The 56,705-nt window shown below is 64.0% G+C and carries 49 protein-coding genes and 10 pseudogenes (3 of these 59 running past the window's edge); 26 read left to right on the top strand and 33 right to left on the bottom strand.

What is annotated here, in order from left to right; translation table 11 throughout:
- The 3 genes and pseudogenes from ACTGJ9_RS07600 to ACTGJ9_RS07610 all read left to right on the top strand — a co-directional run.
- A pseudogene (locus ACTGJ9_RS07600) lies at positions 1-459 on the top strand (branched-chain amino acid ABC transporter permease) (it extends 644 nt beyond the left edge of the window).
- The gene (locus ACTGJ9_RS07605) at positions 446-1,180 is read left to right on the top strand and encodes an ABC transporter ATP-binding protein (RefSeq protein ID WP_456676563.1); all 735 of its coding nucleotides are present in this window, start codon (positions 446-448) and stop codon (positions 1,178-1,180) included. The pseudogene ACTGJ9_RS07600 and the gene ACTGJ9_RS07605 overlap by 14 nt, the downstream one beginning before the upstream one ends.
- The gene (locus ACTGJ9_RS07610) at positions 1,173-1,868 is read left to right on the top strand and encodes an ABC transporter ATP-binding protein (protein ID WP_456676564.1); all 696 of its coding nucleotides are present in this window, start codon (positions 1,173-1,175) and stop codon (positions 1,866-1,868) included. The genes ACTGJ9_RS07605 and ACTGJ9_RS07610 overlap by 8 nt, the downstream gene beginning before the upstream one ends.
- A gap of 34 nt (positions 1,869-1,902) precedes the next feature.
- Here ACTGJ9_RS07610 and ACTGJ9_RS07615 read toward each other — a convergent pair whose 3' ends face one another.
- From ACTGJ9_RS07615 to ACTGJ9_RS07640, 6 genes and pseudogenes are all read right to left on the bottom strand, one after another.
- The gene (locus ACTGJ9_RS07615; protein WP_456676565.1) at positions 1,903-2,316 is read right to left on the bottom strand and encodes a PIN domain-containing protein; all 414 of its coding nucleotides are present in this window, start codon (positions 2,314-2,316) and stop codon (positions 1,903-1,905) included.
- Positions 2,317-2,461: 145 nt separating this feature from the next.
- A pseudogene (locus tag ACTGJ9_RS07620) lies at positions 2,462-2,542 on the bottom strand (AbrB/MazE/SpoVT family DNA-binding domain-containing protein); the annotation flags it as partial.
- 153 nt (positions 2,543-2,695) lie between these two features.
- A complete protein-coding gene (locus tag ACTGJ9_RS07625) occupies positions 2,696-4,207 on the bottom strand; it encodes a L,D-transpeptidase family protein (protein ID WP_456676566.1) in 1,512 nt (503 codons plus the stop codon).
- A gap of 432 nt (positions 4,208-4,639) precedes the next feature.
- Positions 4,640-5,602: an acetyl-CoA carboxylase carboxyltransferase subunit alpha gene (locus ACTGJ9_RS07630; protein WP_456676567.1), complete on the bottom strand. Its 963-nt coding sequence runs from the start codon at positions 5,600-5,602 to the stop codon at positions 4,640-4,642.
- Between the two features lie 313 nt (positions 5,603-5,915).
- A complete protein-coding gene (gene xerD / locus ACTGJ9_RS07635; RefSeq protein ID WP_456676568.1) occupies positions 5,916-6,896 on the bottom strand; it encodes a site-specific tyrosine recombinase XerD in 981 nt (326 codons plus the stop codon).
- A 17-nt stretch (positions 6,897-6,913) separates the two neighbouring features.
- Complete coding sequence (locus ACTGJ9_RS07640; protein ID WP_319335990.1) at positions 6,914-7,060, bottom strand: histidine kinase; 147 nt, start codon at positions 7,058-7,060, stop codon at positions 6,914-6,916.
- 170 nt (positions 7,061-7,230) lie between these two features.
- Between ACTGJ9_RS07640 and ACTGJ9_RS07645 the strand changes: the two genes are divergently transcribed.
- The 3 genes and pseudogenes from ACTGJ9_RS07645 to ACTGJ9_RS07655 all read left to right on the top strand — a co-directional run bounded on the left by ACTGJ9_RS07645 (position 7,231) and on the right by ACTGJ9_RS07655 (position 10,391).
- Entirely contained in the window at positions 7,231-7,854 is a 624-nt protein-coding gene (locus ACTGJ9_RS07645; protein ID WP_456676569.1) for a shikimate kinase, read from the top strand.
- Positions 7,851-8,992: pseudogene (gene aroB / locus ACTGJ9_RS07650) on the top strand (3-dehydroquinate synthase); the annotation flags it as partial. The gene ACTGJ9_RS07645 and the pseudogene aroB, both read left to right, overlap by 4 nt.
- A gap of 94 nt (positions 8,993-9,086) precedes the next feature.
- Entirely contained in the window at positions 9,087-10,391 is a 1,305-nt protein-coding gene (locus ACTGJ9_RS07655) for an HlyC/CorC family transporter (RefSeq protein WP_456676570.1), read from the top strand.
- Between the two features lie 143 nt (positions 10,392-10,534).
- Here ACTGJ9_RS07655 and ACTGJ9_RS07660 read toward each other — a convergent pair.
- A pseudogene (locus ACTGJ9_RS07660) lies at positions 10,535-10,798 on the bottom strand (BolA family protein); the annotation flags it as partial.
- Between the two features lie 159 nt (positions 10,799-10,957).
- Here ACTGJ9_RS07660 and ACTGJ9_RS07665 point away from each other — a divergent pair.
- On the top strand, positions 10,958-11,596 hold the full coding sequence (locus ACTGJ9_RS07665) for a J domain-containing protein (protein ID WP_456676571.1): 639 nt from the start codon (positions 10,958-10,960) through the stop codon (positions 11,594-11,596).
- Here the strand turns inward: ACTGJ9_RS07665 and ACTGJ9_RS07670 are convergent.
- Positions 11,593-12,636, bottom strand: a complete 1,044-nt coding sequence (locus ACTGJ9_RS07670) for an HWE histidine kinase domain-containing protein (RefSeq protein WP_456676572.1) — start codon at positions 12,634-12,636, stop codon at positions 11,593-11,595. The genes ACTGJ9_RS07665 and ACTGJ9_RS07670 overlap by 4 nt on opposite strands.
- A gap of 152 nt (positions 12,637-12,788) precedes the next feature.
- Positions 12,789-13,892, bottom strand: coding sequence for a citrate synthase/methylcitrate synthase (locus tag ACTGJ9_RS07675; RefSeq protein ID WP_456676573.1), 1,104 nt, complete (start codon positions 13,890-13,892; stop codon positions 12,789-12,791).
- Between the two features lie 80 nt (positions 13,893-13,972).
- Here ACTGJ9_RS07675 and ACTGJ9_RS07680 point away from each other — a divergent pair, with 80 nt between their 5' ends.
- Complete coding sequence (locus tag ACTGJ9_RS07680; RefSeq protein ID WP_456676574.1) at positions 13,973-15,199, top strand: citrate/2-methylcitrate synthase; 1,227 nt, start codon at positions 13,973-13,975, stop codon at positions 15,197-15,199.
- Positions 15,200-15,287: 88 nt separating this feature from the next.
- Positions 15,288-16,682 carry a cytochrome P450 gene (locus ACTGJ9_RS07685; RefSeq protein WP_456676575.1) on the top strand — a complete coding sequence of 465 codons (1,395 nt, stop codon included), beginning with the start codon at positions 15,288-15,290 and terminating at the stop codon, positions 16,680-16,682.
- Between the two features lie 32 nt (positions 16,683-16,714).
- Here ACTGJ9_RS07685 and ACTGJ9_RS07690 read toward each other — a convergent pair whose 3' ends face one another.
- Positions 16,715-17,374 carry a DedA family protein gene (locus tag ACTGJ9_RS07690; RefSeq protein ID WP_456676576.1) on the bottom strand — a complete coding sequence of 220 codons (660 nt, stop codon included), beginning with the start codon at positions 17,372-17,374 and terminating at the stop codon, positions 16,715-16,717.
- A 297-nt stretch (positions 17,375-17,671) separates the two neighbouring features.
- Here ACTGJ9_RS07690 and cobS point away from each other — a divergent pair, with 297 nt between their 5' ends.
- From cobS to ACTGJ9_RS07705, 3 genes and pseudogenes are all read left to right on the top strand, one after another.
- Positions 17,672-18,670: a cobaltochelatase subunit CobS gene (gene cobS, locus ACTGJ9_RS07695; protein ID WP_008144548.1), complete on the top strand. Its 999-nt coding sequence runs from the start codon at positions 17,672-17,674 to the stop codon at positions 18,668-18,670.
- A gap of 162 nt (positions 18,671-18,832) precedes the next feature.
- Positions 18,833-20,733 (top strand): annotated as a pseudogene (gene cobT / locus ACTGJ9_RS07700) (cobaltochelatase subunit CobT).
- On the top strand, positions 20,730-21,800 hold the full coding sequence (locus ACTGJ9_RS07705; RefSeq protein ID WP_456676577.1) for an esterase-like activity of phytase family protein: 1,071 nt from the start codon (positions 20,730-20,732) through the stop codon (positions 21,798-21,800). The pseudogene cobT and the gene ACTGJ9_RS07705 overlap by 4 nt, the downstream one beginning before the upstream one ends.
- Positions 21,801-22,330: 530 nt before the next feature.
- Here the strand turns inward: ACTGJ9_RS07705 and ACTGJ9_RS07710 are convergent.
- Positions 22,331-23,494 carry an IS110 family RNA-guided transposase gene (locus ACTGJ9_RS07710; protein ID WP_456673537.1) on the bottom strand — a complete coding sequence of 388 codons (1,164 nt, stop codon included), beginning with the start codon at positions 23,492-23,494 and terminating at the stop codon, positions 22,331-22,333.
- A 220-nt stretch (positions 23,495-23,714) separates the two neighbouring features.
- On the opposite strand from ACTGJ9_RS07710, the pseudogene ACTGJ9_RS07715 reads away from it, so the two are divergent.
- Both ACTGJ9_RS07715 and ACTGJ9_RS07720 read left to right on the top strand, forming a co-directional pair.
- Positions 23,715-24,825: pseudogene (locus ACTGJ9_RS07715) on the top strand (NADH:flavin oxidoreductase/NADH oxidase).
- 202 nt (positions 24,826-25,027) lie between these two features.
- Positions 25,028-25,435: a hypothetical protein gene (locus ACTGJ9_RS07720; protein WP_456676578.1), complete on the top strand. Its 408-nt coding sequence runs from the start codon at positions 25,028-25,030 to the stop codon at positions 25,433-25,435.
- Between the two features lie 18 nt (positions 25,436-25,453).
- Here ACTGJ9_RS07720 and ACTGJ9_RS07725 read toward each other — a convergent pair whose 3' ends face one another.
- From ACTGJ9_RS07725 to ACTGJ9_RS07735, 3 genes and pseudogenes are all read right to left on the bottom strand, one after another.
- Positions 25,454-25,699, bottom strand: a complete 246-nt coding sequence (locus tag ACTGJ9_RS07725; RefSeq protein WP_164987974.1) for a PilZ domain-containing protein — start codon at positions 25,697-25,699, stop codon at positions 25,454-25,456.
- A 303-nt stretch (positions 25,700-26,002) separates the two neighbouring features.
- Positions 26,003-27,318, bottom strand: a pseudogene (locus ACTGJ9_RS07730) (T6SS phospholipase effector Tle1-like catalytic domain-containing protein).
- A 261-nt stretch (positions 27,319-27,579) separates the two neighbouring features.
- Entirely contained in the window at positions 27,580-27,927 is a 348-nt protein-coding gene (locus ACTGJ9_RS07735; RefSeq protein WP_456676579.1) for a hypothetical protein, read from the bottom strand.
- A gap of 283 nt (positions 27,928-28,210) precedes the next feature.
- Between ACTGJ9_RS07735 and ACTGJ9_RS07740 the strand changes: the two genes are divergently transcribed.
- The 4 genes from ACTGJ9_RS07740 (at position 28,211) to ACTGJ9_RS07755 (ending at position 29,986) form a co-directional block, all read left to right on the top strand.
- On the top strand, positions 28,211-28,486 hold the full coding sequence (locus ACTGJ9_RS07740) for a hypothetical protein (RefSeq protein WP_456676580.1): 276 nt from the start codon (positions 28,211-28,213) through the stop codon (positions 28,484-28,486).
- Positions 28,483-28,776: a hypothetical protein gene (locus tag ACTGJ9_RS07745; RefSeq protein ID WP_456676581.1), complete on the top strand. Its 294-nt coding sequence runs from the start codon at positions 28,483-28,485 to the stop codon at positions 28,774-28,776. Before ACTGJ9_RS07740 ends, ACTGJ9_RS07745 begins: the two co-directional genes overlap by 4 nt.
- Positions 28,777-28,895: 119 nt before the next feature.
- A complete protein-coding gene (locus ACTGJ9_RS07750; protein ID WP_456676582.1) occupies positions 28,896-29,174 on the top strand; it encodes a DUF1488 family protein in 279 nt (92 codons plus the stop codon).
- 254 nt (positions 29,175-29,428) lie between these two features.
- Positions 29,429-29,986 (top strand): hypothetical protein, encoded by a 558-nt coding sequence (locus ACTGJ9_RS07755; RefSeq protein WP_456676583.1) that lies wholly within the window; start codon positions 29,429-29,431, stop codon positions 29,984-29,986.
- Between the two features lie 289 nt (positions 29,987-30,275).
- Here the strand turns inward: ACTGJ9_RS07755 and ftsZ are convergent, their stop codons facing one another.
- The 7 genes from ftsZ to rpmB form a co-directional block, all read right to left on the bottom strand.
- The gene (ftsZ, locus tag ACTGJ9_RS07760; protein WP_456676584.1) at positions 30,276-31,526 is read right to left on the bottom strand and encodes a cell division protein FtsZ; all 1,251 of its coding nucleotides are present in this window, start codon (positions 31,524-31,526) and stop codon (positions 30,276-30,278) included.
- A gap of 59 nt (positions 31,527-31,585) precedes the next feature.
- The gene (locus ACTGJ9_RS07765) at positions 31,586-32,074 is read right to left on the bottom strand and encodes a hypothetical protein (protein WP_456676585.1); all 489 of its coding nucleotides are present in this window, start codon (positions 32,072-32,074) and stop codon (positions 31,586-31,588) included.
- A 650-nt stretch (positions 32,075-32,724) separates the two neighbouring features.
- Positions 32,725-33,510 (bottom strand): S8 family serine peptidase, encoded by a 786-nt coding sequence (locus tag ACTGJ9_RS07770; protein ID WP_456676586.1) that lies wholly within the window; start codon positions 33,508-33,510, stop codon positions 32,725-32,727.
- Positions 33,392-33,937, bottom strand: coding sequence for a S8 family serine peptidase (locus tag ACTGJ9_RS07775; protein WP_456676587.1), 546 nt, complete (start codon positions 33,935-33,937; stop codon positions 33,392-33,394). The genes ACTGJ9_RS07770 and ACTGJ9_RS07775 overlap by 119 nt, the downstream gene beginning before the upstream one ends.
- A 29-nt stretch (positions 33,938-33,966) precedes the next feature.
- Complete coding sequence (locus ACTGJ9_RS07780; protein ID WP_456676588.1) at positions 33,967-34,764, bottom strand: hypothetical protein; 798 nt, start codon at positions 34,762-34,764, stop codon at positions 33,967-33,969.
- Between the two features lie 16 nt (positions 34,765-34,780).
- Complete coding sequence (locus tag ACTGJ9_RS07785; protein ID WP_456676589.1) at positions 34,781-35,743, bottom strand: AAA family ATPase; 963 nt, start codon at positions 35,741-35,743, stop codon at positions 34,781-34,783.
- A 206-nt stretch (positions 35,744-35,949) separates the two neighbouring features.
- Complete coding sequence (gene rpmB / locus ACTGJ9_RS07790) at positions 35,950-36,255, bottom strand: 50S ribosomal protein L28 (protein ID WP_456676590.1); 306 nt, start codon at positions 36,253-36,255, stop codon at positions 35,950-35,952.
- Positions 36,256-36,788: 533 nt separating this feature from the next.
- Between rpmB and ACTGJ9_RS07795 the strand changes: the two genes are divergently transcribed.
- The 5 genes from ACTGJ9_RS07795 (at position 36,789) to ACTGJ9_RS07815 (ending at position 43,541) form a co-directional block, all read left to right on the top strand.
- A complete protein-coding gene (locus ACTGJ9_RS07795) occupies positions 36,789-37,598 on the top strand; it encodes a DUF3108 domain-containing protein (protein WP_456678468.1) in 810 nt (269 codons plus the stop codon).
- A 576-nt stretch (positions 37,599-38,174) separates the two neighbouring features.
- Complete coding sequence (locus ACTGJ9_RS07800; protein WP_456676591.1) at positions 38,175-41,588, top strand: helicase-related protein; 3,414 nt, start codon at positions 38,175-38,177, stop codon at positions 41,586-41,588.
- A 49-nt stretch (positions 41,589-41,637) separates the two neighbouring features.
- The gene (locus ACTGJ9_RS07805; RefSeq protein WP_456676592.1) at positions 41,638-41,865 is read left to right on the top strand and encodes a S4 domain-containing protein; all 228 of its coding nucleotides are present in this window, start codon (positions 41,638-41,640) and stop codon (positions 41,863-41,865) included.
- Positions 41,866-42,001: 136 nt separating this feature from the next.
- A complete protein-coding gene (gene fdxA, locus ACTGJ9_RS07810; RefSeq protein WP_456676593.1) occupies positions 42,002-42,340 on the top strand; it encodes a ferredoxin FdxA in 339 nt (112 codons plus the stop codon).
- 349 nt (positions 42,341-42,689) lie between these two features.
- Complete coding sequence (locus ACTGJ9_RS07815; protein ID WP_456676594.1) at positions 42,690-43,541, top strand: CarD family transcriptional regulator; 852 nt, start codon at positions 42,690-42,692, stop codon at positions 43,539-43,541.
- An 89-nt stretch (positions 43,542-43,630) separates the two neighbouring features.
- Here the strand turns inward: ACTGJ9_RS07815 and ACTGJ9_RS07820 are convergent, their stop codons facing one another.
- The 9 genes and pseudogenes from ACTGJ9_RS07820 to cyoA all read right to left on the bottom strand — a co-directional run bounded on the left by ACTGJ9_RS07820 (position 43,631) and on the right by cyoA (position 52,089).
- Positions 43,631-44,392 carry an adenylate/guanylate cyclase domain-containing protein gene (locus ACTGJ9_RS07820; RefSeq protein WP_456676595.1) on the bottom strand — a complete coding sequence of 254 codons (762 nt, stop codon included), beginning with the start codon at positions 44,390-44,392 and terminating at the stop codon, positions 43,631-43,633.
- Positions 44,334-45,029, bottom strand: a complete 696-nt coding sequence (locus ACTGJ9_RS07825) for a hypothetical protein (protein WP_456676596.1) — start codon at positions 45,027-45,029, stop codon at positions 44,334-44,336. The genes ACTGJ9_RS07820 and ACTGJ9_RS07825 overlap by 59 nt, the downstream gene beginning before the upstream one ends.
- A 131-nt stretch (positions 45,030-45,160) precedes the next feature.
- Positions 45,161-45,694: a response regulator transcription factor gene (locus ACTGJ9_RS07830; RefSeq protein ID WP_456676597.1), complete on the bottom strand. Its 534-nt coding sequence runs from the start codon at positions 45,692-45,694 to the stop codon at positions 45,161-45,163.
- Positions 45,684-47,068 (bottom strand): annotated as a pseudogene (locus ACTGJ9_RS07835) (ATP-binding protein). Before ACTGJ9_RS07835 ends, ACTGJ9_RS07830 begins: the two are co-directional and overlap by 11 nt.
- Positions 47,040-47,888: an SURF1 family protein gene (locus tag ACTGJ9_RS07840; RefSeq protein WP_456676598.1), complete on the bottom strand. Its 849-nt coding sequence runs from the start codon at positions 47,886-47,888 to the stop codon at positions 47,040-47,042. Before ACTGJ9_RS07840 ends, ACTGJ9_RS07835 begins: the two are co-directional and overlap by 29 nt.
- Entirely contained in the window at positions 47,885-48,265 is a 381-nt protein-coding gene (gene cyoD / locus ACTGJ9_RS07845; RefSeq protein WP_456676599.1) for a cytochrome o ubiquinol oxidase subunit IV, read from the bottom strand. The genes ACTGJ9_RS07840 and cyoD overlap by 4 nt, the downstream gene beginning before the upstream one ends.
- A complete protein-coding gene (gene cyoC, locus ACTGJ9_RS07850; RefSeq protein ID WP_456676600.1) occupies positions 48,262-48,891 on the bottom strand; it encodes a cytochrome o ubiquinol oxidase subunit III in 630 nt (209 codons plus the stop codon). The genes cyoD and cyoC overlap by 4 nt, the downstream gene beginning before the upstream one ends.
- Entirely contained in the window at positions 48,892-50,889 is a 1,998-nt protein-coding gene (gene cyoB, locus ACTGJ9_RS07855) for a cytochrome o ubiquinol oxidase subunit I (protein ID WP_456676601.1), read from the bottom strand.
- Between the two features lie 39 nt (positions 50,890-50,928).
- Positions 50,929-52,089 (bottom strand): ubiquinol oxidase subunit II, encoded by a 1,161-nt coding sequence (gene cyoA / locus ACTGJ9_RS07860; RefSeq protein WP_456676602.1) that lies wholly within the window; start codon positions 52,087-52,089, stop codon positions 50,929-50,931.
- 181 nt (positions 52,090-52,270) lie between these two features.
- Here cyoA and ACTGJ9_RS07865 point away from each other — a divergent pair, with 181 nt between their 5' ends.
- Both ACTGJ9_RS07865 and ACTGJ9_RS07870 read left to right on the top strand, forming a co-directional pair.
- A complete protein-coding gene (locus tag ACTGJ9_RS07865; RefSeq protein ID WP_456676603.1) occupies positions 52,271-53,608 on the top strand; it encodes an MFS transporter in 1,338 nt (445 codons plus the stop codon).
- A 55-nt stretch (positions 53,609-53,663) separates the two neighbouring features.
- Positions 53,664-53,867: pseudogene (locus ACTGJ9_RS07870) on the top strand (c-type cytochrome); the annotation flags it as partial.
- Positions 53,868-54,064: 197 nt separating this feature from the next.
- On the opposite strand, the gene ACTGJ9_RS07875 reads toward ACTGJ9_RS07870, so the two are convergent.
- From ACTGJ9_RS07875 to ACTGJ9_RS07885, 3 genes and pseudogenes are all read right to left on the bottom strand, one after another.
- Positions 54,065-55,564 (bottom strand): M48 family metalloprotease, encoded by a 1,500-nt coding sequence (locus tag ACTGJ9_RS07875; protein WP_456676604.1) that lies wholly within the window; start codon positions 55,562-55,564, stop codon positions 54,065-54,067.
- Positions 55,565-55,590: 26 nt separating this feature from the next.
- Positions 55,591-56,440, bottom strand: a pseudogene (locus ACTGJ9_RS07880) (thermonuclease family protein).
- A 94-nt stretch (positions 56,441-56,534) separates the two neighbouring features.
- On the bottom strand, positions 56,535-56,705 hold the 3' portion of the coding sequence (locus tag ACTGJ9_RS07885; RefSeq protein ID WP_456676605.1) for a hypothetical protein. Its footprint extends 15 nt past the window's final position; 171 of the gene's 186 nt are visible here — the last part of the coding sequence; its start codon lies beyond the right edge, outside the window; the stop codon is at positions 56,535-56,537.
- Positions 56,698-56,705, top strand: partial view of an ABC transporter substrate-binding protein gene (locus ACTGJ9_RS07890; protein WP_456676606.1) — the beginning only. 1,198 nt of this gene lie beyond the right edge of the window; 8 of the gene's 1,206 nt are visible here — the first part of the coding sequence; its start codon is at positions 56,698-56,700; its stop codon lies off the right edge, out of view. The two genes, ACTGJ9_RS07885 and ACTGJ9_RS07890, sit on opposite strands and share 23 nt — an antisense overlap.

Below are 56,705 nucleotides of genomic sequence, written 5' to 3' on the forward strand. Positions count from 1 at the left end.
CGCTCGCAGTTCGGTCTCGCGCTCGCCGGCCTGCGCGAGAACGAGCAGCGCATCGCCTTCTTCGGCTACAAGGCGCAGCACCTGAAGGCGATCGTCTTCGCGATCGGCGGCGCCATCGCGGGGCTCGCCGGCAGCCTTTATGCGTTCCACGAGGGTTTTGTCTGGCCCAATATGGTCGGCGTCGTGGTCTCGACCCAGGTGGTGCTCTACGTGCTGTTCGGTGGCTCGGGCACGCTGATCGGCGCTGTCATCGGCACCGTCATTGTCGAGGGCGTCAGCTTCTGGCTGTCGGACAATTATCGTGACATCTGGCCGATCATTCTGGGATTGTTGCTGCTGCTCGTGATCCTGTTCCGGCCGCTCGGCCTGATCAGTTTTGTGCTCGGCGAACGCGAGCGGGTCGGCAGCTTCGGTGCCAAGATCAAGGAAATCAAGGAGAAGCGCAATGCCGCTCCTTGAAGCTGCCGGCATCTCAAAGATATTCGGCAAGCTCACCGCCCTCGACGGTGCCGCGCTGACCGTCGGCGAGAACGAGTTTCACGGCCTGATCGGTCCGAATGGCTCGGGCAAGAGCACGCTGATGAAGTGCATCGCAGGGGCCGAGGTGCCGACGCAAGGCAAGGTGAGCTTCGTCAATACCGACATCACTGCGTTCACGCCGACCGAGCGGGCGCGCGCCGGGATGAGCCTGAAATTCCAGATCACAAGCGTGCTGCCGTCGCTGACGCTCTACGACAACATCCTGCTCGCGCTGCAGGCGCACTCTACGCTGCTCGACCTCCTGTTCTCGCGCACCAGGAATGCGCTGCATGATCAGGTCATGAGCATGCTGACGCAATTCCGTCTCGCCGACCGCGCTTTCGATGCGGCGGCCGCGCTCTCCCACGGCCAGCAGCAATGGCTGGAGATCGCGATGGCGCTCGCCGGCAAGCCGAAGCTTCTGCTGCTGGACGAGCCGACCGGCGGCATGAGCCTGGAGGAGCGTCGCGTCACCGGCGAATTGCTGCAGCCGATCAAGCAGCATTGCTCGCTCGTCATCGTCGAGCACGACCTCGATTTCATCCGCGACATCTGCGATCGGCTCACCGTGCTCGACCAGGGCAAGGTGCTGGCATCGGGCACCGTGTCCGAGATCCAGGCCAACAAATCCGTTCAGGAGATTTATCTGCGCCGTGCCTGAATTTTTGGACATCAAGCATCTCGACGCCGGCTACGGCCGCAGCCAGGTCCTGTTCGACGTCAACCTCGGCATTCCCTGGCGTGGCGGCGTCGCCGTGCTAGGCCGCAATGGCGCGGGCAAGACCACGCTGATGAAGACCATCATCGGCGAATTGCCGGCGTGGAAGGGCGAGGTCGGCTTTGACGGCCGCGACATCAGCCGCCGCCGGCCTGAGGAGCGCGTCCGCGCCGGCATCGGCTACGTGCCGCAGGAGCATTCGGTGTTCGCGCGTCTCTCGGTGCGCGACAATCTCGCCGTCGGCTCGCTCTTCAACAAGGATGCCGTCGCGGTCGACCGCGTGCTGGCCATCTTCCCGAAACTCGGTCAGCGCCTCGACCAGCCCGCCGGCACGCTTTCCGGCGGCGAGCGCAAGATGCTCGCCATCGGCCGCGCCATGCTCGGCGATCCAAAACTGCTGCTGCTGGACGAGCCGACCGAGGGCGTCTGGATCGGCGTGATCGAGGAGATTACCGAGCGCCTGATCGAGCTCGCCAGGAATATCGCCGTCATTATCGTCGAGCAGCACCTCGACCTCGCGCTGCGCGTTGCCGACTACGCCTACGTGCTCGACCGCGGAAGAGTCGCGCTGCAAGGCGCGGCCGGCGAGGTGAGGGGCAATCCGGAGCTGATGCGGTATCTCGCGCCGTAGGAGCCCTTTGAGGGCCGCTGAAGAACCGGCCGCCTCAGGGTAACGGTGAAGTGTCGTCGAGAAACGGATTGACGATGGTGAGCCCGCCGATGCTGTGGCCATGCTGCATGTCTTCGCTATAGAGCGTCTCGCAACCGGTCTCGATTGCCGCCGCGACGATCAGAGCGTCGTAGAAGGCAAGCGCGTGGTCGCGCGCAAGCCCAAGAGCCGTAGCGTGCGTGTCAGCGGTGAGCGGTGCGACATCCGGGAAACGAAACCGGATCGATTGCACCGCAGCCTCGATGACTGGCCAACCCTGCCTTTGCTTCTTGCGCAGAACATTGGTGAACTCGTTCAGCACCTGCGCACTGATGACGCCGCCGCCGGCAATCGTGGTCAGCGCGCGCTCGCGGCGGATATCGGTCGAGAAAGCATAGACGAGGATGTTGCTGTCGAAGAACGCGCTCACCGCTCGTTCGCCTCGTCGCGGTCGAATTTGTAGCCTTCAGGCAGGGAATCCGGAACTGCTCCGCCTGCTTGAGAAATTCCGCCCGCCTGTCGATCTTCTCGACCGAAATCTGGCCTTTCGAGGCCTCCACGACGGTGAGCTCGTCACCGGGTGAGAGATTCAAGGCTTCGACGAGGGTCTTGGGCAGGCGGACCGCGAGGCTGTTACCCCATTTGGAGACCAGCATGACGTGCCCTATGATATACAATCTTGCTGTATATCATAGGATGGATATCGTCCGAATCCAAGCGGTTTCAGACCTTGGAATGCTGTCGATCCTCCGGGGCGGCCGTAAGCTTGGTCAGAATCGGGGCGGGCGAGAGGGGTCGCGAAAACCCGCTTACTTCACCGCGCCAAACCGGCTGTCGAACGAGTTCGACGATACCACCGGCGCTGCGCCGGCCATCTGCGCGCCGCCAACGGCACCATCGTTCATCGACGGTTTCGACGCGGGCCGCGTTGCGGCGACCTTGGTCTCGGCGGGCTTTGCCGGCTCGGCGGGCTTCGCGGCCACGGCTAGCTTGTCCTTCGAGGCATCGCGGTGGACGAAGTGGCTTACTGCAGCCTTCAGCTTGGAGGCGGTGCTCGGCGCTGCGGGCGCGGGGGCCACCGATGCGGTCGCTTGCGGCGCTGAGGCGGTCGCTGTCGTGTCGGCGGTGCCGAGGCCCATCTTGCGGCCGAGATTGGAGAAGAAGCCGCCGGATTTGTCGGCCGAGGCGACGCGGGTGCTGGTCGCGGGTGCGGCGACCGCAACGACCGGCTCTTCCTGCGGCGCGGCCGCGGCCGCGGCCTCGAGATTCGGCTTCGGCGGATTGACGGTGCCGGGAATCGTGCCCGGCGCCTTCGACATCGCCAGCATCTGCAGCGTATTGCCTTCGGCGCCTTCCGACAGGCCGGTCGAGCCTTCCGGAATCTTCGCGGCAAAGATCTTGTTCATGCCGCCATCGATGCCGGTGTTCAAGCGCGCCACCGGAATGCCCTTGGACACGAGTTTGTTGTACTCGGCCTCGTCCTTCGCCTGCTTCTCGCGCACGGCGCTGGCGATGTCCTCGGGGATCACATAGGCCGGGCACTTCGCGGAAGCGTCGAACACGGGATCGCGCTTGGCGTCGGGCGCCTTCGCAGCGTCGAACACGTACTTCTTCTCGCAGAAGTCGACCTTCGGCTCCTGCCGCGTCACCTCGAAATGATCATAGCCTTCCTTGATCATCTTCCAGAAGGCCATGTTCGGATTGTTGCGGTGCTTGGCCATGTTCACCGGCGTCATCCTGAAAGGATAAGCCTGGAACTGGAACGCCTTCTGGCCGCCGAAGAAGGACTCGCGCCCGAGCGAATAGATCTCCGCGATCTGCTCGTCCGTCATCGCGTAGCAGCCGCGCGACGAGCAATCGCCATGCACCATCAGCTGCGAGCCGGTGCGGCCGAGCGCCTTGTCGAACGCGTTGGGGAAGCCAGTGTTGAACGAGAGGTAATAGGCCGACTGCGGATTCATCTGGCTCGGATTGATCGAGTAGAATCCTTCCGGCGCCTGGCGATCGCCTTCGCGCACCTTCGGACCGAGGTCGCCCGACCAGCGGCAGATCGGATAGGTCTTGAGCAGTGCGAACTGGCCGGAGCGGGTCTGCTTCCAGATCTCGAGTTCGGCCTCCTGCTTGAAGAGGCGGATCAGGATCGGCGATTGCAGATCCATGTCCTTCTCGCCCATCGCGGTGACGAGCTTCGGCGAGACCGGCTGGTTGGCCTTGGCGTTGGTCGCGAGCGAGACCTGGTCGGTGTCGCAGCCTGCCAGCGCAATGCTGGCGGCAAGCGCGACCGAAGCCAAAAGCGCACGAGCAAGCGAACGAGAATTCAAGATGGACCCCACAACGTGCCGGGCAAGGAGCGCGAACCCCGATCTTCGAAGCATGGCCTGACCGGATATCCGGACTTGATTCAGACCAAGCTCCAGCGCTGATGCCCTGAAGCCATTGATTAAAATTCTAACCTCCGCGCCGTTGGGTCGCAACCCGACTGGGGATCACGAGCCCGTTGCCCGACAGGCGTGGTCAACAGGGACTTAAACTGGGCCGGAACTGGGACTGAATTAGGCGCTGCTGCCAAACTGTTACTGAGATCGCCGATTTGGGCAAAAAAAGGGTTAATACGGCGTTACCGGGGCCGTCGGAGGGAGGTCCAGTAGGGTAGGCAAAGCGAAGCGTGCGCCCGCCATTCCCTGCCGCCCGACCAGTTCGTGGGCACGGCGCTTTGCGCCTTTGTCCACCCTACAAGGCTGAAATCGGGCGAATCAGCCCAGTTTCCGGCCGATATCGAGGAATTTCTGCCGGCGCTGCTTGCGGATGGCGTCGCCGTCCAGCCCCCGCAGCTCGTCGAAGGCTTTTGCGATGGCATCGCCGGTGGTGGCGATCATGGCGGCCGGGTCGCGGTGGGCGCCGCCGACCGGCTCCTTCAGAATGCTGTCGATCACCCCGAAGCGCAGCATGTCCTGGGCGGTGATCTTCATGTTGTTGGCGGCTTCCTGCGCCTTGCTGCCGTCGCGCCAGAGGATGGAGGAGGCGGCCTCCGGCGAGATCACGCTGTAGATCGCGTGCTCCAGCATCAGCACCCTGTTGGCGGTGGTGATCGCAATTGCGCCGCCCGACATGCCCTCGCCGGTGATGATGGCGACGTTCGGTACGGTCAGCGCCATGCAGGCATCGGTCGACCGCGCGATCGCCTCGGCCTGGCCGCGCTCCTCGGCGCCGATCCCGGGATAGGCGCCGGCGGAATCGGCGAGCGACAGCACGGGCAGGCCGAACCGTTCGGCCATCTCCATCAGCCGCACGCATTTGCGATAGCCTTCGGGCCGGGCCATGCCAAAATTGTGCTTGATGCGGCTCTCGGTGGAATCGCCCTTTTCCTGGCCCATCACACAGATCGCTTCCCCGCGGAAGCGGCCGAAGCCTGCGACCAGCGCCTCGTCCTCGCCGAATTTGCGGTCGCCGGCGAGCGGGGTGAATTCGGTGATCAGGCCCTTGATGAAGTCGTTGAAATGCGGCCGCTGCGGATGCCGCGCGACCAGCGTCTTCTGCCACGGCGTCAGGTTTTGATAGAGGTCGGCCAGCGCCTGCGCCGCCTTGTCCTCGATCCGTCCGATCTCCTCGGCGATGTCGGTGCCGGAGGCAGCGAGCGTCCTGAGCTCGTCGACCTTGGAGTCGAGCTCGGCGACCGGCTTTTCGAAGTCGAGATAGCTGCGCATCTGGTCTGGCATCAACTCAATATAGGAGGACGGGGCGGAGAGGCGAAGCAGGGTTGGCTTCTCGCAAAGAAGTGTAGCTTCTTCAATGGCTTGACCTGTGCACTCCCGGGAGCGCGCCAAATCACGAATGAGGCCACGGCTCTTTCTGCGGAGATGTAGCCGAAGTCAAGGCGGTTTGCGGTTGTCGTCCCGACCGGATCTCGTGTCCCTGACGCGCTGCAGCGCTTCTATAGCGCTGCTGCGCAGAGCCGGGACCCAGCGAGCATGGCCCCGGCTCTGCGTCGCATCGTTTCACGCTGCGCCGCGTCCGGGGCACGAGACCTCCCTACTTCTCCGCCAGCGGATGCAGGTCGCGCACCAGGCTCTTCAGCCGCTCCTCGACCACATGGGTATAGATCTGGGTGGTCGAGATGTCGGTATGGCCGAGCAGGGTCTGCACGATGCGCAGATCCGCGCCGTTGTGCAGGAGGTGGCTGGCAAAGGCGTGGCGCAGCACGTGCGGGGAGACCAGGCGGGCCTGAAGCCCCGAGGCCATCGCGAGCTCCTTGAGGTCGCGGGCAAAATGCTGCCGCGTCAGATGCCCGCTTTCGCCGAACGAGGGAAACAGCCATTTCGTGGTCGCGACACTGCTCTTGTTCTCACCCTTTTTGTTTTCCTTGGCCGCTTCCGTCGCCGCGAGGTAATCCGCCATCGCCTGCCGCGACGCCGCGTTGAGCGGCACCAGGCGTTCCTTGTCGCCCTTGCCGCGCACCACGATCATGCGGGCGTCGCGCTTGGCGGCCGTGCGCGGCAGCGACACCAACTCGGAGACGCGCAGGCCCGTCGCGTAGAGCACCTCGAGCAGGCAGTAGAGCCGCAAAGCGCGCAGTCGCTGTGACGGCGAGGCGTCCGCCGCCTCGCTCATCTCCTTGGCGCGCGTCAGCATGCGATCGACGTCGGTGATCGACAGCACCTTTGGCAGGCCGCGGCCGCGCCTGGGCCCGGACAGGATCGCCGCGGGATCTTCGGCTCTGATGCGTTCATTGAGGAGAAAGCGGAACAGGTGCCGCATCGCCGACAGCCGCCGTGCGACGCTGGAGGATTTGAAGCCGCGCGCATCGAGGTCGCCTAGATAATCGCGCAGCGTTTGGGTCTCGGCGTCCACAAAGCTGTGGCCGGAGCGGCCGAGAAACTCGGAGAAATCGGTGAGGTCGCGGCGATAGGCGTCGAGCGTGTTGGGCCCGGCGCCTTGTTCCGCCGCGAGCATGTCGAGGAACAGGCCGGTGAGCTTGGCGTCGGAGGGCTTGCTGGCAGAGGATTTGCGCATGCCCCGGAGGCTAGCTCCTATTTCTTGAGAAACCTATCCGGCGGGATCGTCACCGTCATTTCCCGCGGCTTCGGATTGACGAAGTTGGCCAGCGCGAACACCACGCCATAGACGATGCCGGCGATCACGGCGACGACCGTCAGGAAGCGGAACAGACTGGGCATCGGGCAAGGTCTCGGCGAGGGTCTCGAACGGGCAAATTAACCAATGAAATCATCCAACATGTTCGCCGTTTCGTGGCAAGAGTCCTCTGGCGAGGGCCCCGAGGGGGTCGTATAGGTGGCCGGGATGCCGCCTTTGGCGGCAAATCGAGCGAGATCCAGAGCAAGATCCAATGTCCGACGCCGCGTTGCCAGCACAAGCGAGCCCCGAGGCCGACATCCTGTCGGCGCTGGGCGCGCGTTCGATCGTGCTGGTCGGCATGATGGGCGTCGGCAAGTCGACCATCGGCCGCCGCATGGCGGCACGGCTCAAGCTGCCCTTCGTCGATGCCGACACCGAGATCGAGGCGGCGGCCGGCATGACCATACCGGAGATTTTCGAGCGCCATGGCGAGCCGCATTTCCGCGACGGCGAGGCGCGGGTGATCGCCCGCCTGCTCGACGGCGGGCCGATCGTGCTGGCGACCGGCGGCGGCGCCTTCATGCGCGAGGAGACGCGGAACCGCATCGCGGCGAAGGCGATCTCGATCTGGCTCAAGGCCGACCACGACGTGATCATGCGACGCGTCCGCCGCCGCGCCGACAGGCCTCTGCTGCAGACTCCCGATCCCGAGGGCACCGTGACGCGCCTGCTCACCGAGCGCGAGCCGGTCTATGGCAAAGCCGATCTCACCATCGCCTCGCGCGACGTGCCGCACGACAGAATCGTCGACGAGACCATCGAGACGCTGCGCGCCCATCTTTGCGGGGAGAGCGCGTCCCATTCCCCAGCCGACGTCGCGAGTGCCGTTCGATGACCGCGCCCCTGAAGCATTCTGATCCCGTCAATGTCGATGTCGCGCTCGGTGATCGCGCCTACGACATCGTCATCGGCCGCGGCGTGCTGTCTTCGCTCGGCGAGCGGATCGCCGCTTTGCGCCCCGGCGTGCGCACGGCTGTTGTCACCGACCGCACCGTTGCAAAATACTGGCTCGAGCCGACCGAGGCCTCGCTCGCCGCCGCCGGCATTCCGACCTCGCGCGTCGTGGTCGAGGAAGGCGAGATCTCGAAAACCTATGCGGGGTTGGAAAAGGTCAGCGAAGCCCTGATCGCCGCGAAAATCGAGCGCAACGATCTCGTCATCGCGCTCGGCGGCGGCGTGGTCGGCGATCTCGCCGGCTTTGCGGCGGCGATCCTGCGCCGTGGCGTCGATTTCGTGCAGGTGCCGACCTCGCTGCTGGCGCAGGTCGATTCCTCCGTCGGCGGCAAGACCGGCATCAACTCGCCGCAGGGCAAGAATTTGCTGGGCGCCTTCCACCAGCCGGTGCTGGTCATCGCCGACACTGCCGTGCTCGACACGCTCTCGCCGCGGCAGTTCCGCGCCGGCTATGCCGAAGTCGCCAAATACGGCGTGCTCGGCGACGAGGCCTTCTTCGCGTGGCTGGAGAAGAACCACGCGGACATCTTCAAGGGGGCTCGGCGCGCGAGCACGCCATCGCGACCTCCTGCCGTGCCAAGGCGGGTGTCGTCTCCCGCGACGAGCGCGAGACCGGCGAGCGCGCGCTGCTCAATCTCGGCCATACTTTTGGCCATGCGCTGGAAGCCGCGACCGGTTTCTCCGATCGCCTGTTTCACGGCGAAGGCGTTGCGATCGGTATGACCCTGGCAGCGCAGTTTTCCGCAAGGCTCGGCATGATCGGCGAGGCCGACGCGGCCCGCGTCGAGCAGCATCTCATCGAGGCCGGTTTGCCGACCCGCCTGCAGGACATCGCGGGCTTCGCGCAGGAAGGCCTCGCCGACGCCGACGCGTTGATGGCGCTGATGGCCCAGGACAAGAAGGTCAAGCGCGGCAAGCTCACCTTCATCCTGCTGGAGGCTGTGGGGCGTGCCGTCATCGCCAAGGATGTCGAGCCGGCGCCGGTGCGCGATTTCCTCAAAGAAAGCTTGCGCAAAAGGCATGACGCGCGGTTGAACGACGCTAAAGCGTTTTCGAGCGAAGTGGGTACCGGTTCGCGTCGAGGAAACGCGACAGACGAAACCAGAGTGTTGCATGGACTGGCTCGGCTTCACCATCGTCATTATCTGCCTGCTCGTCTCGGGCTTCTTCGCGGCGAGCGAGACCGCGCTGACCGGCGCCTCGCGCGCCAGCATGCTGCGGCTCTCCAAGCAGGGTAATCGCGACGCCGACGTGGTCTCGCAACTGCTCGACATGCGCCAGCGCCTGATCGGCGCGCTGCTGCTCGGCAACAACATCGCCAATATCAGCGCTTCGGCACTGGCGACCTCGATCTTCACCGCCTGGTTCGGCGATGTCGGCGTGCTCTATGCCACCGGCGTGATGACGGCGCTGGTCGTGATCTTCGCGGAAGTGCTGCCCAAGACCATCGCCATCAACGCGCCGGACCGGATGGCGCTCGCGGTCGCGCGCCCGATGCGGCTGACCATGTACGTGCTGGGGCCGCTGCTGCGGGTGGTGGAAGTCATCGTGCGCCTGCTGATGCGCCTGTTCGGCCTTGCCGGCGAGCACCAGGCAATTCTGTCGCCGACCGAGCGCCTGCGCGGCGCGGTCGACCTGTTGCACCACGAGGGCAAGGTCGAAAAGCAGGACCGCGACATGCTCGGCGGCCTGCTCGATTTGCGCGAGCTGCAGGTCTCCGACGTCATGATCCATCGCACCGAGATGATGATGATCAACGCCGATCTGCCGGCCGAGGAACTGGTGCGCGAGGTGCTGGCGACCGAATATACCCGTATCCCGCTCTGGCGCGAGAAGCCCGAAAATATCATCGGCGTGCTCCACGCCAAGGATCTCTTGCGCGCGATCCGCGCCTCCGACGGCGACACTTCGCGCATCGATGTCTCCACCATCGCGCTGCCGCCCTGGTTCGTGCCGGAGATGCGCACCGTCTCCGAGCAGCTCAAGGCGTTCCGGCGGCGAAAAACCCATTTCGCGCTCGTCGTCGACGAGTACGGCGAAGTTGAAGGTCTTGTGACGCTGGAAGACATTCTGGAAGAGATCGTCGGCGACATCTCCGACGAGCACGACGTCGTGGTCGCCGGCGTGCGCGCCCAGCCGGACGGTTCCGTGGTGGTGGACGGCTCGGTGCCGATCCGCGACCTCAACCGCGCCATGGACTGGCGCCTGCCCGATCAAGAGGCGACGACGGTTGCGGGCCTCGTCATCCACGAAGCGCAATCGATCCCCGACCGCGGCCAGAGTTTCACTTTCCACGGCTTCCGCTTCCGCGTCCTCCGCCGCGAACGCAATCGCATCACCGCACTCCGTATTTCACCGGTGCCGCGCGACGCGGAGTTGGAGGACGCCAGGCCAAAGCGGGCCGGCACGTCGTTCTAGACCTCACACTCGGCGTCATCAGCCGCCTTGTGCGCGCTTGCGCACTGGGGCGGGCGATCCGGTACGCCGCAGCGGCTCGGCTCTAGCCACGCTGTCACGGAGTACTGGATGCCCCGCCTTCGCGGGGCGTGACAGCCGTTATCCTTCCCCGGCGCCTGCGCCTGGATTGCCAGCGCATGCACGCTGCCGGAAAGTTCCGCGGCCAGCGCGGCATTTATCATGCGATGGCGGTCGACCCGGCTCTTCCCTTTGAACGCCTGCGACACGATATACACACGAAAGTGCGTCTCGCCGCTCGGCCGATGGCCTGCGTGGCCCTCATGCAAATGTGACTCGTCGACGACTTGCAGGCTTTCCGGCGTGAAAGCTTCCTGCAACTTGTTGCTGATAGTGTCCTTCATAACCATGAGTGCCATTAAATCCTGCGATCGTGCTCCGTCAATTGCATAGACCGCCCAACGGGCGGCCGTTCTTGAGAACGCCGAAGTGAAACTTCGGCTGCGGGTTAGTACCTAATTGCAATGTCAAGACTTGAAGGTTTTCGCATTGCGTAGTCAAAGTCAGCCATGCCGATCGATTCATCAAAGTTCTTCGACTCCATCCGCGTGAAGCCGCGGGGCAAGCAGCCCGAGGTGAAGCCGCGCGATACCGTGGTCGCCTGCGAATGGACCGGGTGCCAGAACAAGGGCGCGCACCGCGCGCCGAAGGGACGCGATAACCAACGCGAGTACTGGCACTTCTGCCTGGACCACGTTCGCGAGTACAATCAGAACTACAATTTCTTCTCCGGCATGAACGCCGATGCGGTCGCGCGCTACCAGAAGGATGCGCTGACCGGCCACCGTCCGACCTGGAAGATGGGCGCCAATGGCGGCGTCAAGAAAGGCGCGGAAGCCGAGATCGACGGCGCCTTCGATCCGTTCAGCATGTTCGCGGAGCTCAACGGCCGCACCGGCTGGCGGAAGGGGCCCGAGGCCGCCCAGCCCAAGGTCGAAACCCGCAAGGTGATGAACGCCGAGCGCAAGGCGCTCCAGGTCATGGGCCTCGGCCCCAGTGCGACGCTCGCCGACGTCAAGTCCAAGTACAAGGCCCTGGTGAAGCAGCACCACCCCGATGCCAATGGCGGCGACCGCTCCACCGAGGATCGCCTGATCGAGATCATCAAGGCGTATAATTATCTGAAGACCGTGGTGCGCGAGGCCTAACCTACAAGCTCGGGAAAGGCGAGTTCGCAAACCAATCCCTCCGGCTTCCACTGCCGGGTGATCCTTCCGCGCAAGGTCCGGATGATACCGTCGACGGCGCCAATTCCGAAACCATGGCGCGTCGGCTCATTGACCCGTGGACCGCCGCTCTCGCACCAGCGAAGCACGAGAGGCTCGGCCTCGCTGCTTTCCCAGCGAACGTCCAGCCGACCCGATGGCGTCGCCAGCGAACCGTATTTGGCGGCGTTGGTGGCCAGCTCGTGCACGGCGACCGCAATCGATTGGGCGAGCGTCGCCGGCAGGCGGATGTCGTCTCCAGCGATGCTGATACGATCGCCGTCCGGGCTTGCGTACGGCCGGAGTTCCTCTTCGACGATGGTCTTCAGACTCGCGCCGGTCCAGCGCGACGCCGAGAACAGCCTCTGCACGTTGGCAAGCGCGCTAAGCCTGCCTTGAAACGCGGCTTGGAATTCTGCCGCGGTCTCGGCCTTCGTCAGCCGCAGCATGGCCTGGGTCACCGCGAGCAGATTGTTCGAGCGATGATCGACCTCGTAGGCGAGGAGCATCATTCGCTGCTCGGCCTGCTTGCGAGCCGTGATGTCGACCAGCATGTTCACCGCGCCAACCAGTCGGCCGTGTTCGTCGCGCAGCGGAGTCGGATATGGCATGAAGCAGATCCGCGACCCGTCCGGCCGTTCGGCCACAGCCTCGACGTCGCGCACCGGCCGGTTCTGCTTGAGCGCGACAGCCATCGGGCATTCATCGTGGGGGAGCGGCGTGCCGTCCGGCAGATAGAGCTTCCACGTCACGCACCACATCTCGCCGATTTTTGGAGTGCGCCCGGCAAAATCGATGCAGGCCTCATTGAAGAAAGTGATGCGGCCCGTTGCATCGGTAGTGTAGATCGCGGCAGGCAGCGCCTGAAGCAAGTCCCGGAACCGCCTCTCGGAATCCACTCCCGCTTCAACCCGGCTTGCCGCATAGCCCGCGGCGATCTCGCCAATCCTGGCCTCGTCCGCTTGTCCAAACAAGTCCAGCATTGCTTTCCTCTGGGGCGAGATCAAGCAATGCGCTGGACGCGCATATGTTCCAGGGCGCGCGTCAGGAACCTGTGGACTCTCCTCAGCCCGGCGATAGAACTTCGTCGGCACGACGACGGAGCTGGGCTCCGCCGCCGCCTCGCCCTTGCCCCTCAGTTGCCGGACGCCTCCGGCGTCGCCCCCACATAGGACGAACTCGGCCGGATCAATCGTCCCGTGCGCTGCTGCTCGCGCGCATGCGCGGTCCAGCCGGCCGAACGTGCCACTGCGAAGACGGGCGTGAAGGCCTGCCTTGGGATTGCCAATGCATCGAGCAGGATCGCGGTGAAGAACTCGACATTGGTCTCCAGCGGCCGCTCCGGATTCTTCTTCCGTAGCGCTGCGCGGATATAGGCCTCGACCTCGCCGGCAAATGGCAGGTCGGTGCCGTCAGAGGCGAGCGCCTCGACTGCAGTCTTGAGCACGTCGGCACGCGGATCGCGCACGCGGTAGACGCGGTGGCCAAAGCCCATCATCCGCTCGCCGCGCGCCAGCGCCGCATCCACCCAGGGCTGGATCCGCTCGCGCGAGCCGATCACATCGAGCATTTCCAGCACCGGTTCCGGCGCTCCTCCGTGCAGCGGGCCGGTGAGCGCGCAATAGCCGGCAGTGACGGCAGCAAACAGATCGGCCTGCGTCGAGGCCACCACGCGCGCCGTGAAGGTCGAGGCGTTCATGCCGTGGTCGCTGGCGGTGACGAGATAGGCATCGAGCGCGCTGACCTCGCGCGCGGGCGGCTCGCGTCCATGCAGCATGCGCAGCGTATCGGCGGCATGACTCACGGTCGGATCGGGCGCGATCGGGTCGAGCCCATTTACGCGGCGGACCAGTGCGCCCGCGATCACCGGAAAAGCGCCGACGATCGTGGCCTCATGCTCCAGCCCGTGCTCGGCGCGCAGGCCCGCGACCGCGGCACGAAATCCATCGACGATGCCCATGCCCTGGGTTGCCGGCAGCAGCTCGGAGAGCCGTGCGAAGGCGCGTTCGCGCGCGACGCCCAGGCTCGACCGGACATTGGCTTCGGTGAGGGTGGTCTTGCTGGCGCCGTTCCAGAGCCGGGCGGTGACGCCCTCAAAGCTCGATTTGGCGGCGAGGCGGCCGACATGCTCGCCGGCGATGATGAGCTCGCCGCGCTCGCCGTCGACATGGCTCAGCACGGTCTCGGCCGCGGGAACGCCGTCCAGTCCGATCTGGCTTTTGGTGAGATGGATGTTCATGGCCCTAATCTCCTTGGCACTGCACCAGGAGAAAATCGGGCCTCTCGACAGATTGATCAATCTTGATTATATCAATCAATATGAGAAATTCGGAAGGCCTGTATCTCTCCGCCCGGGAAGCCGCGGCCGAACTCGCGATCTCGCCGGCCACGCTCTACGCCTATGTCAGCCGCGGCCTGATCCGCTCCGAGCCGACGCCGGATTCGCGCAAGAATCGCTACCGCGCCGAGGATGTCCGCGCCCTGAAGGAGCGCCGGGTGCCGGCGCCGGAGCCGCGCGGCTTGCGCAGCTTCGATGCCGATCTGCCTGTCATGGACACGGAGATCTCGACCATCACCGAGGAGGGCGCGATCTACCGCGGCGTCAACTGCGTCGATCTCGCCGAGAACGACACGCTGGAGCACACCGCAACGTTGCTCTGGGACGTCTCCGACGTCGATCCCTTCGCGCCGGATAATCAGCCTGCGATGTCCGACGAGATGCGTGCGATTGCGGAGGCTGCGCGCCGCGCAGCTCCGATCGATCGCGCCATCGCGGTGCTCGCGCTCGCGAGCAGCGCCGACACCCGCGCGTTCACCCGCGCGCCCGATGGCCGCGCGATGGTCGGCGCGCGCATCGTCCGGCTGCTGGTCGCGACCATGCTCAATGCCGAGACTTCACCCGAGCCGCTGCATCAGCACATCGCGCGCATCTGGGCACCCGACAACAAGCACGCGCCCGATCTGATCCGCCGCGCGCTGGTGCTGCTGGCCGATCACGAGCTGAACGCTTCGACCTTCACCGCGCGCTGCGCGGCCTCGACCGGCCTTAATCTCTACGACGCCGTCATCGCCGGCCTCGCCGCGCTGAAAGGCCCGAAACATGGCGGCGCCGGCGTGCTGGCCTCGCAGCTCGTCAAGGCGCTGGTCGACCGCGACGTCGAGCCGATGGTGCGCGAGCGCGTTGCGCTCGGCGAGCGTTTTCCGGGCTTCGGCCACGGCGTCTACAAGCGCGGCGATCCCCGCGCGCAATCGCTGCTGAACGCCCTGGCGCGCGCCGGCGCGCCGCGCAAATTCACGAAAGAAGTGCCCGAGCGGATCGCGGAAGCAACCGGAGAGTTCGTCAACATCGACTACGTGCTCGCCGTGCTCGTGCACGCGCTGCGCCTGCCGGGAGGCAGCGAGCTCGCGTTGTTCGCCATGGCCCGCAGCGTCGGCTGGATCGCGCATGCGAGCGAGCAATTGCAGTTCGGCAAGCTGATCAGGCCGCGGGCACGGTATGTGGGGCCGGCGCCGGGACGAAGATTGGCGGCCGTCGAGAGGGCCTAGAGACCAGGCATCCCACTGGCCCCAGGGAACCGATTGCAACTTATTCCCGTTCCTCTACAGTTTCGGGATTGTTTCTTTTGATCGCGCCATGTTGCATCGCCGGGAATTGGACTATTGCCCGCCTGCGCCGCGTCCTTCGCCAACCCGGCCAGGATTTGTCGAGCTATTAATCAAATTGAGGCGAAACCCGCTTGAATGCTGGAGCGCGGATTTTTTTGAGGAGCCCATAGCTAAGCTTCGCCTGCCATTCGCTGATGCTTTTATGGTTCATGACCCCCAAGCCATCAAGCGCGTGCTGATGGATAACTCAAGAAACTATCAGAAGGATACGATCCAACGTCGCATTCTCTCGTCTGGACTGTCCGATGGTTTGTTGAGCGTCGAAGGAGAGCGTTGGGAGCTTCAACGACGAATACTCGCGCCCATATTCGCTCGCAGAACCGTCAACTCTTTCACGACGGCGATGTTGTCGGCCGCGAACGGATTGGCCGCAAGATGGACGGGGTTGCAGCCCGGCGCCACGGTAGAGGTCGCTGCAGAGATGACCCTGGTCACTTTGAACGTGCTGGCACTGACGATCTTTTCCGACGGAATCGGCGGCGACTTCGACGAATTTCGAGTGGCGATGAATGCCTATTTCAGCGTGATCGGCCGCATAGGGGTGCTGGATCTGCTCGGCGCACCCAAATTCGTGCCACGCCCGGGCTATCGCCGTTTGCGTCACACGATGGCTTACTTCGAAGCGGTGATCGACACGATCATACACGCGAGACACCAAAGGCTTGCGGCCCTTGCCACACACGACGGGCCAGATGATCTTTTGACGCTGCTGCTACGTTCGCTGGATCCCTCCACGGGACGGCAACTCAGCCCGACAGAGGTTCGCTCGAACATCCTGACTTTTCTTTCGGCGGGACATGAGACGACTGCCAACACACTCGCCTGGTCGATCTTTCTGCTTTCACAGGTACCGGAGTGGCGATCGCGCGTCGTGGACGAAGCAGAACGGGAATTGTCGAATCCGGGGGATGACCTGGCCGACCGGCTGATCGTGACCAAGGCAGTGATCGAAGAAACGCTTCGCCTCTACCCGCCGATCGCCGCACTCAGCCGGGCCGCAGTCGATGCCGATGTGTTGGGTGAAATCTCGGTCAAGCCGCGATCTCTGATCGTGATAGCGCCTTACGTTCTCCATCGACATCGCAAGCTGTGGAGCCACCCGGATGCATTCGAGCCTTCCCGGTTTCTACCGGAGGCCCGCAGCCTAATTCCGCGTTTCGCCTATATACCCTTCGGGGTCGGGCCTCGGACTTGCATCGGTTCGTCTTTTGCCCTGCAGGAGGCTGCAATCGTACTTGCTGTCTTGACCCGCCATTTCGAAATACAGCTGCTCCCGCACGCGGAGGTCTGGCCCCTTCAGCGCATTACGCTGCGTCCTGCAAAGGGCCTGCCGATGCGATTGATTCAGAGGAGAGCGCTTTAGCCAGCTCTTCGAAACGGATTGGCAAATGGCGCCTAGGCCCGCGGCTTCGCCGCAGCCATCCCGCTGCCGTGCCTCCGACGGATGGTCCAGATCGCCAGTCCCACCACGATCGCGACGCCGACGACGCTGAGGATCCAGAGATGCTTGCCCAGATGCCCCTGGTGCGGCACCCCGAAATATTCGTGGAAAGCCGATACCGCCAGCACGCCCGGCAGCACATGGGCCGGCGCCCAGAGCAGGATCGCCGGGATGTTCACCGCATAGAATTTTGCCGGCGTCATGCCGAGCGCACCAGCGGTCACGGGCACGAAGGCGCGGATCGGCGGCACGAAGCGGGCAAAGAACACCGCCCAGGTGCCGAAGCGGTGGAAGAAGGTCTCGCTCTCCTCGATCACGCGCGGATAATTGGTCAGCGGCCAGGTGCTGAGGATCTTGCGCTGCTGCCGGTGCCCGATCCAGTAGGCCGAGCCGTCACCCAGCACGGCGCCCACGGCGGCCGCGAGCAGCACCCATTGCAGTTTCAGGTCGCCGCCCGGAACCAGGGCGCTCAGCGCCAGGATGATGGTCGAGCCCGGGATGACCGAGCCTACCACGGGCACGGCTTCGAGAAGCGCTGCCAGGAACAGGGTCAGATAGGCCAGCCACGTGTGGACTGAGACGAAGGATATCAGGGGGTCAAGAAATGACGTCACGTCGTCTCTGTGGTGGGCTGGAGCATTCGGGTTCAGACCCTTACACAAGTAGTGAGATGCGTTGAAAGTGCCATTGGCTTGGGGACGGCGCCTACCCGGCGCGAAATTTGGGCGAGATTTGCAGGGCAGCCTTCCCAAAATCGCGTTCCTTGCCTATCTAAATGAAAAGACAATGGAACTTTGATTGGCGGGCGGGCTTCTGCAGGCCCGTGGTCTCTGATAGGTTCGCAACCGCACCCAGCCGCAGCCAACGTGCAAATAACTGGTCTCGGGATCGCCCGGGATCTCGGAGGATTGATGACGACCGCCGCCTTGTCCAAAGTTGAGGAAGTTTCCGGTTTGCCCGACATGAAGGTGTCGGTGCGCCAGGTGTTCGGGATCGACAGCGATCTCGAAGTGCCGGCCTATTCCGAGGTCGATCCTCATGTGCCCGAAGTCGATTCCGACTACCGTTTCGACCGTGCCACCACGCTTGCCATTCTCGCCGGCTTTGCCCGCAACCGCCGCGTGATGGTGACCGGCTATCACGGCACCGGTAAATCCACCCATATCGAGCAGGTCGCGGCCCGGCTGAACTGGCCTTGCGTGCGCGTCAATCTCGACAGCCACATCAGCCGTATCGATCTCGTCGGCAAGGACTCGATCGTGGTCCGTGACGGCAAGCAGGTCACCGAATTTCGTGACGGCATCCTGCCCTGGGCGTTGCAGCACAACGTCGCGCTGGTGTTCGACGAATACGACGCCGGCCGCCCCGACGTGATGTTCGTGATCCAGCGCGTGCTGGAAGTCTCGGGACGCCTGACGCTGCTCGACCAGAACAAGGTGATCAAGCCGCATCCGTCATTCCGGCTGTTTGCCACCGCCAACACGGTCGGCCTCGGCGACACCTCGGGCCTCTATCACGGCACCCAGCAGATCAATCAGGGCCAGATGGACCGCTGGTCGATCGTCACGACGCTCAACTATCTCAGCCACGACGAGGAAGTGGAGATCGTGCTGGCGAAGGCCAAGCACTATCGCACCCAGGAAGGCCGCGACATCGTCAACAAGATGGTGCGCCTTGCCGATCTCACCCGTAACGCCTTCGCCAATGGCGATCTCTCGACGGTGATGAGCCCGCGCACGGTGATCACCTGGGCCGAGAACGCCGACATCTTCGGCGATATCGGCTTCGCGTTCCGCGTCACCTTCCTCAACAAATGCGACGAGCTCGAGCGTCCCTTGGTCGCCGAGTTCTACCAGCGCTGCTTCAACGCGGAGCTGCCGGAATCGGCAGTCAACGTGGCGCTCAGCTGATCTCTCGCGGTCATGTCGTCCCGGCCTAGTGCGCAATTGCGCACGTGGGGCCGGGACCCATACCGCGTGATGTCTCGGTTGAACGTCACCGATAGTTTCCTGACACGAGAGCGGCCGGTGGTTATGGGTCCCGGCCTTCGCCGGGACGACAGATAGGGTCAGATGACCACCTCCAACTCCAAATTCCGCAACACCAAGGAAGCCCCGACCGAGCCGTTCAAGCGCTCGGTGGCGTCCTGCCTGAAGGCGATCGCGAAGTCGCCCGAACTCGAGGTGAGCTTCGCGGCCGAGCGCCTGGGCCTTGCGCCCGGCAAGGCGAGGCTGCCGGAGCCGGCGCGAAAGATGACCAAGCGCGATGCGGCGATCGTGCGCGGCCACGCGGATTCGATCGCGCTCAAGATCGCCTGTCACGACGCAAAGCTGCATCGCAAACTGATGCCCGGCAATCCGCAGGCACGCGGCGTGTTCGAGGCGGTCGAGCAGGCCCGCGTCGAGGCGATCGGCGCGCGCCGCATGGCGGGCGTTGCCAAGAACCTCACCGCGATGCTCGACGATCACTTCCATCGTGGCAAGTTCGACGAGATCACCGACCGCGCCGATGCGCCGCTCGCCGACGCGCTGGCGATGCTGGTGCGCGAGCGTCTGACCGGCCTCGCGCCGCCCACGGCCGCCAAGAAGATGGTCGATCTCTGGCGTCCGATCCTCGAAGACAAGATCGGCAGGCGGCTCGACCGGCTTGATAACCTCGTCGAGGACCAGACCAGGTTCGGCGATGCCGTGCATGACCTGCTGACCGCGCTCGAGCTCGGCGACGAGCGCAGCGCCGACAGCGAGGACAATGACGACAACGACGAGAACCAGGACGGCGACAACGACCAGTCCGGCGCGGAAGGATCGCCGGATTCCGACGCCGCGCAGGAGATGAGCGCCGACCAGGCGCTGGCCTCATCCGAAGAGATGAGCGACAGCGCGATGGAAAGCGCGCAGGCCTCGACCTCCGACACGTTCGACGACGGCGAGCTCGGCGACGACGAGACGCCGGGCGAGGCGACGCGTCCGAACGCGCACAGCAAGAACGAGCCGCGCGGGCCGGAATATCACGCCTTCGCGCCCAAATTCGACGAGATCATCGCGGCCGAAGACCTCTGCGATCATGACGAGCTGGAGCGCCTGCGCGCCTATCTCGACAAGCAGCTCGCGCACCTCCAGGGCATCGTCGCCCGTCTCGCCAACCGGCTGCAGCGGCGCCTGATGGCGCAGCAGAACCGCGCCTGGGAGTTCGATCTCGAAGAGGGCATCCTCGATCCCGCGCGGCTGTCGCGCGTGGTGACCGATCCCCATCATCCGCTGTCCTTCATGCACGAGAAGGAGGCGACGTTCCGCGACACCGTGGTGACGCTGCTGCTCGACAATTCCGGCTCGATGCGGGGACGTCCGATCACGGTCGCCGCGACCTGCGCCGACATTCTCGCGCGCACGCTGGAGCGTTGCGGCGTCAAGGTCGAGATCCTCGGTTTCACCACGCGCGCCTGGAAGGGCGGGCAATCGCGTGAGGCGTGGCTTGCCGCCGGCAAGCCGGCCAATCCCGGCCGCCTCAACGATCTCCGCCACATCATCTACAAATCCGCCGACGCCCCCTGGCGCCGTGCGCGAAAGAACCTTGGCCTGATGATGCGCGAGGGTCTGCTGAAGGAGAACATCGACGGCGAGGCGCTGGACTGGGCGCACAAGCGCCTGCTCGGCCGGCCCGAGCAGCGCAAGATCCTGATGATGATCTCGGACGGTGCGCCGGTCGACGATTCCACGCTGTCGGTCAATCCCGGCAACTATCTCGAGCGGCACCTGCGCCACATCATCGAGGAGATCGAGACCCGCTCGCCGGTCGAGCTGATCGCGATCGGCATCGGCCATGACGTGACGCGCTACTACCGCCGCGCGGTGACGATCGTGGATGCCGAAGAGCTCGGCGGCGCCATCACCGAGAAGCTCGCCGAACTCTTCAGCGAGACCAACACCGCGCCCCGCAGCCGGCCAATCGCCCGCGACGCAAACTGCATTCGTGAGCACGCATCAATCCCGCCGCGGCTTTATCGGCCACGCCGCGGCGGGATTTTCCACTCTCTTAATGCCCCGGCTCGCGCAAGCGCAGCCCGCGCCAAAGCCGGCGCTGGCCGAGCACGCCGTCACCGAGCCCGTCAGCATCGAGGTCAACGCGCGGCCGATTCCGGATTTCGAGCCGCGCGACCGCGCGCGCGTGCGCTTCGGCTCGTTGCAATATCGCAGCGGCCTGGTGCTGACCTCGCCACATCGCGGATTTGGCGGCCTGTCCGGCTTCCGCTTCCTCGATGACAAGGGCGGGCGTTTTCTCGCGCTGTCCGATCAAGGCACCTGGTTCACCGGCGCGATCCGCTATTCCGGCAGCAAGATGGTCGGGCTTGGCGACGTCGAGGCCGCACCGATGCTCAACGCCGAGGGACGGCCGATCACGGAGAAGCGGCTCTGGTACGACACCGAGTCGCTCGCGCGCGACGGCTCGCTGGTCTATGTCGGGCTCGAGCGCGTCAACCAGATCATGCGCTTCGACTTCGCCAAGGGCGGCACGCGTGCTCGCGGCGAGGTGCTGCCAACCCCGCCGGCGTTGCGAAAACTGCCCTACAACAAGGGGCTCGAGGCGCTGGTGTTCGTGCCCAGGGACATGAAGGGCCAGCCGCTCGCGGGCACGCTGATCGCGATGTCGGAAGGCGGCTTCGATGCCGACGGCAATCTGATCGGCTTCTTGATCGGCGGTCCCTCACCGGGACAATTCAGCATCAGGCGCACCGACATGCAGTTCATCAGCGACGCCGTGCTGCTGCCCTCAGGTGAGCTGCTGATCCTCGAGCGCAAATTTTCCTGGTTCACCGGCATCAACATCCGCATCCGGTCGCTCCCGCTCAAGACAATATCGCCCGGCGCGGTGGTCGACGGCCCCGTGCTGTTCGAGGCCGATCTCGGCCATGAGATCGACAACATGGAAGGCATCGACGCCCATTTCACGCCGGAGGGCGAGACCGTGCTGACGATGGTGTCGGACGATAATTTTTCGCTGCTCCAGCGCACCCTGCTGTTGCAGTTCACCCTGGTGGATTAGTCTTTCTTCCGTCATTGCGAGCGCAGCGAAGCAATCCAGAATCGTCCCGCGGCGGCAGACTGGATTGCTCACATGGGGATTAGGTGTGTCAAGGCGGTTGTTCAGCTCTTTGTTCGATTGCAGGCCAGCTCTTCGTCCCGACCGCGGGATGTTTCGGATGGCGCGCGGAGATCGCGTCAAGGTCGGCTCGTTAGAGCCGCCGCGCAGCGGCTTGACCTTGACGTGATCGAGCACGCCATCAGGCTTGTGTGGTCGGGAGGCCGCGGGCGAACTCCTCCTTATGGTTCAGCGATCTCAGGGTCGAGCCGGTTTTGACAATCTGGTTTTGCGTGCCAGATCAAACTCACATCCGGTCGTCGCGCGGTAGCGACTGCACCAACATTCCGCTTGCGGCGGGCAGGCTCGAGAGGACGGGACCATTCTTCGTTGCGGCGTTTGAAGCCATGCAATCCATCGGTTCGTCCACCCCGGATCGGCCGAGGCTGATCGTTCCTCGGCTGATTGGTTTTAAGGCTGCGGGAAGCGTTGCATCAGGCGACGGTCTTCATCACGGCTCCCTCGATCACGACGCCGGCGGTCACGTACTTCCACAAGGCCACGAGCAGCTTGCGGGCCAGCGCCACGATCGTGCGCTTGCGGCCGCGCTGGCTGTTGGCCTTGAACCACTGGGTCAGCGCCGATTGAGGCTGGTGGCGTATCCACAACCAGGCGAGCTGGATCATCGTGGTCCTCAGCCGCGGATTGCCGGCCTTCGACACCCCTTGTTCGCGCTCGATGCCGCCGCTCCGCCATGGCGTGGCCGCAAGACCGGCATAGGACGCAACCTGACGGCGGTTGGCGAATTGCCGCCAGAACGCCTCCGTCCAGAGAACGGCCGCGAAGTTCGGGCCCATGCTCTTCAGGGCGAGCAGCATCGTGACGGGATCCGCCTTCTCCCCGGCTGGCTTGCTCACGACCAGCAACGCCTCCTGCTCGCGCTCCACCGCCGCGATCTGGTCGAGCAGCAGTTCGAGACGATCGAGCTCGCGGCTGATCTGGGCCTTCAGATGCGCCGGCAGCATGCGCCCATCTCCGGTCCGCAAGGCTTCGAGCCGTGCCCGTCGATCGCGCCGCAGCGGCACGTAGCCGAATATCCCTTGCGCGAACAGAACGCCCTTGATCCGGTTCACATGCTCGATCCGCTCGGCGATCAATGTCCGCCGCTCGCGGCAAAGCCTGCGGCGGTCCTCCGCTTCCGGAGAGGGCGCCACCACCATCGCGCAGACCCGCGGCTCGCCGCGCTTATAGGCCAGAAGCGCCCGCAACAGCGTCTCGCCATCGAGCCGATCCGTCTTGGCCCGCCTGCGCCGGCGCGGCGTCGCAATCGAGGCCGGATCGACCACGTGGCTCTCGATGCCTTCCTGCTGCAAGGCGCGGTGCAACCAGAACCCGTCCAGCCCCGCCTCCTGGATCGTGATGATCGGATAGCTCTCACCCGTTCGCGCCTGTGCCTTGCGCTTCAGCTCCGCAAACAGCTTCAAGAGTTCCGCAAGATCGCCGGCCTCCACGCTGCGCTTCGACATCTTCTCGCCCTTGCCGGGCGACAGCGAGGTCACCAGCCATGTCGAGCGGCTCAGTTCCAATGACACGAAAATTGCGCCAAACTGCGTGCGGATAGCGGCCAGTCCGTCGGAAGGATGATCGAGCAACATCATTGTCTCCAGGTTGAGTGTTTCAGCAACCTCAGTCTGGCCTCAGACTTGGCTGCTATCCACTCCCCATGGAATCTTCGCTGCGCTCGCAAGGACGACGGCCGGGGGCGCTCGCAATGCATGGCCTCGCCGGCGGCCATGCCGCCCGCGCAACTGGCAATTCGCCGTCGGCCCACTAAACTTCATGCAATCGCTTCCATCCCTCCATTGCCGGATCCCCCGCATGAGTGCCCTGTTTTCCCCGATCAAGCTGCGCGGCCTGACGTTGAAGAACCGTCTGGTGGTGTCGCCGATGTGCCAGTATTCGGCCGAAGACGGCGTTCCCACGGATTGGCATTTCACCCACATCAACAATCTCGCGCTGTCGGGCGCGTCGATGTTCTGCATCGAGGCGACCCATGTCGAGGCGATCGGCCGCATCACGCCGGGCTGTCTCGGGCTCTACAGCGACGCCGCGGAGGCCGCGCTGAAGCAGATCCTCGCCTCAGTCCGCAAGCATTCGACCACCGCGATCGCGATGCAGCTCGCCCATGCGGGCCGGAAAGCGAGTAGCGCGCGGCCCTGGGACGGCGGCCAGCTCATCCCGGTCGATCAAGGCGGCTGGCAGGCCGTAGCGCCGTCGGCGCTGCCGCACAAGGAGGGCGAGGCTGCCCTGCGGCGCTCGATGCCGCGGGGCTGAAGCGGATCCGCGAGGCCTTTGTCGGCAGCGCCAGGCGCGCGGAGCGCATCGGCATCGACGCCATCGAGCTGCACGGCGCGCACGGCTATCTCATGCATCAATTCCTGTCGCCGATCTCGAACAAGCGCACCGACGAATATGGCGGGTCGCTTGAAAACCGCATGCGCTTCCCGCTCGAAATCTACGACGCGGTGCGCGCCGTGTTCCCGCATGACAAGCCTGTCGGCATGCGGGTGTCGTCGACCGACTGGGTCGAGGGCGGCTGGGATCTGGCGCAGACCATCGCATTCGCCAAGGCGCTGAAGGCGCGCGGCGTCGACTGGATCGATGCCTCCTCCGGCGGCGTCTCGCCGCTGCAGAAGATCGCGCTCGGCCCCGGCTATCAGGTGCAGTTCGCCGAGGCCATCAAGCGCGAGACCGGATTGCCGACCATCGCCGTCGGTCTGATCACGGAAGCCAGGCAGGCCGAGGAGATCGTCGCGAGCGGCAAGGCCGACATGGTCGCGCTCGCCCGCGGCATGCTCTACGACCCCGCTGGGGCTGGCACGCCGCAGCCGAGATCGGCGGCGAAGTCGAAGCCCCGCCGCAATATTGGCGCTCGCAGCCCTCGACGCAGAAGGCGCTGTTCGGCAAGACCACCTTCGGCGCGCGGTAGGGGATAAGGCGCGAGGACCGCGCCACATGCCCGTCATTGCGACGATGGGGAGGCGGGCGTGCGCCACACGCTCAGGTCGCGTTTGGCCGCGATCAGGAGCCGCAAAGCCGCATCACCTCACGCATCCGTAACTGCCCCAACCTTCCGCCCGCGGCAAAACAGGCCTAACCTCCGCAGCGCCCAAAGACGCGCGAGGCTTGCCATGCGATTTCGTGTCCGCAAGACTGCCCACGTGCTGGAACGGATCGGCCTTGCAATGGCGGGCGCCGCCTGCGGGCTGTTCGTCGGCGCCCATGTCGGATCGGCGATCCCCTCGCTCACCACGCAGGGCTTTCTGCTGTTGATGATGCTGCTCGGCGCTATCGGCTTCTATCTCGGCATCGATACGCCGCAAATGCCCTTCGACGAGGCCCACAGCCGGATCGACGCCGCGGAACTCCTGAGCTCCGCCGGCACCCTCTGCGCCACGCTCGCCTCGCTCGCCTCAGTCGCCGTCATCGTGCTGCGGCTCGATCCGCACGACGCGGCGACTTGGCTGGTGCTGGTGGCGTGGATCGGTGGCGTCGCGATGCAGATCGTCGCGGGCGCAAAGGCGAGGATGCGGGGGTAAGGGGGTGTTCAACGCTCGCTAGAACACCACGCCTACGCGGGTGCCGCGCTTCCAGGCGATGCGGCAGCGTTTCTTGGTGTTGACGTGCAGCAGTTCGAACCGGTCGGGGATCTTCACCTGGCCGCCGAGATCGACGCAGGCGCCGCCCGGCGAATAGTCGATCAGCGTGCAGACGATGACCGGCGCGCGCGGGTCGGTGATGATCTTGGCCTGGCGGGACACCAGGCCGGCGGGCTTCACGCGGGCATGTCGGCGCGGATGCATTGGCACTCTCCTCCAATACCGCGGACAACGCGGTGGCAGGCTCCAATCGTGCCGATGAGATGATGCGATCACGCTAAGGTCGGCGGGAGAATTTTAATGAAAAGTAGCGGCGATGGGCGAAAGTTGCGGTAGCCGGGTGGGGCTTTCCCTCTCCCCTGTGGGAGAGGTGGCCCGCCACGAAGTGGCGGGACGGGTGAGGGGTATCGCGCGGCATACGAAGCTCTCTCGTCCGTGGAAACAACCCCTCATCCGGCGCTTCGCGCCACCTTCTCCCACAAGGGGAGAAGGGAAGGCCACCACCACTCACCCCGCCACGATTTCCTCCGTCTCGGCGCGAGCCGGCGCCACCGGCATCGGCACCGTCACAAAATCCTTCGGCATGTTCACCGGCCGATAGTCCGGCTCCACCGCCATCCGCTTCAACACGCTCTCATGCACCTGCGCACCTTCGGGGATCAGCCGCGGTTCGCAATCGGGGATGTAGAAGCCCAAAAACACTTTCCGCGCCGGCCATTCCTTGTAGGTCGCGCGCTTCGGAAAGAACTCCAGCACCCGCCAGGCCGCGCTCATCGAATCGTGCAGCGCGCCGCCTTGCCGGTAAAAGCCGGCGGGACATATTGGAACGGCGAGTTCTTGCGCTGGATGCCCCAGGCGAGCTGGTTCACGGTGCGCGGATTGAAGTTCAGCCCGGCCTTGGCCGCCTCCTCGATCATCCAGAGCAGCGGGTATTTCGATTCCGCGCTCTCGGCCTCCGGATAGCCGCCGCCGACGTCGCAATGCACGCCGGCGAACCACACCTGCAGGATGTCCTGCTTCTCCTTCCTGTGGTCGGGCACGAAGCGGTTGCTCCAGTACTCCTGCGACTCCTCGTACGCCTTGAGGCGGAACATGCGGCGCCGCTCGTCGATCGCGATCGCCTGGCGGAAAATCTGAACGCTCGGATTGCGCAGCGTGAAGGCCAGCTCCTCCAGGCTCGGCCAATAGAGCCGGTCGGCGCGCGGCACGATCACGCTCGCGACCGTGTCCCAGACGCCGATGAAATGGATGGTCGGCCAGCGCGACGAGGTGATGCGGGCGAATTGCGCGGCGAGATCGAACTTGTCCTCCGCGATTGGCCCGTCCTCGTCGCTGCCGCTGTCGGTGAGATCCTCAATGTCGTTGCCGCGCCCGCGCCCGGAATATTGCTTGTAGGCGACGAGGCCCGAGCCCGCGAGGTTCGCCTGTTCCGGCGAGATCAGGCCGATTTTGTGGATCAGGCCCGCCAGCACCCGCACCGTGTAGGCGCCGCGCGAGAAGCCGAACAGATAGATGCGATCGCCCGGCGCGTAATGCGCGACCAGGAAGCGATAGGCGTTGAGCACGTTGTCATCGAGCCCGTAGCCGGTGGCGAGCCCGAGCACGAGCTTGATGTTGGCTTTCCAGCGATTCCACGTCGACGGCTCCGTCATCGTGCCGACGCCGGGATCGTAGAACACCATCTGCCGCGGCTCGGTCTTGTCGGTCTTGCGCAGGCAGCGATAGAGCTTCAGGACGTTGGAGATGTTTTCCGAGATCTCGTTGCCGGTGCCGTCGCAGCAGATGACGAGGTTCTTCGGCTCGGTCGTGCGCGCGTGCTCCACAGGTCTGCCCCTCCAGGCGATGCTGCCGGGGCGAGTATAGCGCAAAAGCGCGACGGCGAGGAGACGAGGGTGGCACTTCCCCTCTCCCCTTGTGGGAGAGGGTGGATCAATCGCGCTCCGCGCGGTTGAGACGGGGAGGGGTCTCTCTCCGCGAACACGCCTCTCACATTGTCATGCGCGGAGAAAACCCCTCATCCGGCGCTTCGCGCCACCTTCTCCCACAAGGGGAGAAGGAAGAAAGCGCGTGCCTCATCAGTCTCCCTATTTCTTCTTCCCCTGTCCGATCTCCGGCTGCCACGCGCCGTCCTTGCGGCTCGGCGCCGCCGCGATCACCTTGGTCTTGTCCTTTTTCGGCTTCTTGGTTTCGCGATTGCTGCGTTGCTGTCCCTTGGCCATGGCGTCGGTCTCCTTCGCGGGTTTGAGGTCGTCCAGTTCGTCCGATTGCAGCACGCGTCCGCGCGGCGTGCAGACACGCACGTCCATGAAGCCATCGCGCAGCAGCTTTCGTGCCATCCGGAGCGCGACATTGGCGTCGCTGCGGCCGTGATGGGCGCTGCCGTATTCACCGGTCGCCCAGATCAGATAGGGCACGCGGATCGGCCTGGCCATGGTGATGCCGTCTGTGTTTGCGGTGATGCACGCGAGCCTACGCCTGCACCACACCATTAGCGAGGCCTAAAACGCCGCGCGCGTGCCGCTAGCGTTTTCAAGCGAAGTGGATACCGGTTCGCGTCAAGAAAACGCGTCAAAACAAGAAGCCAGAGCCCCGTTCCGATTTGATCGGAACGAGGCGCTGGTGCCGTGATAGTGCTGGCTATTGCCGCGCCGAGAGCGCATGGTCACAACCAAGCCGGCCTCGGTTGGGGCCGCTTCCGCAGGAAGGCAGGCGTGCATGATCATCCGTTCGCGGCGGGAAACCGTCACGTTCAGGCATCCGTTCCGCATCCACGGCATCGATCGGATGCTGCCTGCCGGCAGCTATCAGGTGATCGCCGACGAAGAGACGATCGAGCGCGAGATGTTCTCGGCCTGCCGCCGTGTCGGCACGTCGATCGTCGTGCCCGTCGACGGCATGGCCGGCTCCATGGAGACGCTGTCGATCCGCGCGCCCGATCTTGCGGATGCGATCGCATCCGACGCGAGCATCGCCCAAGAGCATCGCCCATGACTGACATTCCCGTCGATCTCGACAAGCACCGCGGCATGGCCGCCCAGAAGGCCACCGACCTGCGCCGCGCGCTGGCCGAGGTCGAGAGCAATGTGAGGCAGCTGCGCGAACGCGAGGCCGACCTCGAGAACCGCCTGATGACGGTGCCCGCCGGCTCCTGGGCCGAAGCCGCCGTGAAGGCGCGCTACCTCCTCAACCTCTACGCCGCCAGCCTCCCCACCGAAGACACCCGCCACCGCGCGCTGGTGGCCGCGTTGTTCGACGATTTTGCGAGATTGGGCGGGGATTAGCCGAAGGCAGCGGCGGGCCCAGTGCTGCTTCACCTCCCCCGCAAGCGGGAGAGGGAGCGAACCACCGCCGCAGCACCGCGTTCAGCTCTCAGGAACAACCCGCGTCAAAGGAGCACCCCATGACCCTCACCAGCGGCCGTTTCATCGGCCACGAACAGGACCGCGGCATCGTCCAGTTCTCGATGCAGGACGGCGCGAAGGAGATCGCCTGCGCGATCTCGACCTCCGCGATGGACGATCTCGAACGCGGCCCGAGGGCCCGTCACAACGAGCGCGAAGCCCAGTTCACCCGCCTCCGCGACCGCATCGAGGCGCAAGCCGCGAGCAAATATCGCGCGACCGAGTTCGAGGGCACCCCGCCGGGGATCGTGCTGCGGAGCATTGATTTTCGGGCGTAGGGGGAGGCGACGGTTCGCGCCGCGAGCGTGCGCAAGCTTCGCGCAGTTCCGATCGCATCCGCGGGCCCCGCTGCCGCATCAGCTGTTGACATTAACCACTTGTTAACCATGCGGTCGCCTAATGTGTGGATTGGGGGATCACCATGTCGGCCCATGTGACGCGCCCGAAGCTGATGCCTGTTCCAGCCGCTCCAGCCTTTCATCTGCTTGGCGGGCTGGCGGTTCGCGCCACGGCTGTCCTACGGAGCAATGCAATGTTCGGAAAGGACGACTTAGTGGACAATCTCAGTCGCGATCTCGATCGCGTGCGCGGACGACGCGATGCTCTTGCATCCGAAGCCGCGACCCTGACCGCTCAGATCGCCGAAATCGAAGCCCGCCTTTCGGAGGAGAAGCACCGGCGGGAGCGTGATCGCGTCTTGGGCGAAATCGAAGCGATCAAAACCCGAATCAAGCAGGCCGGGAGCGCGTTTGCACCTGTTGTCGATGGTCTCTGCAAGGCGATCGAGCAGGCTGCGGCCGTTGTGCCCGAGGCTCGCGAGCTCAATAGTTTTCTGGTATCGGTGGCGACCGAAATCGACGGCGTAATCGGTCCCCTCTTGCGCGAACTGGATCAGCGCGCGGACGCGGTGCGAGTCGGCCACGCTGCACTGGACCTCCCGAGTTCGGCCAATGAAGGGGCCATCGTGCCGCCCATCGAACCGCCAAAAGACAACAACGATCGCCTGCTTCGTTTCCCGGCATGGCTGTCGCGCGACAAGGACGCGGAAAAAACGGAAGCAGCGGAGAACCCGCGCAGCACGGCAGCGTGAAGGATTCGGCGCGCTGCGCACCTTAAAGCGGGATGAGTTTTGGTTGAATCGATGCGAGCCCCGGAACTCGGATCGCCTCTCCCGTAGGGAGAGGTCGGATCGCATCGAAAGATGCGATCCGGGTGAGGGGTTACGGTCGTACTGAGCGCGGCGGCCCCTCACCCGGATTGCTGCGCAATCCGACCTCTCCCCGCTGGGAGAGGTGAACCTCGCATAGCCGACCGAACTCGATCTCATCGCGCCCTGGAGCCCGGTCGCAGCGGTCCATATGCTGGTGCTTGCGACCAGCTCAGTTGGCCGCGCGGCGCAGGAAGGCCGGGATCTCGAGAATGGCTTCGTCGGTCGCATTGCGCGCAGCGGAGCGGTCGTAAGGATCGTGCGGCTGGGGAGCCGCGTGGCGCGTATATTCCGGATTCGGCCTTGCCGGTTGCCCCGCCGGGTGGCGGGCCTCCGGGCGGAGCGGCGGGCTCTCGACTTGCGGAAGCGGTGCGCCGCGCTCGATGCGATCGGCGATGCGGCGGCTGTCGTTGCGCAGCCTGCCGGCGAGCTGCGTGAGTGGGCTTTCCGCGGGTTGCGTCTGCTGCGCCGGGTCAAGATTATCGATTCCGGTCGCCACCACTGAGACGCGGACGATACCTTCGAGGCTTTCATCAAACGACGCACCGACGATGATGTTGGCGTCCGGGTCGGCCTCGTCGCGAATGCGGGTCGCAGCTTCGTCGACTTCGAACAGCATGAGATCCCGGCCGCCGGTGATGGAGATGATGAGGCCGCTGGCGCGCTTGATCGAGGGGTTCTCGATCAATGGATTGGAAATGGCGGCCACGGCGGCTGCGAGCACGCGCTTCTCGCCGGATGCCTCGCCCCTTCCCATCATGGCCTTGCCCTTCTCCCGCATCACGGAGAGAACGTCGGCAAAATCGAGATTGATCAGGCCTTCCTTGACGATGAGGTCGCTGATGCAGGCCACGCCCGAATAGAGCACCTGATCGGCAAGGGCGAAGGCATCGGCGAATGTGGTCTTCTCGCTGGCCACCCGGAACAGGTTCTGGTTCGGGATGATCAGCAGGGTGTCGACTGTCTTCAGCAACTCCTCGATGCCGGCTTCGGCAAAGCGCATGCGGCGCTGGCCCTCGAAGTAGAATGGCTTGGTGACCACGCCGATGGTGAGAATGCCGAGCTCGCGTGCAGTCCTGGCGATGATGGGTGCAGCCCCGGTGCCGGTACCGCCGCCCATGCCGGCAGTCACGAACACCATGTGCGCGCCGGTCAGATGATCGCGGATCGTATCGATTGCCTCCTCGGCTGCGGCGCGTCCCAATTCGGGCTGCGAGCCGGCGCCAAGGCCTGCAGTCACATTTGTGCCCAGCTGGATGAGGCGCGTCGCCTTCGACATGGCAAGCGCCTGCGCGTCGGTATTGGCGACGACGAAGTCGACCCCTTGCAGCCCGGCCGTGATCATGTTGTTGACGGCATTGCCGCCGGCGCCGCCGACCCCGAACACGATAATGCGCGCCTTCATCTCGCGAATGTCGGTCATGCCTGTCATTCTTTCCTCGCGGTTGTTCCGGCGGGCCGGGATGGAGAAAGGTTCGCGTGCTACCTGCGAGCCGCGCGGTCTGCGTCCACGATGGCCGCGGCCAGATGTCCCAATCGAAGCGCGGCTTGTCCCGCGATTGCGCCGTCAGCCCGTCGACCGGTCCGCAGCGCCGCCACTTCGTCTTCGAGTCGTGCCGCCCACGCATTGGCTGCCGTCGTCTCGGCAGCCGCCTGCAGCAGCTCGACGGCCAGGCGATCGGCGCGCTCGCGCTCGCGCTCGAAATCTGACCTGTAGCCGGTTGCCACTGCTTCGAGCCGCGCGACCTCCGCCTTGAATGCCTCGGTGGGGGCGGCGATGGAGTCTGCCTGGCGGCCAATTCGTGGGCGGGGCATGTACCGGAGTCCGGAGAAATCAACGCTCACCAGGGTTTTGCCATCATCCGAGTGCGAGCGCGGCAAACGGCGTCGTCTTGCAAGCGAACGAGCCGCCTCGCGAGAGATATTGAAGCGGGCACTGAGATCGGCATACGTCAGCAACGCAACGGACATCGACGCTTCTCCTGGAGCGAACCGGGAAGGCATTTCGGGCTAATGATGGCTGGACGATTAGAGCAGGCTAGGCTGCGTTGGTTAATGGACGGTTAACGCGACCGCGAACGCTGGCGCCGGGCCCGCGCGCCAGACCCGACCCGCGCGAAGCCCAGTTCACCCGCCGCCGCGACCTCATCGAAGCCTGCGCCGGACGCAATATCAGGCGACGGAGTCGAGAGTACGCCGGCAGGGATCGTGCTGCGGGGCATTGATTTTCGGGGGTAGGGGAGGGCCTCGCGGAGCCGAGAACGTCTCATTGTTGCAGCCGTAGCCCGTGCGAGGGCCGCCGCCAAGCATGCGGGCTTGCTTAGACGCGCAGTTTCACCGGCTGCCTCAGTGTTTGATAGAGTGTAGTGACATTCGCGTGGCGAAGTTGAACACATAAAGCAATCGTTGTGCCTCGATAGATGCGGGTGCCCACCTCCGCGAGCACCAGACCGCTACATAGTACGTATCGCCATATCCGCTAATGTCTTGCTTTCCACGATAGGTACCAACCTGAAGTGTACCGCGCTCACGAAGATCGGATCCGATATCGCTCGAACACACAAATCGCGCAGGAAATTCAGGAGGCTTGCCCTCTTCTTTTTGTCCACTTCCGATATCTGTCAAACACGCTCTTTTTCGTCCGTTCCGCGTACCAGCCGCCATCCCATGGTGACGCCTAGATACTCCGATCGAGTGTGCCGAACCGGGGGATCGAATGCTAACGCGACCTTGATTTCACGCGTGCCTTTGGTGGTTTGAAACTCTATAGGGATCGGAACTTCGTAAACCGCGAAGTGGTCAAGCTGCAGTTCGTCTTCAGTAAAGAGTACGACGCGGCCATCGTCGGATGTAGCTGCGTTCTCGGCATTTGCGGCGCCATAGCCACAGACCATGGGCGCGACTTTTTCAGTCAGTCCGCGGGGACGTAACGAAACCGCTCGGGGAATGTCGGCCGATAGTGCGAGAAGAGAACGCAAGAGATTGGCGGTTGCGCCGGGAAAATGTGACAACAAGAGCGCCGATTTATACGCGATGTTGGGGGCAGCAAATGACGTTCCTGATCTCGACCTAAATAGCCGTTCGATGGGCTTATGATGCATCGTCCAAATGCCCGCCGCCTCCTTCTGGTTTCCGTTAACCAACGCTCCCGTCGGGCCGTCCCATACCGCATTCCCTCCAACGTCGACGAGATCAGGCTTGATCATGCCGCGAATACCTGGACCGGTTTTCGTAAATGGTGAGGGTTCGTCTGTTCCGCAGATGGGCCGAACACCGGCCATCTGTTCATCAGCACCGTCTAGCCCGTTGCTCAGGGCAATAGCGCCAATTGAGAGTGCTATCGCGGCGGGAGCGGGATCGATGATCCGGAGAGGCTTGTGACAACAGGTATTGCGGATATGCAGCAACGATTCCGTCTTGATAAGACTTTGTCAAATCGTCGCGGTTTCCTGCCGAAACAATAATTAGGACGTCAAGTTCTCGCGCGAGGCCATCGAGCGTCGCGGCCCAAGGTTCGGGTTTAGCGCCATCGTAAGGTTTCTTTGCATCACCAAGCGATATGTTGAATATTCGGCAGCCATGGTCTGAGTTCAATTGCTTGATTGCTTTCTCCATTAATTCTGGAACGGATTGCTGCTTCGGAAATCGGCCGAGGTCGTCAACTACTCTCGCGCTAGCTATCCGAAATTGAGCATCAAAGTTATTTGCGCCGACTCGTGCGGCAATGTCACCGAATGCTGCAATTGATGCGACCGAGGTGCCGTGTCCTACGGCGTCCGTCACGCTCCAAGCCGGGTCAATGGTGATGGCACCCGCTTCTGTGTTTGCAAGCAAAGGGTGTCCAAAATTTACCCCGCTGTCGATTATTCCGATAACAACAGCGTCCTCTGGAGGGGATTGCCAGGAGTTATGTCCCCGACGTCTATTTCAGTCAAATCTTCCGCGAATAGGTCGGGCTGTGGAGGAGTATCCACAACGGCCACTTCCGGAAGTTCTAGCGCGGTGCGAACGGCCGCCCCGCTACATTCCACGCGAGCTATGAGCATTTGATAGCCCGAGTATGTACTTAGAATAGCGCCGCCAGCAGAAACGGCTGCTCTAAGCCGGAATAGAAATAGATCGGCTTCCGGCTTGCTGGGCGGATAATAGAGCTCAAAGTCTAGCAGGTAAGTTTCTGTTGCTACAAAATGGCTGGGTTCGGAGATGCCAGCGGCTCTCAATGCGGGGCCAATCCGATCTACGGCTGACAAGAGAGTGACCGACTCGATCGCCGCGACTAGGCCAGCGTAAGGAGGGGCCTTTTGGCCTGCAGGAATCTCTCCTTGGTATGCGTCGACCTTGTTACGAAAATCTTGCAGCGATTTATCATTAGCGAAGAGTACCACCGACTTGTCGCCATCGACCGACAGGACCGTCAGACTGAGTTTGCGCCATTCGTCCTCATCGATGTTTCCATCTACGGATACCTTGAGGATTAGTGACGGATCTATTCCCTCGACAACAGGCAGATTATTGTGAGTTGAGACAACCTGTTCTATCTCTTTCTTGATCTGCTGCCCGTGCTGTTTGGCGTCCCTCGTTGGCGCCTGCCCGAAGCCGTGGATTCGGCGCTCAAGAACTCCCTCAAGCCGCCTGAGCGGCAGGTGGTCGTAGGATGCCATCTTCCCCCCGGAATGACTACACGTTCAGTCTAACTTTTCGCCTTATCGAGATCTGCCGTCGCTCTGCGTCAATTGCATTCTCAAAAAGCTGATTTGGCACCGCTGCGTCTCGCGCAAGGATTGAAGCCTTTATTGCACTTACACAGACACGTTCAACCTCGGCGAAGGACATTCCCTCAAGTCCATCCGCGTGGTTCAACACGTCAAACGCGAACGGAAAATTGCGTGTCTTGAGACGCAGCGTCGACTTGATTTGGTTCAACGTTGGCAGATCGAAAAACATGACCTCGTCGAAACGACGCCAAGCCGCGTGATCTATCGAGCTTTCAAGATTGGTTGCGGCAACCAGTAATCCCTTTCCCGCAAATCGGTCGATCATCATCAGGAGGCTATTGACCACTCGGCGAATTTCGTTGTGCTCCGTCGTGTCGGTCCGGGTGCGAGCTAGTGCGTCAAACTCGTCCAAGAAGAGGACACTGGGCGATTGAACTGCGGTTTCAAACACCCTTCTCAGATTGCTCGCTGTGGCACCGAGATAAGTGGTGATTATTTCGTCTAGCCGGGCAACTAGCAAAGGAAGCTTAAGCTCCCTTGCAAGTACCTCGGCACATAACGTCTTCCCACAGCCTGGCGGTCCGCAAAAAAGTAGTTTCGATCGCGGGGATAATCCGTGCCTACGCAGTTCGTCGCCTCGACGAACTTCATTAACGACCTCGGCCAATACCTGATAATTCTCTGTGCTAATGATCAGGTCAGCCGGGCCGCGTTGGGGTTCGACCAATTCGAGTAGCCCACTGGCTGTTAGCTGGGCTCGGGTCGCGGCGCGCAGACGGGATCGTTGCATGCTCGACTTCCCATGCGTCTTTGGCGTCAGTGCCAGTTCCGCCTGATCACTTTCCAATGCTTGCAACGCGTTCGACTCGCGATCAGCTTCTGATGGACGAGTCGCAAAGCTGAAGCCGGAGAATTTCACGTTCATATTGCGCACCACGGATCGTTTTTGTCCGAAGCCGAAACAGCGATCCCCGCAGAGTGCGCTGGCTCAGCAAGGTTGGCAAGCGAGGGTCGAACACAGCCCCCAAGAACAAACGGCCGGATCTTCCGATCCGGCCGCAACGCAAACTCTACTCGGCTAAGCCTATGCCACGCGACGCAACTTAGCCCCCGCCCGATTTCAAGATTCTCTTAGCTGGCCTTCTTGACCGGCGCGTCGCCGAGCTTCTTGTGGATGGCGCGCTTCAGCTCGAGGGCGCGCGGCGACAGCACGTCGGCCTTGGCCTTGAGCAGGAAGGCGTCGAGGCCGCCATTGTGGTCGACGCTCTTCACCGCGTTGGTGGAGACGCGCAGGCGCACGTTGCGCTCCAGGGCTTCGCTGATGAAGGTCACGTTGACCAGGTTCGGCAGGAAGCGGCGCTTGGTCTTGATGTTGGAGTGGCTGACCTTGTGGCCGACGAGGGGGCCCTTGGCCGTCAGTTCGCAGCGGCGAGACATGTCACAAATCCTCAGGTTCGAGCCCCCAACGAGGTGCGGCCGCCATCCGGGGCGCCACGGGGGCAAATTCTCTGTCCTTGCAGGGAGCGGCGGACGTATAGGGGGAAGGGGCGGGTAGTCAAGGATTTGGGCGGGGATCGTGCTCCGCGAAAGGTGTCATCGCCCGCGAAGGCGGGCGATCCAGTATTCCACCGGCGGGGCGGCTGGACCAGAGGGGCCGCGGCGTACTGGATGCCCCGCTTTCGCGGGGCATGACAGCGGAGAGGGCGGGAGAGGTTGGGGCGCCCGCGGCCGACCCCGATCACCAAAACGGCAGTGTTTAAAGCGCCTTACCATCACATAAAGGGCGTATTCACCGCCGAAAGAGTCCGGTGAGTTCCCGGCTTATCGTGCCCGGATCCATTGCTTGCGGCCGTAACAGGCTTAAGTAACACCCACGCGCTTCCCGATTGGATCGTCTCGTGCACACGTCGTCCCTCCTTCTGCCCCGGCCGCGGTCGGCCGGCAGGCTGGCCTTTGTCGCCAGGCTGGCGCTGGCCGCTGTTGGCGCGCTGGTGCTGGCGTGGGCGGCGGAGCCTGCAGCGGCGCAGGGCAAGCTCGAGGCGCAGTATGAGGCGACGCTGTCGGGCATTCCGGTCGGCCGCGGCGCCTGGAACATCGATATCCAGGACGACGTGTTTTCGGCGGCGGCCTCCGGCGGCACCGCCGGCATTCTGAAATCGTTCGCGGGCGGGTCCGGCACCGGCGCCTCGCAGGGGCGCGTGGTCAACGGCGCGCTGGTCGCATCCGCCTACCAGGCCTCCACCACGACGTCGAAGAAGACCGAAGAGATCCACATCAACCTCGACAAGGGCAATGTGAAGGATTTCGGCATCATTCCGGAGCCGCCTGTCGATGCCGACCGCATCGTCGTCACCGACGCACATCGCCGCGGCGTGTTCGATCCGATGACGGCCTCGCTGGTGCGCGTACCCGGCACCGGCGATCCCGTGTCGCCGGAGGCCTGCCACGGCAGCGCGCCCGTGTTCGATGGCCGCATGCGCTATGAGCTCAAGCTCGATTTCAAGCGCATGGAGACGGTGAAGGCCGAGAAGGGCTATCACGGCCCGGTCGTGGTCTGCGCGCTGTATTTCGTGCCTGTAGCCGGCTACATCCCCGACCGCCCCGTGATCAAATACCTCGCCGCGCAGCGCAACATCGAGATCGCGCTGGCGCCGGTGGCGGGCACGCGGATCCTGGTCCCGTTCTGGCTGAAAGTGCCGACGCCCCTGGGGCCGGCAATGCTGGAAGCGACCAGCTTCATCACCACCGCCCAGCCGCCCAAGGTGGCCAAGACGCAGTAAGCGAAGCTGCGACGGCGCCCCTAATTATATCAATAACTTGGCTACTGTGCATGGGGTTGTTTCGGGAAACGAGATGAGCGGCCATCGCGTTCGGGAATCCATTTGACTCCTCCCCGATTCTGATTCGACTCCGCGCCATCCCCAACTTAACGAAATCCGCCATCACATCGCCGCTTGTGCGACGACCCAAAACTCCATCTAGTGCGATGGAAACACGCGTCCCGCGACATATTGCGTGAACGGAACAGGACTCACCGGGGAGTCAGCGATTCGGCCGCGATTCGTTCTGGAGTCGTTCCGAAGCTTAAGGCCACAGGAAAAAGCGTCGCAAAGTGAGACAGTTGCGCGGGATTTGGGGAAGCGCTGTCATCGCCCGGCCTGACCGGGCGATCCAGTACGCCGAGGCGGCTGTGGTCGGGTGGGCAGGCCGCGGTGTACTGGATGCCCCGGTCAAGCCGGGGCATGACAGCGGAGACCTTGGCCGCGTTCGGAGACAGGGCTGAGAGCGCCTCAGCACCCCGCCGCCCCAAACAGCACTGACATTCGCCCCAATCGCCACTACCTAATCATTCAGACATGGCCTTTTCTTCTTCCCCCTTTGCCTCCGAGCGCGCGCTTTCCGATCGCGTGCCTGGCGCCGGCGTCACCGCAGTGCTCGGGCCGACCAATACCGGCAAGACCCATCTCGCCATCGAACGGATGCTCGCGCATTCCTCGGGCATGATCGGCCTGCCGCTGCGGCTGCTCGCGCGCGAGGTCTACAACAAGATCGTCGGCCGCGTCGGCCCTGAGGCCGTCGCGCTGATCACCGGCGAGGAGAAGATCAAGCCGAAGAACCCGCGCTACTGGGTCTCGACGGTCGAGGCCATGCCGCGCGACCTCGACGTCTCCTTCCTCGCCGTCGACGAGATCCAGATCGCCTCCGATCTCGAACGCGGCCACGTATTCACCGACCGCATCCTCAACCGCCGCGGCCGCGACGAGACGCTGCTGCTGGGCGCCGCCACCATGCGCCCGATCATCGAGCGGCTCTTGCCGGGCGTCTCCATGATCACCCGTCCCAGGCTGTCGCAGCTGGAATTCGCCGGCGATCGCAAGATCACGCGCCAGCCGCGCCGCACCGCGATCGTCGCGTTCTCGGCCGACGAGGTCTACGCCATCGCCGAGCTGATCAAGCGCCAGCATGGCGGCGCCGCCGTGGTGCTGGGATCGCTCAGCCCACGCACGCGCAATGCGCAGGTGGAGATGTTCCAGAACGGCGACGTCGACTATCTCGTCGCCACCGACGCCGTCGGCATGGGCCTCAATCTCGACGTCGACCACGTCGCCTTCGCCTCCGACCGCAAGTTCGACGGCTACCAGTTCCGCCGCCTGACGCCGGCGGAGTTCGCGCAGATCGCCGGCCGCGCCGGCCGCGCCACGCGCAACGGCACTTTCGGCACCACCGGCCGCTGCGGCCCATTCGAGCCCGAGCTGGTGAACGCGCTCCAGAACCACATCTTCGATCCCGTGAAGATGCTGCAATGGCGCAACTCGAAGCTGGATTTTTCCTCCCTCGGCGCGCTCCAGGTCGCGCTGAACCTTGGCCCCGGCCATGAGGTGCTGACGCGGGCGCCCATTGCCGAGGACATGCGCGTGCTCGACCACGCCGCCCGCGACGCCGATGTGCGCGACATCGCGCATGGCAAGGACGCCGTGGAGCGTCTGTGGGAGGCCTGCCAGGTCCCGGACTACCGAAAGCTGTCGCCGGCGGCCCATGCCGAGCTCGTCACCACGCTCTACGGCTTCCTGATGCAGAAGGGCTGCATCCCCGATTCCTGGTTCGCCGCCCAGGTCGACCAGGCCGACCGCATCGACGGCGACATCGACACGCTGTCGGCCCGGATCGCGCAGATTCGCACCTGGACCTTCGTCGCCAACCGCCCGGACTGGCTGAAAGACCCCGAACGCTGGCAGGGGATCGCGCGGGAAGTCGAAAATAAATTATCGGATGCGCTCCATGAACGCTTGACTGAGCGTTTCGTTGATCGCCGGACCAGTGTATTGATGCGCCGCCTGCGGGAGAACACGAGCTTGAATACGGAAATCGGCAAGACCGGCGAAGTCATCGTCGAAGGCCATGTCATCGGCCGCCTCGATGGCTTCACCTTTGCACCGGATGCGGCGGAAGCCGGGTCCGATGCGAAAGCCTTGCAGGCTGCCGCGCAAGCGGTGCTCGCCGGCGAGATCAACGCGCGCGCCGAAAAGCTCGGCAACGCGCCGGACGACCAATTCGTGCTGACCTCCGACGGCACCATCCGCTGGACCGGCGATGCGGTAGCGCGGCTGACTGCCGCGGAGGAGGCGCTGCATCCGCGCATCCGCATCATCTCGGACGAGCGTCTGACAGGTAGCCCCCGTGAGAAGGTGCAGGCGCGGCTCGACCTCTGGCTCAAGACGCACATCGAAAAGCTGCTCGGGCCGATGTTCGAGCTGTCGAAGGCCGAAGACGTCACCGGCATTGCCCGCGGCATCGCCTACCAGCTCGTCGAGGCGCTCGGCGTGCTGGAGCGACCCAAGATCGCCAACGAGCTGAAAGATCTCGACCAGTCCTCGCGCGCGACCTTGCGCAAATATGGCGTCCGCTTCGGCGCCTATCACATCTATTTCCCCGGGATCCTGAAGCCCGCCGCGCGTGCGCTGGCCGCGCTGCTGTGGGCGTTGAAGCAGGACAATGTCGATCTCTCGGCGCTGTCGGGCGCGCAGCATCTGGCATCGTCGGGTCGCACCTCGTTCCCGGTCGACAAGCAGTTGCCGCGCGATGCCTATCGCGTGCTCGGCTACAAGCAGGCCGGCGAGCGCGCCGTTCGCGTCGACATCCTGGAGCGCCTCGCCGACCTGATTCGCCCGGCGCTGGCCTGGCGCGAGAACGCGCCCGGCGAAAAGCCCGCCGGCGCATTCGACGGCCGCGGCTTCGTGGTGACGCAGGCGATGACCTCGCTCACCGGCTCCGCCGGCGAGGATTTTGCCTCGGTGCTGCGCGCGCTCGGCTATCGCATGGAGAAGCGTGCACCGCTGCCGCCGAAGCCGGTCGCGCCTGCTGCCGAAACGCCTGCTGCTGAAGCTTCCGCCGAGACGCCCGCGACCGAGGAGGCCGTGGCGCCGGCAGATGGCGCGATCGAAGCCGTCACCGTCGAAGACGCGCCCGGCCTGGAGCAGCGCGACGAGGGAGTGCACGAAGAGCCGGCGCTCGAGGCGTCGCCCGAAGCGCCTGTCACACCCGAAGATGCCCCCGGCATCGCGCCGCCGGCGGAAGACGCTGCCGCGCCTGCGGAGGCTGCCGCTGAAGCCGCTCCCGCCGTGATGGCTGCAACCGAAGCTGCCGCATCGCCCGATGCTGCTGCACCTGAAGCCGCTGCTGCACCCGAGGCTGCGGCGGCGCCAGAGGCTGCAGCGGTGCCCGCCGAGCCTGAGCTCATCGAAGTGTGGCGTCCGGGTGGCCGTCACGAGGATCGCAAGCCGCGCCACGAGCGGCATCGCCATCAGCGCCATAACAACCAGCGTCCGCAGGCTGGTGCTGAAGCTGGCGCCGCGCCGGCGGAAGGCGAAGCCGCGCAAGCGGCCGATGGCGAGAAGCGCGGTGAGCAGCGTCATCGTCACGGCGGACATCGCAGAGATGGGGCGAAGGACTTCCGCAAGCCGCGCGAAGGTGGTGCCGAGGGCGCCTCGCGTCAGGAAGGCCGCGACGACAGGAATCGCAGTTTCCAGGGCAAGGACCGCGACAACAAGGATCGCAACCGCGACAACAAGAAGTTCGGCGGCGATCGTGACAAGGGCCGCGACAATCGTGGCCGCGACCGCGACAAGGGTCGCGACCGCCAAGGTGGTCCGTCGCTGCGTCCCTACGCCTCGAGCGCGAACCCGCGCGAGCGCGATCGCCCGGTCGATCCGAACTCGCCCTTCGCCAAGCTCGCTGCGCTGAAGGAGCAGCTGTCCGGTCGCAAGGAGTGATCCCACGACCGAACGGCAGCGCCTCGACAAATGGCTGTGGCACGCGCGGGTGGTGAAGGCGCGCACCTCTGCGGCTGAGCTCGTCGAGTCCGGCCATGTCCGCATCAACGGCACGCGCGAGAAATCGCCGGGCCACGCGATCAAGCTCGGCGACGTCATCACCGTCGCGCTCGATCGTACCGTGCGCGTGTTGAAGGTGACCGCCTTCAACGAGCGCCGCGGCGATGCGGCCTCGGCCCGCGTGCTCTATGAAGAGCTCAGCGAGCGCAAAGAGTAATTAATTGCGCTTTGAGTTCATTTCTTCGTCGATCAAACGCACAAAGCCGTCATGATCGGGCGTTCGCGACCTTGCAGCGCCGGGCCATCCGCGCTACGCAAGCCGCGACTTTTAAAAGAGCTTTTCGGAGCGTTGGATGACTTACGTCGTCACTGAAAACTGCATCAAGTGCAAGTACACCGACTGCGTCGAGGTCTGCCCGGTCGACTGTTTCTACGAGGGTGACAACATGCTCGTCATCCATCCGGACGAGTGCATCGATTGCGGCGTGTGCGAGCCGGAATGCCCCGCCGACGCCATCAAGCCGGACACGGAACCGGGCTTGGAAAAATGGCTCCAGGTCAACGCCGACTACGCCAAGAGCTGGCCGAACATCACCCAGAAGAAAGAATCGCCCGAAGACGCGAAGGAATTCGACGGGATGGAAGGGAAGTTCGACAAATATTTTTCTCCGAACCCCGGCTCCGGAGACTAAATTCCGGCGCAAACTTAACCCTAATACCTTCGTCAGCGTCGAAAACCAGCCCTTACAACCCCTAAATCATTGATTTTTGCGGGAAATGTGCTATATTGGGCACATTAAGCTGAACCCCCGTCAGCCCAGTTGGCCCCGCCGGGTTCCCGTGAAACCAAATGTCGAACAGGGGCGTGGCAGTTTCCGCGCGCAGGCTGTGTCACAGAAAACGCGTAAAAAGAGTACTTCAGCGAGGGCTTCCCATAAGGAGGCCAAAAAAGTCGCCGCGGCCAGCCGTAGCGCATCCAAGGGTCGGGCCGCTGCCAAGGCGCCGCCGGCTGCAAAGTCCTCGAAGAACAAAAGAAGCGCAATGCCTCACAAGACTGCCAAACCGGCCGCGAAGGCGACCGTTGCCAAGCCTGCTGCCGCCAAGGCTCCTGCTGCCAAGGCTCCTGCTGCCAAGGCTCTCGCTGCTAAGCCTGTTGCTGCCAAGACTTCCGCTGCCAAGCCTGTTGCTCCGAAGGCTGCTGTTGCTGCCGCCCCTGCCAAGGCTCCCGTTGCTGCTGCCAAGCCGGCCGTGAAGGCCGCTGCACCTGCGCCGAAGGTCGAGGAAAAGAAGGTCGTGACCCAGCGTCAGGGCTTCAAGGCCAATGAATTCGTCGTCTATCCCGCTCACGGCGTCGGCCAGATCCTGGCCATCGAGGAGCAGGAGATCGCCGGCGCGAAGCTCGAGCTGTTCGTCATCAACTTCATCAAGGACAAGATGACGCTGCGCGTTCCGACCGCCAAGGTGGCCAATGTCGGCATGCGCAAGCTGTCCGAGCCCGTGCTGGTGAAGAAGGCATTGGAGACCCTCAAGGGCCGCGCCCGCGTCAAGCGCACCATGTGGTCGCGCCGCGCCCAGGAATATGAAGCGAAGATCAATTCGGGCGACATCGTGGCGATCGCGGAAGTCGTGCGCGATCTCTACCGCTCGGAGTCGCAGCCGGAGCAGTCCTACAGCGAACGTCAGCTCTATGAAGCCGCGCTCGATCGTCTCTCCCGCGAGATCGCGGTGGTGCAGCACTCGACCGAGACCGAAGCAGTCAAGGAGATCGAGGCTCAGCTCGCCAAGAGCCCGCGCCGCAACGCCAAGGCGGAAGCGACCGAGGGCGAAGGCGAGGCGGATGCCGAAGGCGATACCGACGGCGACGACACCACGGTTGCCGACGAGGCCGCGTAAGCGTCTCGCGTCGATCGCAAGCAATCAAAAGCCCGGCCGATTGGCTGGGCTTTTTGTTTGGACGCATGATCCAACGGCGGTGGAGCCTCCTACGCCGTCGCGCGCGGCTGTGCCCAGATCGCGATCGGCCGCTCGAGTCCGCGGAGCGCCTGAGGATCCAGGGGGATCAACGGTGCAAATGTTTCGGCTGTGCTGCCGAGCTCAAGCTTGGCGCGACTGACGAGATCGTTGCTTGCCACCAAGGCGCAATCCAGCGTGCGCGTCAGCGCTTCGAGACGGCTTGCGGCATTGACGGTCGCGCCGATCACGGCAAATTCCAGACAGGTGTGCCCGATGTCGCCGAGCACCACCGGCCCGTAATGCAGGCCGAAGCTGACGCGCATCGGTGGTTCAGCGGACGCTGTTCGCCGCGCGTTCCAGCCGTCAGCGGCCGCAATCATGGCCTGGGCGCAGCGCAACGCATTGCTGGCGTCGCGTGCGCCCGCGAACGGCGTGCCGAATGTCGCCATTAATCCATCGCCCAGATATTTGTCCAACGTGCCGTGGTGGCGGAAAACCTCCTGCTCCATCAATCCGTGGAATTCCCGTAACGTCCGCACCACTTCCTCGGGGGTGCGCACATCGGCGAAGGCCGTGAAGCCGACGATGTCCACGAACAGCACCGCGACGTCTTGCGTGCGCACCTGCTTCAACGGCTCGTCGTGCTTCGACAATTCCGTGACGACATTGGGCGAGAAGTAGCGCGCCAGATTGCCTCGTTCTCGTTCCACCGCGGCATGCCGGATCAGCAAATCATTGCTGCGGCTGGCCGCGAGCGCCAGCGTCACGGCCACGATCATAAAGACGACCATTTCCTGGATGCGGATGCCGAGATCCGATCGCAGCAGGCGAGATCAGCGCGAGCAGCCTGTGGTCGCTGCCCACCGCCTCTGCAATGCGGGCGGTCAATGCGGGATCGCGATCAGGTTGCCACCACACCCAGGCAACGCCGATCAACCAGAGCGCTGCGGTCCATGTTCCGACCGCAACCACGGTTCGCCAGGAATAGGCCAGCGTGGCGCCCGCGAGCAGCACGAAGAAGTAGATGAAGTTGCCGAAATGATACTGCATCGCCACCGGCCAGTGCGTCGTAACGAATGGATTCGGGACGACGATGACGAATGTGAGCAGCGCCAGATCGCAGAACAAAAGTGCCAGTTCCGCCCGCGACACGCCGACCCGCCCAACCCTGATTTGGGCCCAGCCGATCAGGGCGAACAAGCCGAGCAACGCCACGTAATAGAGCTGCTCCCATGCCGGGTTGATGGCCAGAAGCAGGCAGGCGATCACGGACAGCGCGATATAGCGCGCCCGCACGGCCAGTCGCAGGCCCTCCTTCTTGCCAGCTTCGAGCGCCGCCTGTGCAAACTGAACGGTTTCGGTATCGCGTTGGCTGCGCGCACGCGACGGCGCGGCAGACGAGTCGAGGTGCTCGACGAGCATTGTCACGGGGCGGTCTCCTCACCTGGACCGTTGCAGCAGAGCGGCGGCCGTCAGCCGCCGCATCGGACAGTCTAGTGATGCATGGCCGCGAGGTCATCAACTCGCGGGAGTGTTTTCCTTGCCGCGCGGCGAACCGCTCACTTCACCGGCCGCTTCTCGAGCTTCCTTGCCAGCGTGCGCCGGTGCATACCCAGCCGTCTCGCGGCCTCCGAGATGTTGAAGTCCGTTTCGATCAACGTCTGGTGGATGCGCTCCCATTCGAGCGTCTTGATCGAGGTCGGCCGCACGTCCAGCGCGACGTCGGCGTTACCTTCGGCCTTGTTGAAGGCGGCTTCGATATCGTCGGTGTTGGAGGGTTTTGCCAGGTAGTGGCAAGCGCCGAGCTTGATTGCCTCGACAGCGGTCGAGATGCTGGCGAAGCCCGTCAGCACCACGATCAGCATCTCCTCGTCGTGGGTATGCAGCAGCTCGACACAGGCGAGGCCGGAGGCGCCGCCGAGCTTGAGGTCGACCACGGCATAGCCGAAGGATCGCTCCTCCAGAACCTTCCGGACGTCTTCGACCGAAGCGGCGAGCACGACCTCGTAACCGCGGCGCTCGAACGAGCGTTTCAGCGTGCGCGCAAAACCATCGTCGTCCTCGACGACGATGAGCGAACGGTCAGGCGTCAAAGCTGCCTCCGATTGCGAGCGTGGCAAGCGGCAGCGTCAGGCGCACGGTGGCGCCGCGCTTCCGGTGGTTCTCGGCGGTCACGCTGCCCCCAGCTTGCGCACCACGTTCACCACCAGGAACAGGCCGAGCCCGCCGCCGGCGCGGCCCTTGCTCGACTGATAGGGCTTTCCGAGCTGCGCCAACATTTCCGGAGCGAAGCCCGGGCCTCGATCGCTGATCGACAGAACGAGATTGTCGCCTTCACGTTCCGCGAGCAGCTCCACCCACTCGCGCGAGACCTCATAGGCATTGTCGAGCACGTTGAAGATCACCTGCTTCAGCGCGATATCCGAGACGATCGCGACGTCCTCGCCAAAGGTATTGACGAAATACAGCGTCCGCGCCGAGCGCGCATTCCGCCACTCCTCGACCAGCGCGGTGACGAACGCCGTGACTGTCGTCGGCGAGGATCCCTCGCCGCGGGCTTCGCCGGCCGATACGAGAATGCCCGTCACGATGGACTTGCAGCGTTGCAGCGACGTTTCCATCTCCGTGAGGTCCTCGGCGAGCTCCTGATCGGCGGCGAGATCAGGCATGCGGCGCCAGTCGCTGAGGATGACCGAGAGCGAGGCGAGCGGCGTGCCGAGCTCGTGCGCCGCGCCGGACGCGAGCAGGCCCATGCGCACGATGTGATCCTGCTCGGCCGCGTGCTGGCGCAGCGCCGCCAGATGCGCATCGCGCTCGCGCAAATTCCTGTTGATGCGGGTGACGAACACGACCAGCAGAACGGCGTTGAGCATGAAGCCCACCAGCATGCCGGTGACGGTAAGCGTGTAGGTCTCGCTCAGCGGATTCGGCGGCAGTTCGAGCGGCCGGTAGGCCATCGTCAGCCACACGAAGCTCGCGCAGCTGAGCGCCACCAGCGACCAGGTCGAGCGGGCATCGAGCAGCACCGCGCCGAGCGTGACCTGGAGCAGGAACAGCGAGGTGAAAGGATTGGTGGCACCGCCGCTGAGGTAGAGCTGCGCGGTCAGCGCCGCGACATCCAGCATCAGCGCGACCAAGAGCTCGTTGTTGGTGATCGCGGCGCGATGGCGCACCCAAACCAGGCTCGAGACATTGAGCAGCACCAGCGCGCCGATTACAGCGCCCATGCGGGTGAGGGGCAGGGGAATGCCGAGCCAGAAATGCACGCCGGCGATGGTCACGATCTGGCCGACCACCGCGGTCCAGCGCAGCTGGATCAGCAGCGCCATGTTCTTGCGGTTGGTCTCGTCGTCGGTGGGGGCAGCGCCGATCAGCTCGCTGCGCGCATCCGCCTGCGACTGCAGCGTGACGGCCAGCTCGCCGTAAGTGTTCCCGTCGTCAGCTCGGTTCGACGATCGTTCCAGCATCTGATCCCGTCCTGCGGGCGGAGGCATCCGACCCGCCGGCCGTTTCGTGGACGAAGCGTTTGCGGCGGAACAGCCCGCCGCGGAATGTGACGAGAAGTCTACCGGCCAGCATGAAGGCCAGGGCAAACCACGTCAGCGCGTAGATCAGGTGGTTATTGGGAAAGCGGACTACGGTCAATCCGCCGATTGGACCGCTGCCGGATTGTGATCCGGCGTCGGCATCGACGAAGAAGGGCGCGACGTTCTGGAGGCCGCGCGCGGCCGCGATCGCGGCGACATCTCGCGAGTACCAGCGGTTGTGCTGGGGCACGTTGTCCCTGAGGAAGCCGCCTTTCGGCTCCGTGATGCGCAACAGACCGGTGATTTCGACCTGGCCCTCCGGATTGCCGCCCTGGCGCGTCGATGGGTCGCGCCGCTCGGATGGTACGAAGCCGCGGTTGATCAGCACAAGCGTGCCGTCGCTGCGCTGGAGCGGCGTCAGCACCCAATAGCCGGGGCCTTCCTCGGTGACGGCCTGAACCAGGGTCTCGCGGTCGTGCAGGAAGCGGCCGGAGACGCTTACGTGCCGGTATTCGTCGCCTGCGGCGGAAACCGCAGGCCAAGCTGCGCGCGCGGGGATCGGCTGGGCCGTGGCATGAACGCGCTGCTCGACGCGGTCGATAAGTGCGAGCTTCCAGGCACGGCGCTCGACCTGCCAGACGCCAAGCGCGATCAGAACAAGGACAGCGGCGAGCGAGAGAATCGTGAGCCATGGGGACGGACGCGTAGCCCCTGCGGGGCTGCGCGGTTCGTTGTCCTCAGGTCCCACGGGATCGCTCACTTCATTCCCGTCATCTCGTGCATCGGCATCATGTTGCTGTTGAGGTGGTTCATCACCCACAGCGAACCGGACAGCGCGATCACCACCATCACGATGGTGAAGATCAGCGCCATCATGCTCCAGCCGTTCTCGGACTTGGGGCTCATGTGCAGGAAATAGATCATGTGCACGACGATCTGGACGACCGCAAAGGCCATGATGACCAATGCTGTGATCTGCTTGCTTGGCAGCGTCCCGCTCATCACCAGCCAGAACGGAATCGCGGTCAGCACCACCGAGAGCACGAAGCCGAGCATGTAGGTCGAGAACGTGCCGTGGGGGTGGCCATCGTCGTGGTGATGATCGTGCGCGTGAGCGGCATGGGTGTCGGTGTTCATCGCAGAACTCCCAGGAGATAGACGAAGGTGAAGACGCCGATCCAGACCACGTCGAGGAAGTGCCAGAACATCGACAGGCACATCAGACGGCGGCGGTTGGCCTCGATCAGGCCGAAGCGCCAGACCTGCACCATCAAGGTCACCAGCCAGATCAGGCCACAGGAGACGTGCAGGCCGTGGGTGCCGACGAGGGTGAAGAAGGAGGACAGGAAGGCGCTGCGCTGCGGCGTGGCGCCTTCATGGATCATGTGGGCGAACTCGGTGAGCTCGATGCTGATGAAGGCGATGCCGAACAGGCCGGTGATCGCAAGCCACATCTGCGTCTGGGCGATCTTGTTCTGCTGCATCGTCAGCATCGCAAAACCGTAGGTGATCGACGACAGCAGCAGCATCGTGGTGTTCACCGCGACCAGGTTGAGGTCGAACAGGTCCTTCGGCGCGGGTCCGGCGGCGTAGTTGGCGCCGAGCACGCCGAAGGCGGCGAACAGCATCGCGAAGATGAGGCAGTCGCTCATCAGGTAGATCCAGAAGCCGAGCGAAGTGCTGTAGCCTTCCGGATGCGGATGTTCGTCGGCGAGGTAGAAGACCGGCTCGCCGGTCTGCGAGGGATTGACAGCGACAGTCATTTACTTGGCTCCGGCGAGCAGCTTGGTGCGCGCATCCTCGGTCCGGATGACGTCGTCAGCCGGAATGTCGAAGTCGCGGTGATAGTTGAAGGTGTGTCCGATCCCGACGGCGAGCATCGCGATGAAGCTCGCGGCCGCCAGCCACCAGATGTACCAGATCAGGCCGAATCCCATCGCGGTGGCGAAGCCGGCGAGAATGACGCCGGTGCCGGTACTGCTGGGCATGTGGATCGGCTTGAACCCGATGAGCGGACGCTGATAACCGCGCTTCTTCATGTCCCACCACGCATCATTGTCGTGAACGACGGGAGTGAAGGCGAAGTTGTAGTCCGGCGGGGGCGAGGAGGTTGCCCATTCCAGCGTGCGCGCATCCCAGGGATCGCCGGTGACGTCCTTGAGCTGCTCGCGCTTGAGGAAGGAGACCGCGAACTGCATCAACATGCTGAGGATGCCAAGGAAGACAAGGCCGGCGCCGATCGCGGCGATGACGAACCAGATCTGGAGCGACGGATCGTCGAACACGCGCAGGCGGCGGGTCACGCCCATCAGACCGAGCACATAGAGCGGCATGAAGGCCATGTAGAAGCCGGTGACCCAGAACCAGAACGACAGCCTGCCCCAGAACGGATCGAGCCTGAAGCCGAACGCCTTCGGGAACCAATAGTTGATGCCGGCAAACGCGCCGAACACCACGCCGCCGATGATCACGTTGTGGAAATGCGCGATCAGGAACAGGCTGTTGTGCAGGACGAAGTCGGCCGGCGGGACTGCAAGCAGAACGCCGGTCATGCCGCCGAGCACGAAGGTCAGCATGAAGGCGATCGTCCACATCATCGGCAGCTCGAAGCGGATGCGGCCGCGATACATCGTGAACAGCCAATTGAACATCTTCGCGCCCGTCGGGATCGAGATGATCATCGTGGTGATGCCGAAGAACGAGTTCACGCTGGCGCCCGACCCCATCGTGAAGAAGTGATGCAGCCAGACCAGGTAGGACAGGATGGTGATGACGACGGTGGCGTACACCATCGAGGTGTAGCCGAACAGCCGTTTGCCGGAGAAGGTCGAGGTCACTTCCGAGAAGATGCCGAAGGCGGGGAGAACCAGGATGTAGACCTCTGGATGGCCCCAGATCCAGATCAGGTTCACGTACATCATCGGGCTGCCGCCGAAATCGTTCGTGAAGAAGTTGGTGCCGACGTAGCGGTCGAGCGAGAGCAGCGCGAGCACGACGGTCAGGACGGGAAAGGAGGCGACGATCAGGACGTTGGTGCAGAGCGCGGTCCAGGTGAATACCGGCATCTTCATCATGGTCATGCCGGGACAGCGCAGCTTGACGATGGTGCAGATCAGGTTGATGCCGGATAAGGTCGTTCCGACGCCGGCGACCTGCAGCGCCCAGATGTAATAGTCGACGCCGACATCAGGACTGTAGCCGATGTTCGACAGCGGCGGATAGGCCAGCCAGCCGGTGCGGGCGAATTCGCCGATGAACAGCGAGGCCATCACCAGCACCGCGCCGCCGACCGTCATCCAGAAGCTGAAATTGTTCAGGAACGGAAACGAGACGTCGCGTGCGCCGATCTGCAGCGGCACGACGTAGTTCATCAGGCCCGTGACCAGCGGCATCGCCACGAAGAAGATCATGATCACGCCATGGGCGGTGAAGACCTGATCGTAGTGATGGGCAGGAAGGAAGCCCTCGGAACCGTTGAACGCGAGCGCCTGCTGGGCGCGCATCATCAGCGCGTCGGCAAAGCCGCGCAGCAGCATCACGATGCCCAGGATCATGTACATGATGCCGATGCGCTTGTGGTCGACGGTGGTGAACCACTCGCGCCACAAATAGCCCCACAGGCGGAAGTAGGTCAGGCCGGCGAACAGCGCGATGCCGCCGAGCGCGACCATCACGAAGGTACCGACCAGGATCGGCTCATGCAGCGGCAGCGAATCGAGGCCGAGGCGGCCGAAAATGAGCTTGAGAAGATCAGGAGACATGCGAGCTCTCGTTAGGGGTCCGACTACAGGAGTCTGGCCTCAGGAGTTTGACTTGGGACGTTGTCCGAGGAAGAAGGACGAGGACTTCAGCGGCGCGAAACTCGGCCGCTTCAAGCCGGCACCCAGGAGCGGCGCGGTGTCGAGTGGCGCCTTGATCGCGGCCGTGGTCGCGCCTTGCGGCGCATCCGGTGTGCAGGTGCCGGCGACGAAGGTCGGCTCAGGTCCGAGCGCGGTGCCGCGACGTGCGTACTTGTCGTAGGCCAGCGGCAGGGTGTTGTTCAGGCCCTCATGGCCGAGGCCGCCCTTGGCATCGATCGCCATCATCTCGCTTTGGCACATCTTGCCGGTCTCGACGCACATGTTGAGGATCAGGCGGTAGAGGTCGACCTCGACGGTGCCGTAGCGGCGCACCGGCTCGTTCTCGCTCGGCTTCTCGAGCTGGAGATATTCGGCGCGGCCGAGCGAGCCGCCGGCTGATTTGGCTTGTGCGATCCAGGCGTCAAAGCCCTTGTCGTCGAGGCCGTGGAAGGCGAAGTGCATGCCGGAGAAGCCGGCGCCGCTGTAATTCGCCGAAAACCCCTTGTAGGTACCGGCGTGGTTGATCACGGCGTGGAGCGACGTCTCCATGCCCGGCATCGCGTAGATCTGTCCGGCGAGTGCGGGGATGTAGAAAGAGTTCATCACCGAGGACGCGGTGATGTGGAAGTTGATCGGGCGGTCGACCGGCGCGGCGAGCTCGTTGACGGTGGCGATGCCGTAATCGGGGTAGATAAAGAGCCACTTCCAGTCGAGCGCGACCACATCGACGTCGAGCGGAGCCTTGGATTGATCCAGTGCGCGTTCCGCATGGATGCGACCAATGTTGCGATAGGGGTCGAGCAGATGCGTGCCCATCCAGGTCAGCGCACCGAGACAGACGATGATCAGCAGCGGCGCCGACCAGATCACCAGCTCGAGCTTGGTCGAGTGGTCCCAATCCGGCTCGTAGCGGGCCGAGCTGTTGGACTGGCGGTAGCGCCAGGCGAACAGCACCGTCAGCGCCATCACGGGGATGACGATCAGGAGCATCAGGACGGTAGAGATGATGACGAGGTCGCGCTGTTGCGCCGCGATATCGCCGGCTGGCGCCAGCACGACGTAGTTGCAGCCACTGAGCGTAACTGCCAGGGGTAGCAGCGCCAGGATCTTGAGACGGGACACGGTCCGGACCTTTGAGAATGAGTTTCCTTTGCGGGGCCAAGGGGTAGCTGCGGCGCAGCAATCCGGACATTGGACAATTTGTCCAATGTTGCACTGCGGAATGGTGGGCCAAACAGGGCCAGATTGCCTGGCGTTCCGCCGGGCGGTGGGCTTTGGTTTTCAGGACGTTAAGGGCGCACGCATGGCGACGGCACAGACCCCGGCAATGGCAGACCTCCACGCGGGCGAGCATGGCCACGATCTGGCCAGTCCCGGCGAGATCGCCATCGGCGTCATCATCGGCCGTACCTCGGAATTCTTCGACTTCTTCGTCTACGCAATCGCCTCGGTGATCGTGTTCCCGCGCCTGGTCTTTCCGTTCACGAGCGAACTGACCGGCACCCTCTATTCCTTCATGATTTTCGCGCTGGCCTTCATCGCCCGGCCGATCGGGACCGTCATTTTCATGACGGTGGACCGGGAATACGGCAAGACGGCCAAGCTGGTCTCGGCACTCTTCCTGCTCGGCACCGCCACCGTGGCGCTCGCGTTCCTGCCTGGCTATCACGACATCGGCGTCGCCGCGATCTGGCTGCTGGCACTCGCGCGTATCGCGCAGGGTCTGGCGTGGGGCGGTGCCTGGGATGGCATGGCCTCGCTGCTGGCGCTGAATGCGCCGGCCTCCAAGCGCGGCTGGTACGCGATGGTGCCGCAGCTTGGCGCGCCGCTCGGGCTGATCGTGGCGAGCGCGCTGTTCGCCTATTTCGCCGGTAATCTCTCGGCCGACGATTTCTTCGATTGGGGCTGGCGCTATCCGTTCTTCGTCGCCTTCGCCATCAACGTCGTGGCGCTGTTCGCGCGCCTGCGCATGGTGACGACCGAGGAATATGCCTCGCTGTTCGAGACCCGCGAACTGCAGCCCTCGCGCATCTCCGACACGGTTGCCCGCGAAGGCCACAACATCATGCTCGGCGCGTTCGCGCCGCTCGCTAGCTTTGCGCTGTTCCACATGGTCACGGTGTTCCCGCTGTCCTGGGTGTTCCTGTTCACCCGGGAAAGCCCCGTGCGCTTTCTGATCATCGAGATCGTCGCCGCCGTGTTCGGCGTCGCCGCGATCGTGGCCTCCGGCGTGATTGCCGACCGGGTCGGCCGCAAGTCGCTGCTGATGGGATCGGCGATCGCGATCGCGATCTACAGCGGCTTCGCGCCGCAACTGCTCGACGCCGGCGCGTTCGGCGAGACCATCTACATGGTGATCGGCTTCATCCTGCTCGGCCTGTCCTTCGGCCAGTCCTCAGGCGCGATCGCCTCCAACTTCCGGCAGGCCTACCGCTACACGGCGTCCGCGCTGACCTCTGATATGGCCTGGCTGTTCGGCGCCGGATTCGCTCCGCTGGTCGCGCTGCTGCTCGCCACCAATCTCGGCGTCATCGCCTCGGGTGCCTACCTGCTCTCCGGCGCGTTCTGGACCCTGCTCGCGCTCTGGCTCGCCGGCCAGCGCGAGGTGGGTGACATGGACGCGGGCAGATCTGTGAACTGACGGGAATAAAATTCGGGCCCGATGATCCTGTTTGCTGCCGCAAACAGGAGATCACATGAACGTCAGCTCGAATTCCATCCTCGCGCGCAGCCCGACTCTCGCCGCTATTGCGATTGCGCTTCTATGCACGCCCGGCGCCGTCGGCGCCACCGGCAATGTCGCGCGGGGGCAGACGCTCTACAAGGGCTGCGCGGACTGTCACTCGATCGCCGAGAACGGCGTCGGCCCGATGCACAAGGGCGTGGTCGGACGCAAGGCGGGCAGCGTTCCAGGCTATGACTATTCGCCCGATCTGAAGAACTCGAATCGTCTGGACCGAAGAGAATCTCGACAAATGGCTGACCGGACCGCAGGCCATGGTCCCGGAAACCAAGATGTTCTTCGACGTGCCGGATGCGCAGGATCGCGCGGACATCATCGCGTTTTTGAAGGACAAGGCGAAGTAGCGACGGCGCCTCAGTCCGTCACGATCTTGACGCGGTCGCGCACCCTCACCTGGGCGTGTGCGTCGAGGCCGTTCAGCACGCGAAATCGTTCGGCCGGGTGATCGACGCCGGTCATGCGGTGGGACAGCGATTCCGCGGTGTCGCCGGGCTGCACGGTGATGACCTTGATGCGCAGCGGACGCGCGGCCTGGATCTCCTCGAGGGTCAGGCGACGAAACGAATTGACGGTCTCGCGCGCATTGCGCTCGCTCTCGGTCGACTTCTGCCGCGCGGCGAAGATGAATCGATAGACGTCGCTGCCGAAGCGCAGCGCATAGACCTTGAACTGCCACTGGTCGCCCTTGGCGGTGGCGGACGCGGCCGGAAAACCGTTGATGGTGATATCCTCGGTGGAGGCCTTCTCGACGCCTTCCATCCAGCCGGAATTGAGGTAGTCGCCGAGCGACTGCTCGGCCGGCACACGCACGACGTCGAAGCGCATCGCCTGCGAGCCGCCCTCGCGTACGCCAATCACGGCCTGCGCGGTGTTGTCGAGCGTGAAATTGTCCGGCGCCTGGAAGGTGAAGCCGAGTTTTGGATGCAGGAAACGCCGGCCGCGGACAAAGCCTTCGCTGGGGTCTTCGCCATAGACGAGGTTGTCGATCGCGGCGAGATAGCTCTCGCGGTCGCGCTCGCCACCTTCAGGGGCGACATATTGGCGAGCAATGGTCTGCGCATTCTGCACGCGCTCGGGCGTGGCCGGATGCGAGGAGGTGAAATCCTGCGCGCGCGGATCCAGCGAGCCCTTGCCGGCCTTCAGTTCGGCATTGCGCTCCATCGCCGAGAGGAAGCGGGCGGCACCGTACGGGTCGAAATGTGCCTTGGCGGAAATGCCGACGCCGATGCCGTCGGCCTCGAATTCCTGATTGCGCGAAAAGCTCGCCATGGTGAGCTTGGTCTTGGCGAGTGCGAGCGCGGTGAGATCTGGATCGGTGCTCATGTCGGTGACGACACGGGTGACGATGGCGGCCTGGCGCGCCTGGTCCTCGCGCATCGCGGCGTGCTTCGACAGCACATGCGCCATCTCGTGGCTGAGCACGGAGGACAATTCGGAGGTGTCACTGGCCAGCGCGAGCAGCCCGCGGGTGACATAGAGTTGGCCGTTCGGCAGCGCGAAAGCGTTCACCGCGCCGGAATTGAGGATAGTGACCTTGTAGCCTTGGTCAGGACGATCGGAGGCGGCAACCAGCCGGTCGACAGTCTTGCTGACCAGTGATTCGAGCCTGGGGTCGTCATAGGCACCGCCATAGCTCGCCAGGATGCGCTCGTGCTCTTTCTCGGTGGCGGGGGTCTGGGCGACTGCCGGCTTCGGTTTGGGTAACGCGACGGTCGGCGGGGCCGCCGTGGTCTGGAACCGGCCCATATCGCCGCAGCCGGCCAGAGCCGTGCCCAGCACGAGGCAAAGCGCGGCCGGCGCAGCCCGAAGGCGGCGTCCTTCGCCCTTTTTGTGCTGTTCTAGCACCCCATTCACGTCGATTAACCCGTGCCTGGCCCTGGTTAGGGCCTTACCCCAATAGGCTCGTTTGCGCCCAGCAACTCGAGCTGTCCCACCCGGAGCACATCGATATGCGGCCCCGTAGTCCCCTCAACCCAGCCTCGGACACGAATACGTCTGTTTTCCAAGGACTTAAGGGCCGTTCCAGCGCTTTCAAACGCCGGCACTATGCGCTTTGAAATAGTCACGGCAAAGCCGCGTGTCCAGTTGCGTCCGAAGTTGAGGTAGGTCACTGCCCCAGCTTGCCGGACCGACAGGACTTTGCCCTCGACCACCACAAAGCGCCCGATCCCGGCCAAAATATCGTCCGGACTTTCCGCGTTTTTTATGGCCGACGGGTCAGCCCAGTTGCCCTTTTTTGGTGTCTCGCCTCGGCCTCTGACGACATCAGCGCGGTGGCGCATTCCTTCTCCGCGATCTCGCCCGAGACGAGGGCGTCGCCCTCGGCGAGCAGCATCGCCTGTACCGAGGCGTCGCTTTCGCCGATGAACAGCAGCGCGCCCTGGCGACCATAGCGGTCGGGTGTGTCGTCCGTGCTGCGCAGCGTGACCTCGCGGCCGGCGAGCAATGCGGTCAGCGCTTGCCTGGTCGACGTGGTGGGCTCGATCCGGTGAGGCGCACTTCGCGGCCGTCATCGAGACGTATGCTGCGCGCATCGACGACTACAGCGACTCGGCCTTCGCCCTGTGTTTCGAATTGGCACGGCGCCGCGAACGCAGTGCGACCTGCGATGAGAACAAATGCGACGGTGAGGTGAAGCCGTTGCGCCATGAGACCCGGTGAGGTTGCGTTGTGCTTCGACCTTAACTCATGAGCGGTGGGTCGCGAAGAGGCCTCCTCACACTCCGTCATTGGGAGCGCAGCGAAGCAATCCGGAATCTTTCCGCGCAGGGACTCTGGATTGTTTCGCTGCGCTCGCGATGATTTGGAAACTTCTCGCCGCATCTCACCATTCCGCTTTGCGGAAAACATGCGCGGCAATCGTGCTCTGGTAGCGCACCTGCGCTTGCTGCGCTCTTGCGCATGCGGCATGATTGCGGCAACAGCGTTTGCCAAGAGCAATAATCAAGCCGCCATTCAGAGCCACGCGATCAAGGGAGGTCTTTTCGATGAAGCA

Origin of the sequence: Bradyrhizobium sp. RDM12, from assembly GCF_051917485.1 — a bacterium.
Taxonomy (GTDB): domain Bacteria; phylum Pseudomonadota; class Alphaproteobacteria; order Rhizobiales; family Xanthobacteraceae; genus Bradyrhizobium.

Coding starts and splice junctions, on each gene's coding strand:
- cobS (WP_008144548.1), top strand. CDS start 17,672: ATGACGACCGCCGCCTTGTCCAAAGTTGAGGAAGTTTCCGGTTTGCCC.
- ACTGJ9_RS07745 (WP_456676581.1), top strand. CDS start 28,483: ATGACTGACATTCCCGTCGATCTCGACAAGCACCGCGGCATGGCCGCC.
- ACTGJ9_RS07740 (WP_456676580.1), top strand. CDS start 28,211: ATGATCATCCGTTCGCGGCGGGAAACCGTCACGTTCAGGCATCCGTTC.
- ACTGJ9_RS07820 (WP_456676595.1), bottom strand. CDS start 44,392: ATGGTCGTCTTTATGATCGTGGCCGTGACGCTGGCGCTCGCGGCCAGC.
- ACTGJ9_RS07605 (WP_456676563.1), top strand. CDS start 446: ATGCCGCTCCTTGAAGCTGCCGGCATCTCAAAGATATTCGGCAAGCTC.
- ACTGJ9_RS07735 (WP_456676579.1), bottom strand. CDS start 27,927: ATGGCCAGGCCGATCCGCGTGCCCTATCTGATCTGGGCGACCGGTGAA.
- ACTGJ9_RS07675 (WP_456676573.1), bottom strand. CDS start 13,892: ATGAACATCCATCTCACCAAAAGCCAGATCGGACTGGACGGCGTTCCC.
- ACTGJ9_RS07670 (WP_456676572.1), bottom strand. CDS start 12,636: ATGCTGGACTTGTTTGGACAAGCGGACGAGGCCAGGATTGGCGAGATC.
- fdxA (WP_456676593.1), top strand. CDS start 42,002: ATGACTTACGTCGTCACTGAAAACTGCATCAAGTGCAAGTACACCGAC.
- ftsZ (WP_456676584.1), bottom strand. CDS start 31,526: ATGACCGACATTCGCGAGATGAAGGCGCGCATTATCGTGTTCGGGGTC.
- ACTGJ9_RS07655 (WP_456676570.1), top strand. CDS start 9,087: ATGGACTGGCTCGGCTTCACCATCGTCATTATCTGCCTGCTCGTCTCG.
- ACTGJ9_RS07765 (WP_456676585.1), bottom strand. CDS start 32,074: ATGTCCGTTGCGTTGCTGACGTATGCCGATCTCAGTGCCCGCTTCAAT.
- ACTGJ9_RS07865 (WP_456676603.1), top strand. CDS start 52,271: ATGGCGACGGCACAGACCCCGGCAATGGCAGACCTCCACGCGGGCGAG.
- cyoD (WP_456676599.1), bottom strand. CDS start 48,265: ATGAACACCGACACCCATGCCGCTCACGCGCACGATCATCACCACGAC.
- ACTGJ9_RS07785 (WP_456676589.1), bottom strand. CDS start 35,743: ATGAACGTGAAATTCTCCGGCTTCAGCTTTGCGACTCGTCCATCAGAA.
- ACTGJ9_RS07645 (WP_456676569.1), top strand. CDS start 7,231: ATGTCCGACGCCGCGTTGCCAGCACAAGCGAGCCCCGAGGCCGACATC.
- ACTGJ9_RS07720 (WP_456676578.1), top strand. CDS start 25,028: ATGCGATTTCGTGTCCGCAAGACTGCCCACGTGCTGGAACGGATCGGC.
- ACTGJ9_RS07755 (WP_456676583.1), top strand. CDS start 29,429: ATGTTCGGAAAGGACGACTTAGTGGACAATCTCAGTCGCGATCTCGAT.
- cyoC (WP_456676600.1), bottom strand. CDS start 48,891: ATGACTGTCGCTGTCAATCCCTCGCAGACCGGCGAGCCGGTCTTCTAC.
- xerD (WP_456676568.1), bottom strand. CDS start 6,896: ATGCGCAAATCCTCTGCCAGCAAGCCCTCCGACGCCAAGCTCACCGGC.
- ACTGJ9_RS07640 (WP_319335990.1), bottom strand. CDS start 7,060: ATGCCCAGTCTGTTCCGCTTCCTGACGGTCGTCGCCGTGATCGCCGGC.
- ACTGJ9_RS07680 (WP_456676574.1), top strand. CDS start 13,973: ATGAGAAATTCGGAAGGCCTGTATCTCTCCGCCCGGGAAGCCGCGGCC.
- cyoB (WP_456676601.1), bottom strand. CDS start 50,889: ATGTCTCCTGATCTTCTCAAGCTCATTTTCGGCCGCCTCGGCCTCGAT.
- ACTGJ9_RS07665 (WP_456676571.1), top strand. CDS start 10,958: ATGCCGATCGATTCATCAAAGTTCTTCGACTCCATCCGCGTGAAGCCG.
- ACTGJ9_RS07725 (WP_164987974.1), bottom strand. CDS start 25,699: ATGCATCCGCGCCGACATGCCCGCGTGAAGCCCGCCGGCCTGGTGTCC.
- ACTGJ9_RS07630 (WP_456676567.1), bottom strand. CDS start 5,602: ATGCCAGACCAGATGCGCAGCTATCTCGACTTCGAAAAGCCGGTCGCC.
- ACTGJ9_RS07815 (WP_456676594.1), top strand. CDS start 42,690: ATGCCTCACAAGACTGCCAAACCGGCCGCGAAGGCGACCGTTGCCAAG.
- ACTGJ9_RS07710 (WP_456673537.1), bottom strand. CDS start 23,494: ATGATGTTGCTCGATCATCCTTCCGACGGACTGGCCGCTATCCGCACG.
- ACTGJ9_RS07780 (WP_456676588.1), bottom strand. CDS start 34,764: ATGGCATCCTACGACCACCTGCCGCTCAGGCGGCTTGAGGGAGTTCTT.
- ACTGJ9_RS07750 (WP_456676582.1), top strand. CDS start 28,896: ATGACCCTCACCAGCGGCCGTTTCATCGGCCACGAACAGGACCGCGGC.
- ACTGJ9_RS07685 (WP_456676575.1), top strand. CDS start 15,288: ATGTTGCATCGCCGGGAATTGGACTATTGCCCGCCTGCGCCGCGTCCT.
- rpmB (WP_456676590.1), bottom strand. CDS start 36,255: ATGTCTCGCCGCTGCGAACTGACGGCCAAGGGCCCCCTCGTCGGCCAC.
- ACTGJ9_RS07800 (WP_456676591.1), top strand. CDS start 38,175: ATGGCCTTTTCTTCTTCCCCCTTTGCCTCCGAGCGCGCGCTTTCCGAT.